Annotated in this window: 57 protein-coding genes and 1 tRNA gene (2 of these 58 cut by a window edge); 32 read left to right on the top strand and 26 right to left on the bottom strand. The window is 69.9% G+C overall.

Going from position 1 to position 56,177, the window contains the following annotated elements:
- From A5705_RS17725 to A5705_RS17690, 8 genes are all read left to right on the top strand, one after another.
- Nucleotides 1-1,660, top strand: the 3' end of a protein-coding gene (locus A5705_RS17725; protein WP_231982489.1) for an AAA family ATPase. 2,654 nt of this gene lie to the left of the window's left edge; the window shows 1,660 of its 4,314 coding nt (coding positions 2,655-4,314); the start codon falls outside the window, past its left edge; it ends in the stop codon at nt 1,658-1,660.
- A gap of 94 nt (nt 1,661-1,754) precedes the next feature.
- Nucleotides 1,755-2,546, top strand: a complete 792-nt coding sequence (locus A5705_RS17720; protein WP_067877308.1) for a hypothetical protein — start codon at nt 1,755-1,757, stop codon at nt 2,544-2,546.
- 15 nt (nt 2,547-2,561) lie between these two features.
- Nucleotides 2,562-3,746 (top strand): polyprenyl synthetase family protein, encoded by a 1,185-nt coding sequence (locus A5705_RS17715; RefSeq protein ID WP_068278855.1) that lies wholly within the window; start codon nt 2,562-2,564, stop codon nt 3,744-3,746.
- Nucleotides 3,743-4,201 carry a hypothetical protein gene (locus A5705_RS17710; RefSeq protein WP_068278852.1) on the top strand — a complete coding sequence of 153 codons (459 nt, stop codon included), beginning with the start codon at nt 3,743-3,745 and terminating at the stop codon, nt 4,199-4,201. Before A5705_RS17715 ends, A5705_RS17710 begins: the two co-directional genes overlap by 4 nt.
- Nucleotides 4,198-4,467 carry a hypothetical protein gene (locus A5705_RS17705; RefSeq protein ID WP_068278848.1) on the top strand — a complete coding sequence of 90 codons (270 nt, stop codon included), beginning with the start codon at nt 4,198-4,200 and terminating at the stop codon, nt 4,465-4,467. The genes A5705_RS17710 and A5705_RS17705 overlap by 4 nt, the downstream gene beginning before the upstream one ends.
- On the top strand, nt 4,464-5,486 hold the full coding sequence (locus A5705_RS17700) for a hypothetical protein (RefSeq protein ID WP_068278846.1): 1,023 nt from the start codon (nt 4,464-4,466) through the stop codon (nt 5,484-5,486). Before A5705_RS17705 ends, A5705_RS17700 begins: the two co-directional genes overlap by 4 nt.
- Nucleotides 5,479-5,883: an SCP2 sterol-binding domain-containing protein gene (locus A5705_RS17695; protein ID WP_068278842.1), complete on the top strand. Its 405-nt coding sequence runs from the start codon at nt 5,479-5,481 to the stop codon at nt 5,881-5,883. The genes A5705_RS17700 and A5705_RS17695 overlap by 8 nt, the downstream gene beginning before the upstream one ends.
- Nucleotides 5,880-8,972 (top strand): NAD(P)-binding protein, encoded by a 3,093-nt coding sequence (locus A5705_RS17690; protein ID WP_067877327.1) that lies wholly within the window; start codon nt 5,880-5,882, stop codon nt 8,970-8,972. Before A5705_RS17695 ends, A5705_RS17690 begins: the two co-directional genes overlap by 4 nt.
- Before the next feature lie 22 nt (nt 8,973-8,994).
- On the opposite strand, the gene A5705_RS17685 is transcribed toward A5705_RS17690, so the two are convergent.
- The 3 genes from A5705_RS17685 to A5705_RS17675 form a co-directional block, all read right to left on the bottom strand.
- Entirely contained in the window at nt 8,995-9,342 is a 348-nt protein-coding gene (locus A5705_RS17685) for a DUF732 domain-containing protein (RefSeq protein WP_067877329.1), read from the bottom strand.
- A gap of 132 nt (nt 9,343-9,474) precedes the next feature.
- Nucleotides 9,475-9,741 carry a hypothetical protein gene (locus A5705_RS17680; protein ID WP_156738324.1) on the bottom strand — a complete coding sequence of 89 codons (267 nt, stop codon included), beginning with the start codon at nt 9,739-9,741 and terminating at the stop codon, nt 9,475-9,477.
- Nucleotides 9,742-9,882: 141 nt separating this feature from the next.
- A tRNA-Tyr gene (locus tag A5705_RS17675) sits at nt 9,883-9,968 on the bottom strand.
- 70 nt (nt 9,969-10,038) lie between these two features.
- Between A5705_RS17675 and A5705_RS17670 the strand changes: the two genes are divergently transcribed.
- A complete protein-coding gene (locus tag A5705_RS17670) occupies nt 10,039-10,530 on the top strand; it encodes a YajQ family cyclic di-GMP-binding protein (protein WP_067877335.1) in 492 nt (163 codons plus the stop codon).
- A gap of 100 nt (nt 10,531-10,630) precedes the next feature.
- Entirely contained in the window at nt 10,631-12,118 is a 1,488-nt protein-coding gene (locus A5705_RS17665; RefSeq protein ID WP_068278840.1) for an NAD(P)/FAD-dependent oxidoreductase, read from the top strand.
- Nucleotides 12,119-12,122: 4 nt separating this feature from the next.
- On the opposite strand, the gene A5705_RS17660 is transcribed toward A5705_RS17665, so the two are convergent.
- Nucleotides 12,123-13,598: a trypsin-like peptidase domain-containing protein gene (locus tag A5705_RS17660; protein WP_067877416.1), complete on the bottom strand. Its 1,476-nt coding sequence runs from the start codon at nt 13,596-13,598 to the stop codon at nt 12,123-12,125.
- Between the two features lie 144 nt (nt 13,599-13,742).
- Here A5705_RS17660 and A5705_RS17655 point away from each other — a divergent pair, with 144 nt between their 5' ends.
- The gene (locus A5705_RS17655) at nt 13,743-14,768 is read left to right on the top strand and encodes an NAD(P)H-dependent glycerol-3-phosphate dehydrogenase (RefSeq protein ID WP_067877342.1); all 1,026 of its coding nucleotides are present in this window, start codon (nt 13,743-13,745) and stop codon (nt 14,766-14,768) included.
- Between the two features lie 201 nt (nt 14,769-14,969).
- Nucleotides 14,970-16,478 carry a SulP family inorganic anion transporter gene (locus A5705_RS17650; protein ID WP_067877345.1) on the top strand — a complete coding sequence of 503 codons (1,509 nt, stop codon included), beginning with the start codon at nt 14,970-14,972 and terminating at the stop codon, nt 16,476-16,478.
- Here the strand turns inward: A5705_RS17650 and A5705_RS17645 are convergent.
- From A5705_RS17645 to grcC1, 3 genes are all read right to left on the bottom strand, one after another.
- Complete coding sequence (locus tag A5705_RS17645; RefSeq protein WP_067877348.1) at nt 16,475-16,831, bottom strand: type II toxin-antitoxin system HicB family antitoxin; 357 nt, start codon at nt 16,829-16,831, stop codon at nt 16,475-16,477. The genes A5705_RS17650 and A5705_RS17645 overlap by 4 nt on opposite strands.
- 191 nt (nt 16,832-17,022) lie before the next feature.
- A complete protein-coding gene (gene htpX, locus A5705_RS17640; RefSeq protein WP_068278839.1) occupies nt 17,023-17,877 on the bottom strand; it encodes a zinc metalloprotease HtpX in 855 nt (284 codons plus the stop codon).
- Nucleotides 17,878-17,959: 82 nt separating this feature from the next.
- Nucleotides 17,960-18,967, bottom strand: coding sequence for a nonaprenyl/(2E,6E)-farnesyl/geranylgeranyl diphosphat synthase (grcC1, locus tag A5705_RS17635; protein ID WP_067877353.1), 1,008 nt, complete (start codon nt 18,965-18,967; stop codon nt 17,960-17,962).
- Nucleotides 18,968-18,982: 15 nt separating this feature from the next.
- Between grcC1 and menJ the strand changes: the two genes are divergently transcribed.
- The 3 genes from menJ to A5705_RS17620 all read left to right on the top strand — a co-directional run bounded on the left by menJ (nt 18,983) and on the right by A5705_RS17620 (nt 21,414).
- Complete coding sequence (menJ, locus tag A5705_RS17630; RefSeq protein ID WP_231982483.1) at nt 18,983-20,209, top strand: menaquinone reductase; 1,227 nt, start codon at nt 18,983-18,985, stop codon at nt 20,207-20,209.
- A 166-nt stretch (nt 20,210-20,375) separates the two neighbouring features.
- Complete coding sequence (locus A5705_RS17625; RefSeq protein WP_068278838.1) at nt 20,376-21,053, top strand: class I SAM-dependent methyltransferase; 678 nt, start codon at nt 20,376-20,378, stop codon at nt 21,051-21,053.
- Nucleotides 21,054-21,078: 25 nt separating this feature from the next.
- A complete protein-coding gene (locus tag A5705_RS17620) occupies nt 21,079-21,414 on the top strand; it encodes a DUF732 domain-containing protein (protein WP_067877362.1) in 336 nt (111 codons plus the stop codon).
- Here the strand turns inward: A5705_RS17620 and A5705_RS17615 are convergent.
- From A5705_RS17615 to A5705_RS17605, 3 genes are read right to left on the bottom strand one after another with little or no spacing between them, the layout of a single operon-like run.
- The gene (locus tag A5705_RS17615) at nt 21,408-22,100 is read right to left on the bottom strand and encodes a demethylmenaquinone methyltransferase (RefSeq protein ID WP_068278836.1); all 693 of its coding nucleotides are present in this window, start codon (nt 22,098-22,100) and stop codon (nt 21,408-21,410) included. The genes A5705_RS17620 and A5705_RS17615 overlap by 7 nt on opposite strands.
- Before the next feature lie 29 nt (nt 22,101-22,129).
- Complete coding sequence (locus A5705_RS17610) at nt 22,130-23,434, bottom strand: hypothetical protein (protein WP_068278830.1); 1,305 nt, start codon at nt 23,432-23,434, stop codon at nt 22,130-22,132.
- Nucleotides 23,424-24,581, bottom strand: coding sequence for a sulfotransferase (locus tag A5705_RS17605; protein WP_067877373.1), 1,158 nt, complete (start codon nt 24,579-24,581; stop codon nt 23,424-23,426). Before A5705_RS17605 ends, A5705_RS17610 begins: the two co-directional genes overlap by 11 nt.
- Nucleotides 24,582-24,661: 80 nt before the next feature.
- On the opposite strand from A5705_RS17605, the gene A5705_RS17600 reads away from it, so the two are divergent.
- A complete protein-coding gene (locus tag A5705_RS17600; protein ID WP_067877376.1) occupies nt 24,662-25,126 on the top strand; it encodes a MarR family winged helix-turn-helix transcriptional regulator in 465 nt (154 codons plus the stop codon).
- 43 nt (nt 25,127-25,169) lie between these two features.
- Nucleotides 25,170-25,994: an SDR family oxidoreductase gene (locus A5705_RS17595; RefSeq protein WP_068278827.1), complete on the top strand. Its 825-nt coding sequence runs from the start codon at nt 25,170-25,172 to the stop codon at nt 25,992-25,994.
- Nucleotides 25,995-26,003: 9 nt separating this feature from the next.
- Here the strand turns inward: A5705_RS17595 and A5705_RS17590 are convergent, their stop codons facing one another.
- The 6 genes from A5705_RS17590 to A5705_RS17565 form a co-directional block, all read right to left on the bottom strand.
- The gene (locus A5705_RS17590) at nt 26,004-27,158 is read right to left on the bottom strand and encodes a glycosyltransferase family 1 protein (RefSeq protein WP_067877382.1); all 1,155 of its coding nucleotides are present in this window, start codon (nt 27,156-27,158) and stop codon (nt 26,004-26,006) included.
- A 38-nt stretch (nt 27,159-27,196) separates the two neighbouring features.
- The gene (locus A5705_RS17585) at nt 27,197-27,730 is read right to left on the bottom strand and encodes a DUF3592 domain-containing protein (RefSeq protein ID WP_067877385.1); all 534 of its coding nucleotides are present in this window, start codon (nt 27,728-27,730) and stop codon (nt 27,197-27,199) included.
- A 13-nt stretch (nt 27,731-27,743) separates the two neighbouring features.
- Complete coding sequence (gene menD / locus A5705_RS17580; RefSeq protein WP_068278934.1) at nt 27,744-29,381, bottom strand: 2-succinyl-5-enolpyruvyl-6-hydroxy-3-cyclohexene-1-carboxylic-acid synthase; 1,638 nt, start codon at nt 29,379-29,381, stop codon at nt 27,744-27,746.
- Between the two features lie 99 nt (nt 29,382-29,480).
- A complete protein-coding gene (locus tag A5705_RS17575) occupies nt 29,481-30,260 on the bottom strand; it encodes an alpha/beta fold hydrolase (RefSeq protein WP_067877389.1) in 780 nt (259 codons plus the stop codon).
- Nucleotides 30,257-31,174, bottom strand: coding sequence for an o-succinylbenzoate synthase (locus A5705_RS17570; protein ID WP_231982493.1), 918 nt, complete (start codon nt 31,172-31,174; stop codon nt 30,257-30,259). The genes A5705_RS17575 and A5705_RS17570 overlap by 4 nt, the downstream gene beginning before the upstream one ends.
- Nucleotides 31,175-31,224: 50 nt before the next feature.
- Nucleotides 31,225-32,838, bottom strand: coding sequence for an amidohydrolase (locus A5705_RS17565; RefSeq protein WP_068278825.1), 1,614 nt, complete (start codon nt 32,836-32,838; stop codon nt 31,225-31,227).
- 77 nt (nt 32,839-32,915) lie between these two features.
- On the opposite strand from A5705_RS17565, the gene fadD8 reads away from it, so the two are divergent.
- The gene (fadD8, locus tag A5705_RS17560) at nt 32,916-34,517 is read left to right on the top strand and encodes a fatty-acid--CoA ligase FadD8 (protein ID WP_068278821.1); all 1,602 of its coding nucleotides are present in this window, start codon (nt 32,916-32,918) and stop codon (nt 34,515-34,517) included.
- A 72-nt stretch (nt 34,518-34,589) separates the two neighbouring features.
- Here fadD8 and A5705_RS17555 read toward each other — a convergent pair whose 3' ends face one another.
- Nucleotides 34,590-35,141: a TetR/AcrR family transcriptional regulator gene (locus tag A5705_RS17555; RefSeq protein ID WP_067881527.1), complete on the bottom strand. Its 552-nt coding sequence runs from the start codon at nt 35,139-35,141 to the stop codon at nt 34,590-34,592.
- A gap of 83 nt (nt 35,142-35,224) precedes the next feature.
- On the opposite strand from A5705_RS17555, the gene A5705_RS17550 reads away from it, so the two are divergent.
- From A5705_RS17550 to A5705_RS17500, 11 genes are all read left to right on the top strand, one after another.
- On the top strand, nt 35,225-36,145 hold the full coding sequence (locus A5705_RS17550) for an aldo/keto reductase (protein WP_068278819.1): 921 nt from the start codon (nt 35,225-35,227) through the stop codon (nt 36,143-36,145).
- A gap of 10 nt (nt 36,146-36,155) precedes the next feature.
- Nucleotides 36,156-36,611, top strand: coding sequence for a nitroreductase family deazaflavin-dependent oxidoreductase (locus A5705_RS17545; protein ID WP_067881520.1), 456 nt, complete (start codon nt 36,156-36,158; stop codon nt 36,609-36,611).
- A gap of 4 nt (nt 36,612-36,615) precedes the next feature.
- Nucleotides 36,616-37,311, top strand: a complete 696-nt coding sequence (locus A5705_RS17540) for a hypothetical protein (RefSeq protein ID WP_068278817.1) — start codon at nt 36,616-36,618, stop codon at nt 37,309-37,311.
- Nucleotides 37,308-38,210: a 1,4-dihydroxy-2-naphthoyl-CoA synthase gene (locus A5705_RS17535; protein WP_068278815.1), complete on the top strand. Its 903-nt coding sequence runs from the start codon at nt 37,308-37,310 to the stop codon at nt 38,208-38,210. The genes A5705_RS17540 and A5705_RS17535 overlap by 4 nt, the downstream gene beginning before the upstream one ends.
- A gap of 33 nt (nt 38,211-38,243) precedes the next feature.
- Nucleotides 38,244-39,134: an SDR family oxidoreductase gene (locus A5705_RS17530; RefSeq protein ID WP_068278813.1), complete on the top strand. Its 891-nt coding sequence runs from the start codon at nt 38,244-38,246 to the stop codon at nt 39,132-39,134.
- Between the two features lie 72 nt (nt 39,135-39,206).
- Complete coding sequence (locus A5705_RS17525) at nt 39,207-39,596, top strand: VOC family protein (RefSeq protein WP_068278811.1); 390 nt, start codon at nt 39,207-39,209, stop codon at nt 39,594-39,596.
- Nucleotides 39,597-39,708: 112 nt separating this feature from the next.
- Complete coding sequence (locus tag A5705_RS17520; protein ID WP_068278809.1) at nt 39,709-40,953, top strand: inorganic phosphate transporter; 1,245 nt, start codon at nt 39,709-39,711, stop codon at nt 40,951-40,953.
- The gene (locus A5705_RS17515) at nt 40,950-41,255 is read left to right on the top strand and encodes a hypothetical protein (protein ID WP_068278807.1); all 306 of its coding nucleotides are present in this window, start codon (nt 40,950-40,952) and stop codon (nt 41,253-41,255) included. Before A5705_RS17520 ends, A5705_RS17515 begins: the two co-directional genes overlap by 4 nt.
- 48 nt (nt 41,256-41,303) lie before the next feature.
- A complete protein-coding gene (locus A5705_RS17510) occupies nt 41,304-41,606 on the top strand; it encodes a DUF3349 domain-containing protein (protein ID WP_067881498.1) in 303 nt (100 codons plus the stop codon).
- A 68-nt stretch (nt 41,607-41,674) separates the two neighbouring features.
- On the top strand, nt 41,675-42,757 hold the full coding sequence (gene menE / locus A5705_RS17505; RefSeq protein ID WP_231982492.1) for an o-succinylbenzoate--CoA ligase: 1,083 nt from the start codon (nt 41,675-41,677) through the stop codon (nt 42,755-42,757).
- A gap of 11 nt (nt 42,758-42,768) precedes the next feature.
- Nucleotides 42,769-44,121, top strand: a complete 1,353-nt coding sequence (locus tag A5705_RS17500; protein WP_067881495.1) for a hypothetical protein — start codon at nt 42,769-42,771, stop codon at nt 44,119-44,121.
- A gap of 440 nt (nt 44,122-44,561) precedes the next feature.
- Here the strand turns inward: A5705_RS17500 and A5705_RS17495 are convergent, their stop codons facing one another.
- Genes A5705_RS17495 through A5705_RS17485 form a run of 3 tightly spaced genes read right to left on the bottom strand, consistent with a single transcriptional unit; the run spans nt 44,562 to nt 47,509 of the window.
- Nucleotides 44,562-45,224, bottom strand: a complete 663-nt coding sequence (locus A5705_RS17495; RefSeq protein WP_067881492.1) for a DUF2064 domain-containing protein — start codon at nt 45,222-45,224, stop codon at nt 44,562-44,564.
- A complete protein-coding gene (locus A5705_RS17490; RefSeq protein ID WP_067881488.1) occupies nt 45,221-45,877 on the bottom strand; it encodes a glycosyltransferase family 2 protein in 657 nt (218 codons plus the stop codon). Before A5705_RS17490 ends, A5705_RS17495 begins: the two co-directional genes overlap by 4 nt.
- A 3-nt stretch (nt 45,878-45,880) precedes the next feature.
- Complete coding sequence (locus tag A5705_RS17485) at nt 45,881-47,509, bottom strand: hypothetical protein (protein WP_068278805.1); 1,629 nt, start codon at nt 47,507-47,509, stop codon at nt 45,881-45,883.
- Between the two features lie 393 nt (nt 47,510-47,902).
- Between A5705_RS17485 and A5705_RS17480 the strand changes: the two genes are divergently transcribed.
- Nucleotides 47,903-49,441, top strand: coding sequence for a hypothetical protein (locus A5705_RS17480; RefSeq protein WP_231982491.1), 1,539 nt, complete (start codon nt 47,903-47,905; stop codon nt 49,439-49,441).
- On the opposite strand, the gene A5705_RS17475 is transcribed toward A5705_RS17480, so the two are convergent.
- Complete coding sequence (locus A5705_RS17475) at nt 49,438-50,469, bottom strand: NAD-dependent epimerase/dehydratase family protein (RefSeq protein WP_068278801.1); 1,032 nt, start codon at nt 50,467-50,469, stop codon at nt 49,438-49,440. The two genes, A5705_RS17480 and A5705_RS17475, sit on opposite strands and share 4 nt — an antisense overlap.
- On the bottom strand, nt 50,466-51,242 hold the full coding sequence (locus A5705_RS17470) for an S-methyl-5'-thioadenosine phosphorylase (RefSeq protein WP_068278926.1): 777 nt from the start codon (nt 51,240-51,242) through the stop codon (nt 50,466-50,468). Before A5705_RS17470 ends, A5705_RS17475 begins: the two co-directional genes overlap by 4 nt.
- A gap of 60 nt (nt 51,243-51,302) precedes the next feature.
- Between A5705_RS17470 and A5705_RS17465 the strand changes: the two genes are divergently transcribed.
- Nucleotides 51,303-52,175, top strand: coding sequence for a 1,4-dihydroxy-2-naphthoate polyprenyltransferase (locus A5705_RS17465; protein WP_067881567.1), 873 nt, complete (start codon nt 51,303-51,305; stop codon nt 52,173-52,175).
- 107 nt (nt 52,176-52,282) lie between these two features.
- Here the strand turns inward: A5705_RS17465 and A5705_RS17460 are convergent, their stop codons facing one another.
- Entirely contained in the window at nt 52,283-52,639 is a 357-nt protein-coding gene (locus A5705_RS17460) for a DUF4229 domain-containing protein (RefSeq protein WP_068278798.1), read from the bottom strand.
- A gap of 46 nt (nt 52,640-52,685) precedes the next feature.
- Between A5705_RS17460 and A5705_RS27865 the strand changes: the two genes are divergently transcribed.
- A complete protein-coding gene (locus tag A5705_RS27865) occupies nt 52,686-52,844 on the top strand; it encodes a hypothetical protein (protein ID WP_156738452.1) in 159 nt (52 codons plus the stop codon).
- Nucleotides 52,845-52,850: 6 nt separating this feature from the next.
- Here A5705_RS27865 and A5705_RS17455 read toward each other — a convergent pair whose 3' ends face one another.
- The 3 genes in view from A5705_RS17455 to A5705_RS17445 are tightly spaced (at most 44 nt apart) and all read right to left on the bottom strand, a layout consistent with a single transcriptional unit that may run on beyond the window.
- A complete protein-coding gene (locus A5705_RS17455; RefSeq protein ID WP_067881473.1) occupies nt 52,851-54,146 on the bottom strand; it encodes a MinD/ParA family protein in 1,296 nt (431 codons plus the stop codon).
- A gap of 44 nt (nt 54,147-54,190) precedes the next feature.
- Complete coding sequence (ccsB, locus tag A5705_RS17450; protein WP_067881470.1) at nt 54,191-55,162, bottom strand: c-type cytochrome biogenesis protein CcsB; 972 nt, start codon at nt 55,160-55,162, stop codon at nt 54,191-54,193.
- Nucleotides 55,159-56,177, bottom strand: partial view of a cytochrome c biogenesis protein ResB gene (locus A5705_RS17445; RefSeq protein WP_067881561.1) — the 3' portion only. 562 nt of this gene lie beyond the right edge of the window; the window shows 1,019 of its 1,581 coding nt (coding positions 563-1,581); the start codon falls outside the window, past its right edge; the stop codon is at nt 55,159-55,161. Before A5705_RS17445 ends, ccsB begins: the two co-directional genes overlap by 4 nt.

Here is a 56,177-nt window from a genome sequence, read left to right as displayed (position 1 = left end):
CGCGGCATCGCACGCACTGATCCAGGGAGCGTGGGCGCGAGCGCGGGGCCAACACGCCACGGCCGAACGCCACCTGCACCAAGCGATCCGGCTCGCCGAGGAAAACCAGCTCCCAGTGATCAGTGGCTGTGCCCACGAGGAGGCCGCCGCCCTCTACGCCGGCACCGGACGGACAACCCTTCAACAACACATGCTGCGGTCGGCGTACCAGCGCTGGCTGACCCTGGGCTTCGCGGTGCGTACGGACTGGCTCGCGCGCGAGCACCCCTGGCTACTCCGACGCGATCTCGTTCAGGGGGGTTCCGCCGGGATCGACCCGGTCGGCGCGCATCAGCTTCTGCACGCACTGTCGGGCGCGCGGACCGCCGACGCCTTGGCCAACATCATCTTGGGCTCGGTCGCCGACACGACCGGCGCGGGTCGCGTCCTGTTCCTCACCGGCGACGTAGACAATCTGGCCGTCCGGGCCCTCCAGGATCACGGCAAGATCTCGATCGTGGACGGGCCATGGACCGAGGTCGCCTACAACCGGGATATCGTGCGCCGCGTGATCGATGGTGGCTCGCCCGTCATCGCCGCGCCCGACCGCAAGGCCGCGGGCCCGCCGATCCTGGCGGCTCCAATCAGGTTGCACGACAGGACAATCGGCGTGATTTACGCCGAGCGGGATCAGCCGGACGGCAGCTTCGGCCGCGACCACGAGGAGGCGGTGGCGTTCCTGTGTGACCAGGCGGCCGCTCCCCTGTGGAACTTCCAGCTCGAGGAGCGACTGCGGGCCGCCGACGAGCACCGGCAGTCCCTGATGGACGTCCAATCGAGATTCGTGCCCAACGAGCTGTTGCGCATCCTCGACATCGACGACCTTCGTCGCGTCCGGGCAGGCTACCGGGTCGAGCGCGAGATGACCGTGCTCATCAGCGACATCCGCGGCTACACAACCATGCTCGAGGACATGGACGTCGCCGAGGCCAGCAACTTGGCGATGGGCTTTCTGCGCGCCGTCGAGCTCCCGATCATCAGTTACAACGGCATGATCCAAGACGTGCGAGGGGACGAGATCGTCGCCGTTTTCGACTCCGAGGCCGACGCGGTGCGGGCGGGGTTGGGCATGCTGCGCTCGTTGCGCGAGCACAACCGGGAGCGCAAGGTGCTCGGCTCCGAGGAACTGCGGGCGGGAATCGGCATCAACACCGGCGCTGTGGGGGTCGGGCTCGTCGGCGGGGTGAACCGCATGGTGCTCACCATCATCGGCGATGCGGTGAACCTCGCCGCCCGCATCGAAAGCACCAACAAGCGCTACGGCTCCGCCCTGCTCATCTCCGACCGCACGCATAAGCGCCTCGCTCAATCGGAGCAGTTCGACATCCGCCGGATGGAGCGCGTCATGGTGGTCAACCGACGCCGGCCGGTGACGATTTACGAAGTGTACGACGAGGATTCGGCTCACCTTCGCGCCGCGAAGCGCGCGGCGCAGCCCGCCTTCGACGAGGCGTTCGCGCTGTTCGACGCCGGCGATGTCGACGCGGCACGCGCCGCGTTCGAACGGTGCCGCGAGTTGTTGCCCGACGACCCGGTGGCAACGCTGCATCTGGCGCACTGCGACGCGGTGGCTCGCGGCGAGATGACCCCGGGTCAGGAAATAGCGCTGCTGAACAAGTAATGCACTACTCGAATTCAGAAAACTGCGGAAAAGTGCTACGCGATTTCCGACCTTGTCTGCCATGATTTGAGCGACTGTCAGGAGGGTCACATCCATGTACCTGAGCGCTGAGCGGTTGGCCCTCGCCAACCAGACCGTCAAAGAGACCTTCGAGCAGTGCAGCGTCGCCTGGCAGGCCATCCCCCACTGGGACACCCGCGACCCCAGCAAAACGCAGGTGCCCAACGACAACGTGGCGACACCAGCCATCCTGACGCTCGCAACGACACCGGTCTCTTTCAACGTGACTCTCGCCGAGGTGATCGCGCCGACGCCCGATGTGTTGCTCGCAAGCGTGATCGCCAACACGGTCACACTCGCCGCGACGGTCGACAAAGCGGTGTTCATAGCGCTTAGTACAGGGGGGGCACCCCCGGCGCAAATCAATTCACCGGGGGCCACTGGCGACATCCTCAATGGGCTCCTCGATGCCCGAGTGCTGGTTGAGCAAGGCGGATACCGGGCGCCGTCGTGCCTCATCACAAACACCCCGGGCCTCAAGCAACTGACCGCATTGACGACCGCCGCGATCCCCGCCACCGATGTGCTATTGGCTCCGGCCAACATCAACTGCCTACAACGCGTAGATCAGCTCGAGAACCCCGTGCCCAACAAGAAAGCCATCGTCGCATATCTGCTCGGCCGGCGCCGGCGGATCGCGCCCGCGGGCGCGGCGGAGGCGTCACCGGGTGAAGAGGCCTTGGACCTCGCCGTCAGCATTCCACCGAGCCTAGAGATCGTCGGCGAAGTACCGGCGACCGCCAACTCGATCCAATTCAACGTCCGCATCGGCTACGCGCTCCGGATTAAAGATGTAAACGGATACGTCGTCATCCGCAATCAGTAAATGACGTAGACCGCAATGACGTCGACCCTGCCCGACGCGCGCTCAGTCGGAGCGCAGCCGAACCCGCTCGAGGAATATCTCGCCTTATGCAGGGACGCCTGCGTCGGCGAGATCAAGCGGCTCTACGGTCCCGGTCAGGGCGGCTCGAGCGGGCTGCACGAGATGATCCTCGACTACCCGATGCGCGGCGGGAAGGCGCTGCGGCCGGCACTGAGCATCGCGACCTGCCTCGGGCTCGGCGGGCACCTCGAGGCGATACTGCCGACCGCGGCCACGCTCGAGCTCTACCACAACGCGTTTCTCATCCACGACGACATCGAGGACGAATCCTGGTGGCGGCGGGGCAAACCCACGCTACACGTGGACCACGGCGTCCCGATCGCCGTCAATGTCGGCGACGCCATGCTGTCGCTTTCGCTGCAACCGCTGCTTGACAACGTCGAACGCATAGGGCTCGGGCCCGCGCTGCGCATCCTGCGCGCCGTCGCCAAGATGACCCGCCTGACCGTCGACGGCCAGGCCATCGAGCTCGACTGGGTCCGGTCCAACGCCTGGCGCCTCGATGACGCCGACTACCTCAATATGGTGGAACTCAAGACCAGCTGGTACTCGTTCATCACCCCGCTGCAGGCCGGCGCGATCGCGGCGGGCGCGGGACCGGAGCGAATGGCCGCGTTGGAGTCCCTCGGCCGCCATCTCGGAGCGGCCTTCCAGATCACCGACGACCTGCTGAACTTGCGCGCGGACCCCGAGGAGTACGGCAAGGAGATCGGCGGCGACCTGTGGGAGGGCAAGCGGACCCTCATGCTGCTGCACACCCTGCGGTGCGCCGAACCGGAAGAACAAGAACGGGCTGTACAGATTCTCGCCAAGCGCCGCCCCGGCGTCGACCGAGAGTTCGGGCTGTCGGAGCTGCTGGATCGACTCACCGCCGGCGGCGAACTCTCCAAAGTCGGCAGGGTCCAGATCGAGGCACGGATAGCAGGATCTTATCCACCGGAGCCCAAGAGCCTCAACGAGATTCGCTGGCTCTACGAATTGATGCAGCGCGTCGGTTCGCTGCGGCACGCCCGCGACGTCGCCGCCCGGCACGCGCGGGAGGCGGCCACCGCGCTTGCCCGCCTTGACTGGTTGCCACGCAGCCGCCACCGCGACGTGCTCGCCGACCTGGTGGACTACGTACACGGGCGCACCCGGTGAACCCCGAAGTCCTGGCCGGCATGCTGGCGGAGCTCGAGCGGATCCGCGAGCTCACCCTCGATCTGATCCAGCGCGAGACGCCACGGTTGCTCCCGGCTCCACCGGACGACGCCTGCAGTTCCGAGCGGACGGTTTTCGACCTGCTTCTCGGCGCGCGCCGCGCGGTCCTGGGTAATCCGGCGGCCGCCCGGGGGCTGCACGACCTGCTCGTCGCCGAGGGCCGCCGCTACGCGAACACACCCGAGGGGGCGCGGCTGCGCGACGCGTTGGTCGCCTCCGAGGCGGTGGAGAATCTGCGACGGGTCTGGGAAACGGTCAGCCTCAACGTGCTCGACGGCCCCGCCGCACCGAACGCCGCCCCCGACGCGTGGGCGGATCTGTTGGCCGACGCGGTCATCGGGCGTGGGCTCGACGATTCCGTCTTGGCCCGCCTGCGGCCCGAGGGGTTCGCATGACGCTGACGGATCCCCGCGAAGCGCTCGCCGACCAAAGCAGCTTCATCGACTACCTCGTCGGCCTCGCCGGAGTGGCCCGGGTGGTTCGCGCGCTGGCCGCCGACGGCGACCGCCGGTCCGGCCCGGACCACGCCGCGGGGGACTTCGAGTACGTGCTGCTCGGGCTCGCGAGCCTGGGCAAGGCTATTGAACGGCTCGCCAATCCGGCCGGGGCGCAACGGGACCCGACACCGCCCGCCCCGACGCCTGCACGGTGGCTCCGATGAGCGCGGTGCTCGCGGGCAGCGACTTCCTGCGCGCGCCGGTGCTCGCCACTGCCCGCCCGCAGGGTTTCAAGGAATGGCATCACTTCGTCATCCACGGGCGAGACTTCCGGCTCTTGATCAACTTCAGCCTCACCAACGAAGTGTTCGGCGCCGGCCAGGTCCGACTGGTGCCACGCGTCATCGTGATCGCACATGACGACAAGTGGACCGGCGCCATCGAGCGGTTCGACGGCTGCAGTTTCGGTGTCGCGGCCGATCTGGGTGAACTGACCATCGGCGGTAACCGGATGGCCGTGCTGCCCGACGGTTACCGCGTGTCGATCGACCTGCCCGACAACGGGATTCGCGCTGAACTGCACTTCGCCTCCGCGAGTAAACCCTTCGTCGTCAACAACCAACCGGTGGGAGACGGTCGGATGTGCTGGCTCTTCGTGCCGAGGCTGCGCGCCGAGGGGTGGCTACGGATTTCAGACCGCGAACACCGCATCGATGGCGACCTGGCCTATCACGACCACAACTGGGGCCGCTTCTGGTGGGGCGACGATTTCGGGTGGACGTGGGGCACCATTCTCCCTGCGGTGCAAGGTGATCCGTGGTCGATGGTTTTCCTGCAGATGACCGACCGCAGCCGGCTGCGCTGCCTGTCCCAAGCCCTCTACGTGTGGCACCACGACGAGCCCGCGGCGATATTCCGGCACGCCGCCGTGCAAACGCGCTCGCACGGCCTGCTGGGCCGCGCGGCGGACTGCACGTTGCCGCCCCCGATGCGCCTGCTGCTGGACGGCGAGGTGCCGGGCGTACCCGAACGGATCGAGATCACCGCGACGCGGGCGGGCGACCGGGTGCACGCCGAGTTCCGTTCGCAATCCTATGCGCGCCTGGCGCAGCCCAGCGAGCTCCACCTCGACCGGTCGACCGTGCTCTGCGAGACGGGCGGTAACGCGCGGGCGAGCGGGACGATCGGCGGACAGGATGTCGACTTCGTCGGCACCGGTGTATTCGAGTTCCTCTATGGCTGAGCGGGTTTCGTCGCTGTTGCGGCGCTCGGTCGAGCACCTGGAAGAAGAGGTGCCCGACAGTTATCGATTGCTGGTTACCCGGCTCGGCCCGATGGTGGTCGAGCTCGACGTCGAAGGCGAGGTCTTTTCGCTGCGCGGTGGCGACAGGCTTCGGGTGGCTGACGGCGCGGCGCAGGAGGCCGGCGTCCGGATCGGCGCCTCCCGAGGCGCCATCCTGGACCTGGTCGACGCCGCGGTAGGGCTGAACGAGGCCGTGGAGGCGGGCAGGGTCAGAGTGCGAGGTTCGCTCGAGGACGTCCAGCGTGCTCATGACTCGCTGATGGCGTACGTCCACGCCGCGGTCCGCGCGTCCTCGCACCCGCGACTGCTTTCCGAACTGCGGGCGGGGAAACCGTGACCGAGTGCATCACGACGCCGGCGTCGTGCGAACGACGCCCCACCGCGGCGGTCCTCGGGGCCGGCATCGCCGGCCTGACAGCCGCGCAGGAGCTCGCGGAGCGCGGCTTCCTCGTCACGGTGTACGAGACCCGCGAGGACGAGCGCAACGGGCTGGGGCAGGAGCCGGCCGGGACCTACCCGCCCGTCAAGCTCGGCGGCCTCGCCGCCTCGCAGTACTCGACCGTGGGCGCATTCGGCGGCAGCCAAGCCGAGCTGCGCCCGTTCCCGGGCCGACGGGGTCAGCCGTGTATCCCGGGGCGAGCGGTCGCCGGTGAACACGGCTTCCGGTTCTTTCCCGCGTACTATCTGCATATTTGGGACACGTTCCAGCGCATCCCCGTCTACCAACCCAATGGGACGGGCGGCTGGACACCGACTTCCCGGACCGTCTACGACAATGTCCGGCGGGTGGTCACCCAGGGCATGACGGTTGACGGCAAGCCGTCCCTGGTGTTTCCTCGCGAACTCCCCCGCAGTCCCGCCGAGTTTCTCGGGATCGTCCGGCAGCTCGGCACTTTGGGATTCACCCCCGCCGATGTCGCAACGTTTACGAGTCGGCTGCTCCGCTATCTGGTCACGAGTCCGTTGCGCCGCGCACAGGAACTGCAGAACATCTCGGCGCACGACTTCTTCATCGGACACGACAGCCAGACGGGGTTCACCCCCCAGTACCCTTATACGGAACGCTTCGACGCTCTGTTGCGCAAGATGCCAAGGGTCCTGGCCGCTTTCGACTCGCGCTGGGGCGACGCGCGCACCAACATCGACACCTATCTGCAGCTGTACCTCAATATGGATCGCCGCGACACCAAGGCCGACGGGGTGCTCAACGGCCCCACCACCGAGGCGTGGTTCGACCACTGGTACCGCCACCTCGTCGCGCTCGGCGTCCGCTTCGTGCGCGCTGTGGCGACTCGCCTCGATCCCCCCGCGTTGGACCCCCGCCAGCCGCCCCATCTGCGTCCCCGGGTGCAGATCACCTTCGCCGACGGTACGCGCGTCGCGCCGGACTACACGGTCGTCAGCGTCGACGCCCCGGCCGCCGAACACCTCGCCTCTGCGCTGCGCGCGGCGGGCACCGGTGGCACCGTGGCCAAGCTGGACGGTTTCACCACCATCGCTCCCCCGCCCGACGGGCCCCTGCAACCGGGCGCGACCCGGCCCCGGCAGCGGCGAAACCCCTACCTGATGGACGAGCTCGGCCGGGTGCCGTGGGATCGGTTCCAAACGCTGTGCGGCATCCAGTACTACTTCGACACCGAGTTCCAGTTGCTCCGCGGGCACATGTTGTACGGCGGGACCGAATGGGCGCTGTCGTCGATCAACCAACACGGATTGTGGGAGAGGCAACCGATTCTCGACCGCGACGGCCACGTCTCGGTGTTGTCGGTCGACATCGGGGATTTCAACTCCCCCTCCAGCCACCTGGTCGACGAGCGTGGACGCGGCAAGGCGGCCCGCGACTGCACCCCCGACGAAATCGCCGCGGAGGTCTGGCGTCAAATCGTTTCCGCGCTCACCAACAACATCGAATCCGTGGCGGACGAGGTGATGCCGTGGCCCGTGTGGTACGCGCTCGATCGTGGCCTGAAGATGGCCTCCGGAGCCGGCCAGGGCCACGGCCGCATCGTACGCAACGAGACGCCGTACCTCGTTCCCATCGTCGGGGATTGGGTCAACCGGCCCAGCAGCGACCCCTGGAATCCGCACGGAACATCCTGGACCACCATGCCACCCGAGGACTGGTGGCTGGCAGACCTCGAGCAGCGGAACGTGTGGCAGGCCCGCCACGGCGGCTACCAGGTGCACAACAATTCGGTCGTGTTCGCCGGTACGTGGAACAAGACGTTCACCCGGATGACGTCGATGGAGGCCGCGTGCGAGTCGGGGCGCCACGCGGTCAACGCGATTCTCGACCACTACGTTTGGGTCGCGTCCGGCGGTGTCGATCGGCGCGCGAAAACCACGCTCGCATGGGAGTTCCCTTTCGACTTCCTCGACCAGGGCCTGTCGAGCCCGATTCGGTTGCCGACACCGGCGGGTGATTACTGCTACATCTTCGACCTCGAAAACCGCGAGCCGGCCGACACCCGCGCGCTGCGCATCCTGGATTCGAGATTCTGCGAGCGGTCGTTGCCGCACCCGTTGGACTTCGGCGTCCCCCCGTCCCCTGTCTCCCTACCGGCTGGAGGTCAGCAAATGTTCATGCCCGCAATGGATTACAACCAGCAGTTGCTCGCCTATCTCCAGGGATGGCGACAACTTCTCGAGCAGTGGACGACCATGCCGGCCGGGTTTCCATACCCTCCCGCCCCGTTCATGATGCCCAACCCGCCGCAGGGCGGACCGTACCCGCCGACGGCGCCGTTCATGCCGGCAATGCCAACCATTCCGGCCATGCCGGCGATGCCGTCGACCGCTCCGGCGCCGCCCGCGCCCGGCGACTACACCCAGCAGCTGTTCGCCTACCTTCAGGCGTGGCGACAGTACCTCGAGCAGATGACCGGCGCGGTACCCGGATCTCCCCAGGCGGCGCCGGCGCAACCCGCCGGCGCCGCGGAGTCCGCCAACGCCACGGTCAACCCGCCCGCCGGCGGGGGCGGCACCGGCGGCCCCGGGGCCTGGCAAGGCGCGCCCACCGCGTCCGGCGGATCCAGCGGATCCGGCGGATCCAGTGGGGGCGCCAGCACCGCGGAGGGGGTCGTCCATCAGCAAGCCACACCGAATTGGCCGCCCCTGCTGAACGTCGCGCCCACCAGCGAGACGGGGACCCAAATGTCGGGTCCCCGCGTCCCATCGTGGGTACCCCTCGACTCCTCGGGCCATGGAGTCGATGAGCCGCAGGTGCAGAATGCGCCCGGGGACGACTCGGGTTACCAGTTCAACGTCCCGATAGGCGGCGCCCGGTTCCACACGTGGGGTCCACCCACCGAACCTCCAGCGGGGTCCGCATTCGAAGGCCTTAACGCTCGCGTCGAGCCCATCGCCGCGCCACCAACGGCGCCGCAATCGCTTTACTCGACCGTCGCGGAAAAGCCTTCGATTTAGGGAACGCGCTGAAACGCCGCGCTCAGCAGTGGGTGCCCCAGCACTGGAAGTTGGGGCAATAGGTCGAATGCGCGAGGCTCACCATCTTATGGACGTCTCCGAACGTAACGTTTCTCGGGTCCAGGGTGGCGTGGATGTTCTGGGCGATCTGTTCATATGTCCAGCCCCACATGATGTCGTCGCAGATGAGGCGCCCCGTCGCGGTGAGGCCGTCGTCGTGGTCCGGCGGCCAGTTGAAGCCGGCGGCCCGCAGTTGCGCGAGGTAAGCGTCATCGGCCGGATCGGCGGTGGCAGTCGCAGCGCTCGAAATCAAGGCAGCGCCGACCATGACGGGAATGGCCAACTTGGCCAGCCAACGAGGTGAGGGCATTTGATGCGCTTCCTTTCTTCTTGGCGCTGATGACGCCGTCGGTCCGAACCGGGCCTAAGAAGAATAGAGAATGCCAGGGAAAAACCAGCTTATGCAAAGCTGAATAGTAGAAATTTTGCGCTTTTCGGACCGTTATGCGGCGCGCGGGCCCACCGAAGTCGTTTTCGGGTTGTGTTGACCGGTCAGCGCCGGGCGGAGATGGGTCACCGGGGCCACAACCGCGTGGCTCCGCACGACACGGCGCTCGACCTCGCGGTAGATCCACGCGATGGCGGCCAAGATCGCCACGACGACGCCCAACACCGCCAGGGCTTCGCCGAAAGCGATCACCATGATGATGCCGGCCAACACCCAGAACGCGATGGCTTCCGTGTCGTGGGTGCCATGATTACCGCTCATCGTGATATGCCGCATGTCTGCCTCCCGGGGCAGTAGGGATCGATGTCGGCTATAACGCCGCCGCGGCGGGAGAGCTGCCCGACCTGGGGCGATGGTGACCCATTTCACTGGGCGGAGCAGCGAACGAAAGGCCTCAGAGCTTGGTGGCAGGTACAGGATTCGAACCTGTGTAGGCGTAAGCCGACGGATTTACAGTCCGCTCCCATTGGCCGCTCGGGCAACCTGCCGCCAGACAGGTTACAACGAACGGGTAGACAAGGCACAAACGGCTAGCACCCCGAGGAAGGACGGAATCGGATGGCTGACTCATCGTTCGACATCGTCAGCAAGGTGGACCGGCAGGAGGTCGACAACGCGCTCAACCAGGCCGCCAAGGAGCTGGCCACGCGTTTCGACTTTCGCGGCACCGACACCAAGATCGCGTGGAAGGGCGACGAGGCCATCGAGCTGACCTCGTCGACGGAGGAGCGCGTCAAGGCAGCCGTCGACGTCTTCAAGGAGAAGCTGATCCGCCGCGACATCTCGATGAAGGCCTTCGATGCCGGCGAGCCGCAGCCCTCCGGCAAGACCTACAAGGTCACCGGCACCCTCAAGCAGGGCATCAGCAGCGAGAACGCCAAGAAGATCACCAAGCTGATCCGCGACGAGGGACCCAAGAACGTCAAGACGCAGATCCAGGGCGACGAGGTCCGCGTCACCAGCAAGAGCCGCGACGACCTGCAGGCGGTCATCGCGATGCTCAAGCAGGCCGACCTGGACGTGGCGCTGCAGTTCGTCAACTACCGGTAGCTCATGGCAGCCGCGAGCGTAACCGCACTGCGAAATTGACCGTCGACTTTCGCGGTGAGGTTACGCTCGCGAACAGGACACAGGTAAGCGAGGTTCTTCGATGACGCTGACTCCGCAACGGGACGGCCGCTACGACGTCATCATCGTCGGCGCGGGCATCTCCGGCATCGACGCGGCCTACCGGATCGCCGAACGCAACCCCGGCCTGACGTACACCATCCTGGAGCGGCGCGCGCAGATCGGCGGCACGTGGGACCTGTTCCGCTACCCCGGTGTTCGCTCCGACAGCAGCATCTTCACGCTGTCGTTTCCGTTCGAGCCGTGGACCCGCAAGGAAGGCGTGGCCGACGGCGTCCACATTCGCGAGTACCTGACCGCCACCGCGCGCAAGTACGGCATCGACCGCCACATCCGGTTCAACAGCCATGTGCGGTCGGCGGATTGGGATTCGTCCACCGACACCTGGACGGTCACCGTCGAGGAGAACGGCACCGAGAAGCAGTACCGCGGCCGGTTCCTGTTCTTCGGCAGCGGCTACTACAACTACGACGAGGGCTATACCCCCGACTTCCCCGGCATCGAGCGGTTCCAGGGCACCGTCGTGCATCCCCAGCACTGGCCCGAGGAGCTGGACTACACCGGCAAGAGGATCGTCGTGATCGGCAGCGGCGCCACCGCCGTCACGCTCATCCCGTCACTGTCGGAACGCGCCGCAAAGGTGACCATGCTGCAACGCTCGCCGACATACCTGATCTCGGCGTCCAAGTACGGCAAGGTCGCCGCCGTGGCTCGTAAGTTGTTGCCCCGCAAGCCCGCTCACCTGGTGGTCCGGATGTACAGCGCGCTGACGGAGGCGGTGTTCTTCGCTTTGTCGCGCAAGGCGCCGGGCCTGGTGAAGTGGCTGCTGCGGCGCAAGGCGATCAAGAAGCTGCCCGCCGGCTACGACGTCGACATCCACTTCAAGCCGCGGTACAACCCGTGGGACCAGCGGATGTGCCTGATCCCCGACGCCGACCTCTACAACGCCGTCCGCGGCGGTCGCGCCGAGGTGGTCACCGACACCATCGAGGGCTTCGACGCCACCGGCATCGCGCTGCGGTCCGGCAGGCACCTCGACGCCGACGTCATCGTCACCGCGACCGGCCTGCAACTGCAGGCGCTGGGCGGGGCCACCATCAGCCTGGACGGCGTCACGATCGATCACCGTGACCGCTTCGTCTACAAGGCGCACATGCTCGAGGACGTGCCCAACCTGTTCTGGTGCGTGGGCTACACGAACGCGTCCTGGACGCTGCGCGCGGACATCACCGCGCGGGCGACGGCAAAGCTCCTGGCGCACATGGCCGCCCACGGCTACACGCACGCCTACCCGCATCTGGGCGACGAGCCGATGGACGTCAAGCCGTCCTGGGACATCCAGGCCAACTACGTGAAGCGGTCGGTGCACGCGCTGCCCAAGTCGGGAACCAGGCGCCCGTGGAACGTGCGGCAGAACTACCTCGCCGACGCCATCGACTACCGGTTCGACCGCATCGAGGAGGCGATGGTGTTCGGCCGCGTGGCCGACCGCGCACCGCTGGCCGGTTGAGACGTCAGCGGTTGACTCCCTGAGCGGATTCGTCACCGAGGATCTCGTTGCCGCAATTCGGGCAGAACTTCTCGGCGGGATGGTGCTCGGCCCCGCAGCCCGAACAGAAATGGGGTTCCGCCGGCTCGTGTGCAGGCGCCACGCCGATGAGGCGGGCGGCACCCAGTTTGATCCCCGCTCGCGCGGGAGCCCGTTTCGCGCCGCCACCGGGTTTCCCCGAAACCAGCTGCAACGCAGGAGCTTTCGCCGACGTGTCGGGGCGGCGACGCTTCCGCATGACCAGGAACGTGAAGGCCGCGCCGACGGCGAGCACCAGCGCGACGCCACCGGCGATGTACCACACCAGGTTTGCCCCGCTGAGCGGCGAGAAATCGCCGTGCTGTTGCCGCAGGTTGGCGGCGCTCGTCCTGAGCTCGACCAGGCCGGGGTAATCCGGTGACATCGACAGGGTCTGGTCGAAATCGCCGATCGCTTCGGTGTATTGGCCCGCGTAGTAGTGCTTGAGCCCCTTGCGGTAGTACACGTCGGCGGGTCCCAGCGTAGCCTTGACACCCTTGCTCGCCAATATCGCGGCCAGGCCGTCGGCCGGTGCGACGAAGTTGAAGGGTTGCGGTTCGCCGACGGGGGCGAAGCTGTTCACGCCGATCACCTTGCCGTTGAGCTCGACGGTCGGGCCACCGCTCATGCCCTCGGATACCGCGGCGTCGATCTCATACTCGGCGGCCGACCCCATCGTCGACTTCTTGCTGACCTTGCCGCTCTTGTTCGTCGGGTCCAGCGTTGGGCCGGTGACGTTCTCGGTGCTCTGCGAGAAGCCCACCGCGAGAACCGATGTGCCGATGCTGACGTCGGCGTCGGTGCCCAGCTCCGACGACGGCAGGTTGTGCTTGTCCACCTTGAGGAGCGCGACGTCGCCCTTGCCGAGCGGCCGGAAATCCACGACGTTGGCCGCGGCCTTCCCGGCGACCTTGGTGCCGGTGCCGTACGTCAGCGCGAGACCGACTTCGGGGCCCTTGTCTGGGGTGTCGCCTTCGACCTTCGCGTTCTTCTGCAGCCACTCCAGCGCCGCGGCCGGGTCGCGCGCTTCGGGCGTGCCGGGAAACTGCGTGATGTATTCCCTGGCGGCTCGTTTGAGGATCAGCAACTTGGCGCTGTCGGGATCCACGCAGTGACCGGCCGTCGCCACCCAGCCGTCGGGATTGATGACGAAGGCGGTGCAGGCCCAGGTCGCGATGAACGGCATCGTCGTGCCCGGGCCGAACTGGGACAGGAGCTGGCCGTCGGGCAGCCGGACCGCGCCGTAACTCTGACCGGCCAAATACATCACGGCCGGCCGTATCATCGCCGCCGCCCGTTCCTCCGGGTTGACGTGTGGGCGACCGCCGTCGGCGGCGGCGATGCCCGGGGCACCCAGCGAAACCGCGAGAGCGGCCGCGGCCAGCGACGCCAATACACGGCCTCGGCGAGCGCGTCCGGGCATGAAACCTCCCTCGTGGCGGAACTGCACCTTGACGATCCGGCACATCGGGCTGCGTAGGTAGGGGCGGAAGTCCCCTGCCCCCGGGCCGTTGGTTTCGGGGTGAACTCCTTCTAAATCTCGGATGTCGGCAATACGCTGATCGCCATGGCAGCTGACAAGCGCGAACCCAACGTCGTTGTCCTCGGTGGGGGTTCCTGGGGAACCACCGTGGCCTCCATCTGCGCGCGCCGCGGGCCGACGTTGCAGTGGGTGCGTTCCGAGGACACCGCCAAGGAGATCAACGAGGATCACCGCAACAGCCGCTATCTCGGCGACGAGGTGATCCTGAGCGACACCCTGCGCGCCACCACCGACTTCGCGGAGGCCGCCAACTGCGCCGACGTCGTCGTGATGGGGGTGCCCTCGCACGGCTTCCGCGGCGTGCTGACCGAGCTGGCCAGGGAGCTGCGGCCGTGGGTTCCGGTGGTGTCGCTGGTCAAAGGGCTCGAGCAAGGCACCAACATGCGGATGTCGCAGATCATCGAGGAGGTGCTGCCGGGTCACCCGGCGGGCATCCTGGCCGGCCCGAACATCGCGCGCGAGGTGGGCGAGGGCTACGCCGCCGCGGCGGTGCTGGCCATGCCCGACCAGCACCTGGCGACCCGGCTGTCGGGATTGTTCCGCACCCGGCGCTTCCGCGTGTACACCACCGACGACGTCGTCGGCGTCGAGATGGCCGGCGCGCTGAAGAACGTCTACGCCATCTCGGTCGGGATGGGCTACTCGCTGGGCATCGGGGAAAACACGCGCGCGCTGGTGATCGCGCGCGCGTTGCGGGAGATGACGAAGCTCGGCGTGGCGATGGGCGGTGACCCCGACACCTTCCCGGGGCTGGCCGGCCTCGGTGACCTGATCGTGACCTGCACCAGCCAGCGCAGCCGCAACCGCCACGTCGGCGAACAGCTGGGCGCCGGCAAGCCGATCGACGAGATCATCGCCTCGATGAACCAGGTCGCCGAGGGCGTCAAGGCGGCGAGCGTGATCATGGAGTTCGCCAACGAGTTCGGCCTGAACATGCCGATTGCGCGCGAGGTGGACGCGGTGATCAACCACGGCTCGACCGTCGAGCAGGCCTACCGCGGCCTGATGGTCGAGGTTCCCGGGCACGAGGTGCACGGCTCGGGCTTCTGAGCCGTCAACCAAACAACTCGTAAAGAAAATATTTGCATTCGATATGGGCCAAGCCCGCCTCCTTGACCGGCGCTTTGCCTGCCCCCTACCGTCGGACGAGGTAGCCAGGCTGTCGCCTGCCGATTGGCGCGGTCGTAATCCGTTGTGCGCCAAGATGCTACGCCGACGTAGCGCAACCCTACCCGACGACGGAAGCGAACGATGCCCAATATCGAAAGCTCACGACGCGACCGGATACAAATGATTGTCCGACACGACCTGCCGTCGTCGCTGGTGGTTTTCCTGGTCGCCCTCCCGTTGTCGCTGGGAATCGCGATAGCGTCGAACGCCCCGGTGCTCGCCGGCCTGATCGCCGCGGTCGTCGGCGGCATCATCGTCGGCGCCATCGGCGGCTCGCCGCTGCAGGTCAGTGGCCCCGCCGCCGGGCTGACGGTGGTGGTCGCCGGCCTGGTCTCCGATTTCGGTTGGGGCATAACGTGTTTGATCACCCTGGCCGCCGGCGTCGTGCAGGTTCTGCTGGGGCTCAGCCGCGTCGCGCGGGCGGCACTGGCCATCTCACCCGTCGTCGTGCACGCCATGCTGGCGGGCATCGGGATCACGATCGCGTTGCAGCAGGCGCACGTGCTGCTGGGCGGAAAATCCAAAAGCTCGGCCTGGCACAACCTGATTGGGCTGCCGGGTCAGATCATCGACTCGCATCGGCCCGGAGTGCTGCTGGGCGCGCTGGTGATCGCCATCCTGGTCGCATGGCGCTGGGTTCCGGCCAGGCTGCGCTTCGTCCCGGGTCCCCTGGTCGCCATCGTGGCGGTGACGCTCGTCTCGGTCGTGTTTCCGTTCCATGTGCGGCGGATCGACCTCGACGGGTCGCCGCTGGACGCGCTGCAGTTGCCTGACATCCCGCACGGCAACTGGGGTGCGGTGGCGATCGGCGTCATCACCGTCGCGCTGATCGCCAGCGTCGAGAGCCTGCTGTCGGCGGTGTCGGTCGACCGGATGCACAACGGGCCGCGCACCGACTTCAACCGCGAGCTGATCGGGCAGGGCACCGCCAACATGGTGTCGGGGGCCATCGGCGGCCTGCCGGTCACCGGTGTAATCGTCCGCAGCTCAACCAATGTCAACGCGGGCGCCAAGTCCCGCGCGTCGTCGATGATGCACGGCCTGTGGATCCTGTTGTTCACCGTTCCCTTCGCGGAACTCGTCGAAGAGATCCCGACGGCCGCGCTGGCCGGCCTGCTGATCGTCATCGGCGTCCAGCTGCTCATGCCCGCCCACATCGAAACGGCAATGAAGCACGGGGATCTCGCGGTCTACGTCGTGACCGTTGTCAGTGTCATCTTCCTCAACCTGCTGCACGGCGTGCTGATCGGACTCGCACTGGCCATCGCGTTGACCGGGTGGCGGGTGATCCGTGCCAAGGTCGAAGCCAAGCCCGTCGGGGATGACTGGCACGTGCTGATCGAGGGGCCGGCATGCACCTTCCTGGCGCTGCCACGGCTGACGCGCGTGCTGGCGTCCGTTCCTGCCGGCGCCGCGGTCACGGTGGACCTTTCGGTCAACTACCTCGACCACGCCGCGCATCAGGCGATCAACGACTGGCAGCGGCAGTTCGAGGCCACCGGCGGCACGGTCGAGGTCCGGGGGATGTTCGAGACCGGGCACCTCGGAAGCCGGACCGGCGACGCGGTTGCCGAACGACGCGCGGCTTAATCGAAACCGGACAGCCCGAACGTGCTGCTGGGCGCCCGCCCGCTGAGCTTCTGGACTATCCACTGGTTCATCGACACCCCCTGCTCGATGGACTCCAGAACCAGCCGCGCGTGCAGCTCCGGTGATGTCCTGACGCTGAACGTCCCGCTGTAACGGCGTTCGGAAAGCGGTGCGGGGATGGGATCCCCGCAGGCGCGCAGGGTGCATAGGTGTTCCACGAGTGCCTCCTGGATGGCGGCGACGGCCTCCGGGGCGGTCGGCGCCTCGCGCCTCAGGTAAGGCAGTTCGACGCACACGCCGACGTACTCGTTGTAATGAGGCGACCATTCAGCGCGGTAGGTGTAGCGGTCCACGCGGAATTTGATAGCGCATCCGCTACCGGATTCGCGAGTCACTCATCCCCAGGGAGAGCTTCGGGCCTCTTTGGTAGCAGATGCGCCACCAGATTCGGGAGCCAATCATCCCAGCGGAGAGCGCCTCTCCAAACCATGCGACTTCCCCAGGAATCGGTAGCGCATGCGCTACCAAAGCTGGGGGGAAGCTCTCAGCCCCTCGCCATCTCCTCGAGCCGACGGATGCGGTCCTCGATCGGCGGGTGCGTCGAGAACAGCGAACCGATCCGCTCGCCCGCGCGGAACGGGTTGGCGATCATCAGGTGAGCCTGGCTGGCCAGCTGCGGCTCCGGGGGCAGCGGCGCGAGCTGCACCCCGCCGGAAATCTTGCGCAGCGCCGACGCCAGGGCCAGCGGGTCGCCGGTCAGCACGGCGCCCGACTCGTCGGCCTGGTACTCCCGCGAGCGGGACACGGCCAGCCGGACCACCGTCGCGGCGATCGGCCCCAGCAACGAAACCAGCAGCATCGCAAAGGGATTGCCGCCCTCCCGGTTTCCGCCGCCGAAGAACATCGCCATGTAGGACAGGGCGGTGATCACCGACGCCATGGCGCCGGCGATGCAGGAGATCAGGATGTCGCGGTTGTAGACGTGGGAAAGCTCGTGGCCGAGCACGGCGCGCAGCTCGCGCTCGTTGAGGATTTCCAAAATGCCGGTGGTGCAGCACACCGCCGCGTTGCGCGGGTTGCGTCCGGTGGCGAACGCGTTGGGTGCGTTGGTGTCGCTGATGTACAGCCGCGGCATCGGCTGGTGCGCGGCCGTGGCCAGCTCGCGCACGATCCGGTAGATCACCGGCGCCTGCAGCTCGGAAACCGGCTGCGCGTGCATCGCCCGCAGCGCCAGCTTGTCGCTGTTGAAGTACGTGTAGGCGTTCATGCCGATGGCGAACAGCACCGCCAGCCACATCGCCGTCCGGCCGAACAGCGAGCCGACAAACACGATCAACGCGGACATGCCGACCAACAGGGCGAAGGTCTTCAGCCAGTTGGCATGCGGATGCCAGGTCATCGGTCTCCTCCTTGGAGCATTGCCTATCGCCCATTGAACGCCCGAAGAGGCGGTCGGGGTTCCGCTGGGTCCGTTAGGGGCGCTAACCGTGCCGACTCACCGTGTAGTCGACCAGCGTCTCCAGCGCGCGCCGACCGGGGGCGTCGGGCAAAAGGGCCAGCTCCTGCCGGGCCTCGGCCGCGTACTGCTCCAGGAAGTGCTTGGCCTTCGCCATGCCGGGTGACGCACGCAACAGCGTCAAAGCCTCGTCCACCGCCGCGTCGTCCTCGACGGGCCCGGACAGCAGCTCGCGCAGCCGCGCAGCCTCGGGGCCCGGCTCTCGCAGCGCGTAGACCATCGGCAGGGTGTGCACGCCTTCGCGGATGTCGGTCCCGGGCAGCTTGCCGGACTCATGCGAGTCGCTGTCGATGTCGATGATGTCGTCGGAGATCTGGAACGCCGTGCCGACGATGCCGCCCAGCCGGCTCAGCCGGTCCACCTGCTCGCCGTCGGCGCCGGCGAACATCGCGCCGAACCGGCCGGCCGCCGAGATCAGGCAGGCCGTCTTCTCGTACACCACCTTCAGGTAGTGCTCGACCGGATCCGCCCCTTCGGCGGCACCCCGGCCCTCGCGCATCTGCCCGGTCACCAATTGGGCGAACGTCTCGGCGATGAGCCGCACCGCCTCCGGTCCCAGCCGCGACACCAGCCGCGACGCCGTCGCAAACAGGTAGTCACCGGCGAGGATCGCGACGTTGTTGCTCCAGCGCACGTTGGCGGTGGGCGTGCCGCGGCGGACCTCCGCCTCGTCCATCACGTCGTCGTGATAGAGCGTGGCCAGGTGCACCAGTTCGATCACCGCGCCGGCGATCGTCACCTCCGCCGCCTCCGGGTTCGGTCCGATCTGCGCCGACAGCACGGTGAACAGCGGCCGGAACCGCTTGCCGCCGGCCTTGAAGAGATACATCAGCGAGTCCGTCATCACCGCGTCGGCGCTGCGCAGCTCGGTGTCCATGAGCTGCTCGATCCGGCCGACGCCGTCGCGCACGATGCCGGCGAAATCGGCGTCCCCGAAGTCAATGCCCGCCACCACCGTCGCCGGAGTCCTCACCCGACCAACATACTGGTGGGCGTGGACATGAAGGCCGACGTGGTGGTCGTCGGCGCCGGACCCGCGGGCTCGGCGGCGGCCGCCTGGGCCGCCCGCGCCGGCGCCGACGTCCTCGTCATCGACTCCGCCGGCTTCCCGCGCGACAAGCCGTGCGGCGACGGGCTGACCCCGCGCGCGGTCGCCGAGCTGGAACTGCTGGGGCTCGGCGACTGGCTCGACACCCGCATCCGGCACCGCGGGCTGCGGATGAGCGGGTTCGGCGGCGAGGTGGAGATCGACTGGCCCGGCCCGTCGTTCCCGTCGACCAGCAGCGCGGTGGCCCGCTTCGAGCTGGACGACCGGATCCGCAAGTGCGCCGAGGACTCCGGGGCCCGGATGCTGCTCGGGACGAAAGCGGTTGCCCCGCATCATGACTCGTCGCGGCGCGTGGTTTCGCTGACACTGGCCGACGGCACCGACGTCAGGTGCGGCCGGCTGATCGTCGCCGACGGGGCCCGTTCGCCGCTGGGCCGCAAACTGGGCCGGCGCTGGCACCAGGAGACGGTGTACGGCGTGGCGGCGCGCGGCTACCTGACCACGCCGCGGGCCGACGACCCCTGGCTGACCTCACACCTGGAACTGCGCTCCCCCGACGGCGCCGTGTTGCCCGGCTACGGCTGGATCTTCCCGCTCGGCAACGGCGAGGTGAACATCGGCGTCGGGGCCCTGTCGACGTCGAAGCGGCCGGCGGACCTGGCGCTGCGGCCGCTGATCTCCTACTACACCGACCTGCGCCGCGACGAATGGGGCTTTTCCGGCGAGCCGCGGGCGGTGTCGTCGGCGCTGCTGCCGATGGGCGGCGCGGTCTCCGGGGTGGCCGGGCCCAACTGGATGCTGATCGGCGACGCGGCGGCGTGCGTCAACCCGCTCAACGGCGAGGGCATCGACTACGGCCTGGAGACGGGTCGGCTGGCCGCCGAGCTGCTGGACTGCCGCGACCCCTCGCACGTGTGGCCGTCGCTGCTGCAGCAGCATTACGGCCGCGGATTTTCGGTGGCCCGCAGGCTCGCCCTGCTGCTGACGTTCCAGCGCTTCCTGCCCGCAACGGGCCCGGTCGCGATGCGCTCGACGCGGCTGATGACGATCGCCGTGCGCGTGATGGCCAACCTGGTCACCGACGACGACGCCGACTGGGTGGCGCGCGTCTGGCGCGGCGGTGGGCGGCTGTCGCGGCTGATCGATCGCCGGACGCCGTTCAGCTGACATTGCCGCCCGAGCTGGGGGTACCTCCCGCTTGCGGGGGAACGCAAAAGCCCCAGTTTCGCAACCGAATCGGGGGCTTTTGTGCCTGCTCGCCCGCGGAAGGGACCCCAGCTCGGCGTATCAATACCATTGACATGTATCAGCCTGATTGATATACCATGATCGCATGACGCAACCACTAGATTTCGAGTTCGAAACCGCCTACCGCGGTGAATCCGCCCAATTCGGTGAGGGCACGCGGCCGCCCTGGAGCATCGGCGCCCCGCAACCCGAGCTGGCCGCGCTGATCGAGCAGGGCAGGTTCCACGGCGACGTGCTCGACGTCGGCTGCGGGGAGGCGGCCATCTCGCTGACCCTGGCCGCCCGCGGGCACACCACGGTGGGCCTGGACCTCTCGCCCACCGCGATCGGCCTGGCCCGGCGCGAGGCCGAGAAGCGCGGTCTGACCAACGCGACCTTCGAGGTCGCCGACATCAGCAAGTTCACCGGCTATGACGGCCGGTTCGACACGATCGTCGATTCGACCCTTTTTCACTCGATCCCCGTCGAGGCGCGCGAGGGCTACCAGCAGTCGATCAAGCGGGCCGCCGCGCCCGGCGCCTCCTACTTCGCGCTGGTCTTCGACAAGGCCGCGGTGCCGGACGGCCCGATCAACGGGGTGACCGCAGACGAGTTGCGCGAGGCGGTGTCCGAGTATTGGGTCGTCGACGAGATCCGGCCGGCGCGCATCTACGCCAACCTGCCCGACGGTTTTGACGGCTCGCCGTTCGGCGACGTCCGCGACGAGCCCGAGGGTCTGAAGTCGGTCGGCGCGTGGCTGCTGTCGGCGCACCTGGGCTCCTGACCAGCGCAGGTGTATAGTCCGGCTAATGAAGGGCATGAGACTGGCTTCTCTGATCGCCATGGCGGGCGCCGCTGTCGCACTGGCGGCGCCTGCTCAGGCCGACGATTACGACTACGTGTTCAAGCAAACCGTCAATCGCTTCGGCGTGTACGGCCCGCAGGACCAGCTGGCCTGGCTGGGCAAGATCTCCTGTGACCGGATCGGCAGGGGCGTGGACGGCGACGCGTACAAGTCGGCCACCTTCCTCCAGCGCAACCTGCCGCTGGGCACCACCCAGGGCCAGGCGCTCCAGTTCCTCGGCGCCGCGATCGACCATTACTGCCCCGACCAGGTCGGCTTCATCCAGCGCGCAGGTCAGTAGCCCGGTTTGTATCCCGCGTGCAGCGCCACGATGCCGCCGGTCAGGTTGCGCCAGCGCACCGCCGACCACCCGGCCGCCGAAATCCGCTGCGCCAGCGTCGGCTGGTCGGGCCAGGCCCTGATCGACTCGGCGAGGTAGACGTAGGCGTCGGGGTTGGAAGACACCGCCCGCGCCACCCGCGGCAGGGCCCGCATCAGATATTCCTTGTACACGGTCGCGAACACCGCATTGGTGGGGGTGGAGAATTCGCACACCACCAACCGGCCGCCCGGCCGGGTGACGCGGAACATCTCCTCCAGCGCCGCGTGCTGGTCGGCCACATTGCGCAACCCGAAACTGATGGTGACCGCGTCGAACACCCCGTCGGCAAACGGCAGCTTGGTGGCGTCGCCGGCGACCTTCGGCACGTCGCGACCGGCGCCCGCCGCCAGCATGCCGACCGAGAAATCGGCGGCCACGCACCACGCCCCGGACTTGCGCAACTCGACGGTGGACACCGCGGTGCCCGCGGCCAGGTCCAGCACCTTCTCGCCCGGCCCGATCCGCAGCGCTGAGCGGGTGGCCCGCCGCCAGTACCGGTCCTGCCCCAGCGACAGCACGGTGTTGGTCACGTCATATCGGCGGGCGACGCCGTCGAACATCGACGCGACGTCCCGGGGGTTCTTGTCCAGCGCCGCGCGACTCACGACGTCGACGCTACCCGGGCACGGGCGGGTCAGTATTGCCGGTAACGCCGCTGGACGTGCTCCTGGCGCACCCTGATCTGTTCGCGGCGTTCCTCGGCGGAGACGACGCGGGTGGCAGCGGGGAGGTGTTCGCGCACGCCGGCGAGCGGCACCTTGGTCACCGAGGCCTTCGGCAATTCGGGCGGCGGCGTGGAGTAGGTCCACCGCAGGGCCAGGAAACCACCGGGGTGGCCGGCGGTGTCGAGCCAGTTCGGCACGCCGGGGTCGGCGCCGGCGACGACGTAGCGGATGGCCCCGTCGGGATCCGGTTCGGACTGAAATCCGTTGAGGCTGCAGGTGTGGTTGGCGTAGTCGAGTGACTCGCCCCACAGGTTGGCCAGGTGGAAGCCCATGTACGCGGGCGGCACCGGCACGACGACTTCGACCAGCAGCGCTTCGTCGTCGGCCAGGTCGTAGACGCCACCGGAGTAGACGTTGGTGCTCTGCCCGCCGCCGGTCGCGAGATTGGCCAATGCCGGCTCGTTCAGGTCGTTGCGCGGCATGAGGGTGGCCCCGTCGCCGTTCTTGTCGCCGTGCGCCTCGAGCACCAGGTCATAGAACTGGTTCCAGAACGTCATCTGGTTTTCGACGATGGTGCCGATGCGGCGGACGTTGCGCGCCACGGCGTCGGGATCGAGCGGCGCGGGCCGGGCGCCCTCCTTGCCGATCTGCACGATGTGCAGCTCGGGCGATGCTTCGTGCTCCCAGTCATGAAAGAGCATGCGGGCGATCAGGTATTGCGCCGGCACGGTCCCGTCGACGGTCGCCGTGGCGATGAAATTCCCCGAGTGATCGGCGGGCCGCCGCGGCGCCAGCAGGATCTCGAATCGGCCGTCGTCGTCGACGAGCAGATCCGCGATGTCCAGGGACCCGGTGATGGCGCGCCCGCCGGGACCGAGTTCGGCCAGGCTGCCGGTGTCGCCGGCATAGCCGCTGTGGGCCTCGAAGATGATGTACTGCGGCGCTTTTGGGACGAGCCGGCCGCGTATCCGGTAGCTTTTGGTGCCGTCGATGGCGGCCGAGAGGTACAGCGCGTCGGCGTTGTCGATGGTGGCCTTGTCCACGGGCTGGATGGCACGCCGGAAATACGGGAATTCGGGGTCCTCGCAGAGGCCGCGCTCGATGGCGCTGAACACGAAGCCCAGCAGGTAGCGGTATCCGTCCGCCAGGCTTTGCTCGGTGACCGGCGGGGCGTGCAGTTCGGCGGAGTCGACGGCGTCGCGGGCCCGGGTCAGGGCGTCGATCATGTCGGTCCAGGCGGCCCGCAGGGCGAGCCGGCTTGATTCAGTGGGCATGTGCACGCTCTCCTTCGGTATCCCACCGGTATTGCTCGAACAGGTCGGCCAGGCGCGTGTGGATTTCCCGCGGATCGAGCCCGAACTCCTCGAGGCTGTAGCGGTGGGCCGACTCGTGCCCGCCTGCGGTGCCCGCGGACTCGAACGCCTTGGCGGCCACCGGTCCCAGGTCGAGCTGCAGCTCGCGGTAGATCCGGCGCATCGTGGCCTCGGGGTGCGCCACCAGCTCGCGATAGTCGACGACGGCCGAGCGCACTTCGGGGTGCCTGGCCAGGACGTCGAGCGGGTGCCGATACGCGTCGAACGACTGATCCGCGAGCACGCGCAGCGATTTCGCGATCAGGTGCTCGTCGCGACCCCGCAGGTCCCACTCGTTCTTCAACAGCTTGAGCAGGCTCGGGATCGTCTCGTAAGGATTGCGCAGGGGCACAATGAATCTCGCGTCCGGAAACGTCTCGATCAGCGCTTCGACGCGGCCGCAGAAGGTGGGATTCTTGCTCAGGTGCGTCCCGCCGCCGTTCAGCGCGATCTGGCGCCGGACGCATTCGGAGTAGAAGCCCATCACCCGCCGCCGCTTGCGGTCCGGCCAGTGGTCGACGTGGTAGAAGTCCAGCTCGCCCATGAAGGGAAACATGACGATCCAGAACCCGGAGCACAGCGACCACGTCAGAAAGAAGTCGTCTTCTTCCGGAACGAAGAAGCCGGTCCTGTGCATGTCGTCGGTCGGCGCGAACCGTTGCTCCTCGGCCGCATCGAGGCGGTGACGCAGCCGCCCGCCCATGAGCGCGGCGTCGAGCCGAAACAGCAGGCGCAGCAGGCGTTTCTGCAGCAGCGAAGGGAAGAAAAGCTCGTACATCAATGCGTAGCTGAACTGCGGGTCCGCCGCCATCAGCCGGTGCAGATACGTCGTGCCGCTGCGGGCGTGCCCGACACAGAAGGTCGGCGCGACCACCGTCGTCCGTCGCAGCGATCCGAACAGGATCGGATCGAGCGCGAAGCATGCCGCGTGGACGGCCGCGACTGCCGGCACGCCGATGAGGAAGGCGAAGTAGCGGATCCATGGCTTCGACGCCGGTGGGTCGCGACGCAACAGCCGAAGCATGGTGCGGTAGTTGGCCCAGTCGAAGTAGAAGCGGGTTGCGGGCATGACTTCTCCTCAGATCCCGAGGGAGCCAAGCTATCGCCATTTATTTGACTATGTCAAACTTATCCGGCTACGGTGCGCGCGTGACATCCGTCCGCAAGCTGGATTCGGTGGATTCCATCAGCGCCACACTTGCGCGCATCGTGCGGCTCAGCGTGAGCCGCTCGGCATTCGCGCGACAGGCGGCGGCCGCCGACACCGAGCTGTCGCAGCCGTCCTACATTCTGCTACGCGTCTTGATTGACGAGGGACCGCAGCCGATGGGACGCCTGGCGAGCATGGCGCACATGGACGTCGGGATGGCCACGCGCCGGGTGCAAGCGCTTGTCGACGCGGGACTCGCCGCGCGCCGGGGCGATCCAAGCGACGGACGGGTGTCGGTCATCGAGGCAACGGCGCCGGGCGAACGCGCCGCGGGAGCACTCCACGAGGTGCGGCGGGATCATCTGGCCCGGGCGCTTTCGGGATGGTCGGCAGCCGACCTCCACCAGCTCGACCGGCTCCTCAAGAGATTCCTCAACGACACGCAATGGACGCCGATCCGGTGAGCCCGCCGGGAATGACGCGCCGACGGTTGCGTTGCATCACTGCGTGAGCGAAAAAGTTTGGTTTATCACCGGTACGTCGCGCGGATTCGGGCGCGAATGGGCGAAAGCCGCGCTGGAGCGCGGCGACAAGGTCGCGGCCACGGCACGCGACACGGCATCGCTGGACGACCTGGTCGGGAAGTACGGCGACGCGCTGCTGCCGATTCGGTTGGATGTCACCGACCGTGAGGCCGACTTCGCGGCGGTCAAGCAGGCGCACGACCATTTCGGTCGCCTGGACGTCGTGGTGAACAACGCCGGTTACGGGCACTTCGGGTTCGTCGAGGAGCTCACCGAGCAAGAGGCGCGCGATCAGATCGAGACCAATGTGTTTGGGGCGCTGTGGGTTACGCAAGCCGCGTTGCCGTACCTGCGCGAGCAGCGCGGCGGCCACATCATCCAGGTGTCCTCGATCGGCGGCATCGTCGCGTTTCCCTTGGTCGGCATGTACCACGCGTCGAAGTGGGCGCTGGAGGGCTTCTCGCAGGCGCTGGCCCTGGAGGTCGCGCCCTTTGGCGTACACGTCACGCTGGTCGAACCCGGCGGCTTCGACACCGACTGGAGTGGCGCGTCGGCGAGGCACTCCAATCCCCTGCCGGCGTACGACGAGGTGCGCGCCGCGGTCCAGGCCGAGCGCAGCAGGCGCTGGGCCAGCCCGGGCGACCCTGCGGCGTCGGCGGCCGCGCTGTTGAAGGTGGTGGACGCGAAGGAGCCGCCGCTGCGGGTGTTCTTCGGCGCTTCGCCGCTGCAGACGGCCAGGGCCGACTACGAGAACCGGTTACGCACCTGGGAGCAGTGGCAGCCCGTCGCGGAGCTGGCGCAGGGCTGACCGCGACGGCTACTCGCCCTGGGCGTAGCGCTTGGCGAACACGCGCCGCCGGGAGAACGGCGACAGCACCGCCTCGTAGTGGCCGAGCAGCTCGTCGCAGATGACCGGCCAGCTGCGGCCGAGCACGCTGCGCCGGGCGGCCGGCGCATAGCGGTGCCGCTCGGCGAGCAGGTGTGCGACCGCTTCGGGCAGCCGCGCCTCGAACTCGTTCACTGCCAACAGCAGTCCGGTGCGGTACGGGGCCACCAGGTCTCGTGGCCCGCCGGCGTCCGGGGCGATCACCGGCAGCCCCGAGGCCAGCGCTTCCTGCACGACCTGGCAGAAGGTCTCGTGCTCACCGGGGTGCACGAAGACGTCCATGCTGGCGTACGCCGCGGCGAGCTCCTCGCCGTACAGCGCTCCAGTGAAAACCGCTGTGGGCATTGCCGATTGCAGTTTGCGCTGATCGACGCCGTCGCCGACGATGACCAGCTGCACGGAATCGTCGGCGGTCAGCGCGGTCAGCCGTTCGACGTGCTTCTCCGGCGCGAGCCTGCCCACGAACCCGACGATCGGCTTGCCGTGCGGCGACCACCGCCGCCTGAGCTCATCACTGCGGGCCGACGGCGCGAACCGCAGCACGTCGACCCCGCGCGCCCACCGGTGCACCCGCGGGAACCGCTGCGCGACGAGCGATTCCATCGTCACGCTGGACGGCGCCAGCGTCCGGTCGGCCAGGGTGTGCAGGTGCCGAAACCAGGCCCACGCGGCGCGGGTCGTCATCGGGATGCCGTAGCTCGCCGCGAAACCCGGGACGTCGGTTTGATACACCGCGACCGTCGGCACCCCGAGCCAGCGGGCCGCTTTCACCCCGCCGTAACCCAGCAACGCCGGCGACGCCAGATGCACGACGTCGGGGTCGAATCCGCGTAGCACGCTGACCATTCGGGGCATGGGCAGCCCAAGCGGCAGCGTGGTGACCTTGGGGAACATCCGCGACGGCACCCGGTGCACCCGGATGCCGTCGTGAATCCGATCCGCCCGCGGCTGGCCCGGCGGGTTGTCGGGGGCGATGACGAGGGCTTCGTGGCCGGTGCGACGCAGATGCTCGAGGACGCGCAGCACTGAGTTGCTGACACCGTTGACATTGGGGAGGAAGGACTCGGCGACGATGGCAACGCGCACAACACCACGATGTCAGCGCCGGCTGTCGGAAAGGTTGCCTACGAGCATACGTCGTGCGAAATCTGCTGGTCGGGCGCCTTGGCGCGGCGATCCAGCCCCCTGTCCAGCAGCGCCAGGCCGATCAGGGCGGCCGCCGCGACCAACCAGGCCACCACCGCGATGGAACCCGCCGGGATGATCGCCAGGCCGGCGTTGCGATGCTGCACCCGAACCAGGTTCGGGTCGTTCTTGTTGTACTCCACGTAGATCCTCATGCCGGTCGCCAGCTCGGAGGGATACAGCACCCCGAGCTCGGGCCGGTAGGTGACGCGCTCGGGTGTGACGAATTCGATGGTGGAGCGCCGCGGTCCGGCGCTGAGGACCTCGGCCTGGGCCACGCCCATGTGGTGCCGAATCGCGAGATCGTTGCGCCAGGCGCCGGCCACCAGCAGCACCGACTGCAGCGTGACCAGGCCGGCCAGGATCAACACCGCAATCCGCAACCACCGCAACGTAATCCCGGCCCGGGTGGTCGGCGGCTCGTCGCTGCGGCCATGAATCAGGATGTGCAGCAATGCTTTTGGATCGATCACGGTGCTCGAAAATTCATAGAGCGGCCTTGATGGCGGCGTGCAGCTGCCGCAGCGACGAGCGGTCCGCCTTGACCTCCAGCACCCGCATGCCGGTCCCCGGTTCGTCGAGCGCCGCGTCGAGCTCGTCGACCTCGATCTGGCGGCTCTCCACGTGGTACGCGCGGCACAGGGCGCCGACGTCGACGTCGTGCGGGGTGCCGAAGATCCGCGAGGACACATCGGAGAACCTCGGGTCACCCTGCTCGAGCAGTTCGAAGATGCCGCCGCCGTTGTCGTTGGACACGACGATCGTCAGCCGTTGCGGTGTCGGTTCGGTGGGGCCGATCAGCAGCCCGGAGCTGTCGTGCACGAACGTCAGGTCGCCGATCAGCGCGACGGTCCGGCCGTCGTGCGACCCCTCATGTGCAAGGGCGGCGCCGATCGCGGTGGACACCGTGCCGTCGATGCCGGCGACCCCGCGGTTGGACCGCACCTGTATTCCGTGGGCGTCCAAACCGACCAGCGCCGCGTCGCGCACCGGGTTGGACGCCCCGAGCACCAGCTGGTCACCCGGCCGCAGCGCGTCGGCCACGGCCGCGGCGACGTGCAGCCCGGTGGTCAGCGGGTGCACCGCCAGCTGCCCCCGGACCGCGGAGACCGCGTGCTCGTTCATCTCCGCGCAGCGGCGCAGCCACGCGGGGTGGGGCGCCCCGCTGGTGACCGCCCGCGTTCCGGTGGCCTGCGAGTTGCCCGAGACGTCCGGCCAGCGGGGCCCGGTGGTCAGGGCGTACACCGGCACGTTGGGGTCGGCCAGCAACGCCGACACCGGGCGGTGCAGCGTCGGGCGGCCGAGCATGATCACCTGCTTCGGTCGCAGCAGCGGCAGCGCGAGCGGGTGTAGGGGGTTGGCCGGCGCCGGCGCCGTCGGCTCGGCGACGGTGGGCAGCTGCTCCAGGTTGGGCTGGACGCCCGCGCCGTGTCCGGCGATGACGACCGTGTCGGGCGTCAGGTCGACGTCCAGCGGTTGGTCGAAGGTTGCCGGCGGCGTGTACGTCCACGGCCTGCCGCCGGGCCGGCCCGGCGGGGTCGCGGCGCGGTGGGGTTCGGGGTCCGGCACCAGCGGTTCGCGCAGCGGGATGTCGAACTGCACGGGGCCGGCGTTGGCGTTGCGCGATCCCGTCGCGGCCGCCAGCACGCGGCAGGTGGCCGATCGCCACGTGGCGTTGAGCGAATCCAGCCGCTCGGGCGCGTCCTCGGCCAGGCCGAGGCTGACGGCGGCGCGGACCTGGGTGCCGAAGTAGCCCAGCTGCTCCATGGTCTGGTTGGCCCCGGTGCCCAGCAGCTCGTAGGGCCGGTTGGCCGACAGCACGACCAGCGGCACCCGCGCGTAGTTGGCCTCGACCACGGCCGGGCCGAGGTTGGCCACGGCGGTACCCGACGTCATCGCGATGCACACCGGAGCACCGGCGCCGATCGCCAGCCCGATCGCCAGGTAGCCCGCGGTGCGCTCGTCGATGCGGACGTGCAGCCGGACCCGGCCGGACCGGTCGGCGTCCTGCAGCGCAAACGCCAGCGGGGCGTTGCGCGACCCGGGGCACAGCACCACGTCGCGGACGCCGCCGCGAATCAGTTCGTCGACGACGACGCGGGCCTGTGTCGTCGAGGGGTTCACCACTACAGCGTGTCACAACCCTGCGATTGGCCGCCGAACGTGGAGTTGTTGAGCCAAATCGCCTTGATTTCGCGCAACAAGTCGACGCTGGGCGCCCAACTAGGACTTGAAGAACTGCAGCGCCGCGGCGTTGACGGCCTGGGGGCGCTCCAGGAACCCGAGGTGACCGGCGTCGGGTATCTGCAGGTACCGCCCGTTGGGGATCGCGTCGGCGACCTCCCGCCCCAGGTAGGCCGGCGTCACGATGTCGTCGGCGAAGCCGAGCACCAGCACCGGCGCGGCGATGCTGCGGTAGGCGGCCAGCCGGTTGGTCTGTGGCGAAACGTACATCTGGGTGCGCAGGCCCGGGGTCTGCTTGACCGGCCACGTGGTGAACATCGCGATCCAGTCGTCGACGGCCGCGTCATCGTTGAGCGTCTTGCGCGAAAAGCTCTCCAGCAGGCGGTTTCGCGCGTCCAGCATGGGCGGCACCTGGACCCCCGAGGCGTGCAGCTCGACCTCGGCGTCGTGGAAGAACTGGCGGGCGCGGTCCAGCCGGCCTCGGGTGGCCATCAGCACCGCCGATTTGACCAGCTCGGGCCGCGCCACCATGAGCTCCTGCGCGATGAACGCGCCCATGGACACCCCGACGATGCGGGCCGGGGCGGCGCCCAGCGACTCGATCAGCGCCGCGGTGTCGGCGACCATGGTCTGCGTCGTGAATCCCTCGGCGTTTTCGGTGTCGCCGATCCCGCGGTTGTCGAAGGTGATGCAGCGGTATCCCGCGGCCAGGAAGGCCGGGACCTGGTGCGGGTGCCAGGTGCGCCCGGCGCCGCCGCGGCCGGCGATGAAAACGACGGGCTCACCGGTCCCGCGATCGTCGTATGCCAGGTTGATCATCCGGACGACGGTACAAGCAGCGGATGACAGGCCTTGATCCGGTCGATCCACCATTGCCGCCGCTCGGCCGGGGCGGCCAGGGCCCGCAGTCGCGCCGGGTCGGGCGTCACCGGCCCGACGGAAAGGTAGCCGTCGACGGGGGCGGGTACGTCGGCCACGTCGTCGGTGAACAGGCCGCCCGTGCCCAGCCCGCAGGCATGGCGCAGCCGCGGCAGTGCCGCCGCGGCGGTCAGGCCGTGGCTTATGCCGACCGCGGAGTCCAGCGCGCTGGAGACGACGACCGGGATGTCGATCTGGGCGGCGATGGCAAGCAGGGCCCAAACCCCGCCCAGCGGGGCGACTTTCAGCACGGCGATGTCCGCGGCCCCGGCGCGGACCACGGCGAGCGGGTCGTCGGCCTTGCGGATGCTTTCGTCGGCGGCGATCGGCACGTCGATCCGCGCGCGCAGCGCGGCCAGCTCCTCGACGGTCGCGCACGGCTGTTCGAGGTACTCCAGCGGGCCGTCGGCGGTCAGGGCCGCCGCCGCCCGCGCCGCCTGCTCGACGCTCCAGCCGCCGTTGGCGTCCACCCGCACGGTCGGCACGAGTGCGCGCACGGCGTTGACCCGGTCGACGTCGTCGGCCAGGGTCTGCCCGGGCTCGGCGACCTTCACCTTGGCCGTGCTCGCCCCCGGGAACCGGGACAGCACCTCGCCGACCCGGGTGGCCTCGACGGCCGGCACGGTGGCGTTGATCGGGATGCGGTCGCGCTTCAGCGGCGGGGGCGGGCGGTAGGCGGCCTCGATACCCGCGGCGAGCCAGTGCGCGGCCTCGGGCGGACCGTATTCGGGGAAGGCCCCGAACTCGCCCCACCCGGCCGGGCCCTCGATCAGCGCGAGTTCGCGGGTCGTGATGCCGCGGAAGCGCACCCGCATCGGCAGCGCCACCACGTGCAGCCGATCCAGCAGGTCAGCCAGCGAGGGCGTCACGCGCCGTAGACCCGGCGGCCCGCCAGATACGTCGCGCGCACCTCGAGGTCGGCGATGTCCTCGGGCGGCACGGTGCGCGGATCGGCCGACAGCACCACCATGTCGGCGTACTTGCCGACCTCCAGCGAGCCGATCACGTCGTCGGAGAACAGCTGCCAGGCGGCGTCGATGGTCTGCGCGCGGATCGCCTGTTCGACCGTCAGCCGCTCCTCGGGCGCGAGCACCCGGCCGCTGGGTGCCGTGCGGGTGACCGCCACGCTGATGTTGCGCAGCGGCTCCTCGGGCGTGACCGGCGGGTCGTTGTGCAGCGAGATCCGCATGCCGGTGGCCACGGCGGAACCCGCCGGCATCCAACGGGATCCGCGCTCGGGCCCGAACAGCCCGTCGACGATGATGTCGCCCCAGTAGTGGATCTGGTCGACGAAGATGCTGCAGGTGACGCCGAGGTCGGCGGCCCGCCGGAGTTGGTCGGGGCGGATGGCGCCGACGTGCTCGAGGCGCAGCCGGTGGTCGGGGCGCGGGTGCCGCTCGAGCGCCTCCTCGTAGACGTCGAGAATGGTGTCCACCCCGGCGTCGCCCTGCACGTGGCACGCCATCGGCCAGCCCAGCGGGAAGTAGGCGCCGACGATCTCGGTCAGCTGCTCCTTGGTGTAGTTGGCGTGCCCGCAGGAGCCGGGCGGCACCCCGATGGTGCGGCTGGCGTCGGTGTCCAGGTAGGGGAAGGTCAGGGCGATGTTGCCCACCCACGGCGAGCCGTCCACCCAGATCTTGATGCCGACCTGGCGCAGCATGTCGTCGCCCTGGCCGGGGGTGGCGTCGCTGCGCATCTGCGGGTTGGAGATCTCGTAGGTGCGCAGCCGGACGGTCAGCTCACCGCTCAGCTTCTCGACCATCGGCCGGAACGCCGGGTCGAACGCCATCTCCGAGCAGGTGGTCAGGCCCGCGCGGTTGAGCCGGGCGCACTCGGCGCGCAGCAGCTCCGGGTAGTTGCCGGGCTCGACGGCGCCGGCCAAGAGCGGGAAGACGGCCCCGGTCTCCTCGGCGCTGCCGTCGAGTTCGCCGTCCGTGCCGCGGCCGAACCGGGCGCCCTTGGGGTCCGGGGTGTCGCGGGTCAGCCCGGCGCGCCGGGCGGCGTGCGAGTTGAAATAGGCCTTGTGCCCGGAGTTGTGGATGATCACCAACGGGCCGTCGGGGGCGACGTCGTCGAGCCATTCGAGGCTGGGCTGCGGCAGCCCGGCCTGGAGCAGCGGGTCCCAGCCGTTGAGGTAGGCGCCGGCCTCGCCCCTCTTGGCGACCTCGCCGCGCACGGCCGCGACGACGTCGTCCGCGTCGGCGATGGTGACGGGCCGGATGTCGACGATCCGGTCCGACAGCGCGAGCGCCTCCATCAGCGGATGTCCATGCGCCTCGACGAATCCCGGCATCACGCAGCCCCCACCCATCGAGCCCGCGTCGACGATCTGGGTGCCGGCGCCGATATGCTCGGCGACCTCGGAGCGGGTGCCGACCGCGGTGATGCGTCCGTCGGTGATCGCGAGGGCCTCGGCGGCGGGCCGCTTCTCGTCGACCGTCAGGATGGTTCCGGTGACGACGAGATCTGCGGCGACCATAGGCAGGGATGCTAGTGCTCGCCGGCCTTCGGCGGGGGGTGGCTGACTGGAACTGCAACACGTTCTAGTCTGGCCACATGAGTGACGAGCTCCTGCGCCATCCCATTCATTCCGGACACCTGACCGTCGGTGCGCTCAAGCGCAACAAGAACAAGCCGGTGCTGCATCTCGGCGACACCACGCTGACCGGCGGGCAGCTCGCCGAGCGCATCAGCCAGTACATCCAGGCGTTCGAGGCGCTCGGGGCGGGCACCGGCGCCACCGTCGGGCTGCTGTCGCTGAACCGGCCGGAGGTGCTGATGATCATCGGCGCCGGCCAGACGCAGGGTTACCGGCGCGTGGCATTGCACCCGCTGGGCTCCCTCGATGACCACGCCTACGTCCTGGGCGACGCCGGCGTGACGTCGCTGATCATCGATCCCAACCCGATGTTCGTCGAGCGGGCGCTCGGGCTGCTGGAGAAGGTGCCCGGCCTCAAGCAGATCCTGACGATCGGGCCGGTCCCCGAAGCGCTCAGTGAATCCGCCGTGGACCTGGTGGCCGAGGCCGCGAAGTATGCGCCGAAGCCGTTGGTGGCGGCCGACCTTCCGCCCGACCACATCGGCGGGATGGCCTACACCGGCGGCACCACCGGCAAGCCCAAGGGCGTGCTGGGCACCGCGCAGTCGATCACCACGATGACCACGATCCAGCTCGCCGAGTGGGAGTGGCCCGAGAACCCGCGCTTTTTGATGTGCACGCCGCTGTCGCACGCCGGGGCGGCGTTCTTCGTGCCGACCATCATCAAGGGCGGCGAGCTGATCGTGCTGACCAAGTTCGACCCGGCCGAGGTGCTGCGGGTGATCGAGGAGCAGAAGATCACCGCCACCATGCTCGTGCCGTCGATGATCTACGCGCTGATGGACCACCCCGATTCGCACACCCGCGACCTGTCCTCGCTGGAGACGGTCTATTACGGCGCCTCGGCGATGAACCCGGTGCGGCTGGCCGAGGCCATCCGCCGCTTCGGGCCGATCTTCGCCCAGTACTACGGGCAGTCCGAGGCCCCGATGGTGATCTCGTATCTGGCCAAGAAGGACCACGACGAGAAGCGGCTCACCTCCTGCGGGCGGCCCACCCTGTTCGCCCGCACCGCGCTGCTGGACGCCGACGGCAACCCCGTGCCCCAGGGCGAGGTCGGCGAGATCTGCGTGTCCGGCCCGCTGCTGAGCGGCGGCTACTGGAACCTGCCGGAGGAGACGGCCAAGACGTTCAAGGACGGGTGGCTGCACACCGGTGACATGGCCCGCGAGGACTCCGACGGCTTCTGGTTCATCGTCGACCGGGTCAAGGACATGATCGTCACCGGCGGGTTCAACGTGTTCCCGCGCGAGGTCGAGGACGTCGTCGCCGAGCACCCGGCCGTCGCGCAGGTGTGCGTCATCGGCACGCCGGACGAGAAGTGGGGCGAGGCCGTCACCGCGGTGATCGTGCTGCGGCCCGACCATCCCTCCGACGAGGAGACGGTGGCGCGGGTGACCGTCGAGATCCAGGCCGCGGTCAAGGAGCGCAAGGGTTCGGTGCAGTCGCCCAAGCAGGTGATCGTCGTCGAGTCGGTGCCGGTGACCGCGCTGGGCAAGCCCGACAAGAAGGCCGTGCGGGCGCGGTTCTGGGAGGGCGCCGACCGCGCGGTCGGCTAGGTTCGCGCTGCCGAGCGTGCGGCTGGCCGCACACTCGCGGCCGACCGTGCGGCTGGCCGCACACTCGGCGCTTCAGTGGGCCGACACACCGGCGGCCAGCAGGTCGAGCATGCGGCCCGTCTGCTCCGGCGAGCCGCTGGCCAGGAAGATGCCGATCAGGCTGGACACCACGTCGTCGGCCTGCACGTCGGCGCGCAGGCTGCCGTCGTCGGCGCCGGCGCGCAGCAGCAGCTCGACGGCGCCGACGATGCTGTCGCGGGTCCGGCTGGGCTGCATGGCGCCGGAGTCGAAGATCGCGTGCAGCGACTCGGCCATCCCCCGCTTGGCGGCCACGAAGCCGGCGTAGCGGTCCATCCAGCGGCGCAGCGCCTGCTCGGGCGGATGCCGCTCGAGCAGGCGTTCGGCCGCCGCGGCCACCTCGGCGAGCTCGGCGCGGTAGATCGCCTCGACGAGGGCCTCCCGGCTCGGGAAATGGCGATACAGCGTGCCGATCCCGACGCCGGCGTCGCGGGCGATCGACTCCAGCGACACCGGTCGCCCCTGCGCGCCGGCGAACGCCGCGGTTGCCGCCTCGATCAGCTTGTCGCGGTTGCGGCGCGCGTCGGAACGGCTCGGCTGGACCAAAGTGGAGGATCCTCCGGTTCTGCTAGGCTCGGTGCAAGCGGAGGGCCCTCCGCATTCCTACCAGTGTGGCACGAGGGAGCACCATGACGGATCAAGCGGCCCCAGGCGGTATCGGCAGCATCGGGACGCTCAGCGTCGCCCGCATCGGCTACGGCGCGATGCAACTGTTCGAGGCCACACCCGAGGAGGCGGCCAGCGTGCTGCGCCGCGGGGTCGAACTCGGCGTCAACCACATCGACACCGCGTCGTTCTACGGCCCGGGCGAGGTGAACCGCCGGATCCGCGCGGCGCTGGCCCCCTACCCGGACGACCTCGTCATCGTCAGCAAGGTCGGCGCCCGCTACACGGGCGCGCAGCCGGTGCCCCTGGCCGCCGCCCAGAAGCCCGCCGAGCTGCGCGCCGCGGTCGAAGACGACCTGCGCCAGCTCGGCCTCGACCGCGTTCCGGTGGTCAATCTGCGCCGCATGGACCTCGGGCCCGGCGTGGCCGCCGAGGGCGACCAGATCGTCGACCTCGACGACCAACTCGCCGAGATGGTCGCGCTGCGCGACGAGGGCAAGATCGGCGCGATCGGCGTCAGCGCCGTGCCGCTCGAAGTGGTGCGCCGCGCCGCGCCCGCGGGCATCGCGTGCGTGCAGAACCCCTACAGCGTGCTCGACCGCTCCCAGGAGGAGACGCTGGATTTCTGTGCGACCGAGGGCATCGCCTGGGTGCCGTACTTCCCGCTCGGGTCGTCGTTCCCGGGCTTTCCGAAGGTGGCCGACCAGCCGGTGGTGACCGAGATCGCGGGCGAGCTCGGCGTGTCGGGCGCCCAGGTCGGCCTGGCGTGGCTGCTGGCCCACGCGCCCAACACGCTGCTGATTCCGGGCACGCGATCCGTCGCACACCTCGAGGAGAACCTCGCGACGGCGGGCCTCACCCTGGGCGCCGACGCGCTGGCACGGCTGGACGGCGTCGGCGCGACGGCGCCCCGGCCGCACGGGGCCGAACCCTTCCAGAGGTAACGTCGCTGCCGTGGGCAGTGACAAACCGGTCCGGCCGCCGCGGTGGCTGAAGCCGGCCAACAAGCTCTTCATCCGGATGTCGCGGCTGGGACTGAGTTTCGGCGGCGAGAGCCCGGTCGTGCTGACGGTGAAGGGGCGCAAGTCCGGGCGCGACCGGTCGACGCCGGTGACGCCGATGACGGTCGACGGGAAACAGTTCGTCGTCGCCGGGTTTCCCGGTGCCGACTGGGTGGCCAACGCGCGCGCGGCCGGCCGGGCGACCGTGGCCCGCGGCCGGCAGGTCCGGCACGTGCGGCTGGTGGAGCTGTCGCCGGACGACGCGCGGCCGATCCTGCGGGCCTTCCCGGCCGAGGTGCCCACCGGCGTCGGCTTCATGAAGCGGGCGGGACTGGTCACCGAAGGCAGGCCCGAGGAGTTCGAAGCCCTGGCCGGCCGCTGCGCGGTGTTCCGACTGGATCCGGTGTAGGCGGATGCGACGTCTGCTGCTGGCGCTCTCGGTGCTCGTGGCGGTTTTCGGCGTGCCCCCGGCGCGGTCGTTCGCCACGACGGGTTGCGCGCCCGGCGGCACCGCGCCGCCGGTTGGTTCGGCCCAGCGCAAGGTCGGTGACCTCGACTGGGACGGTCAGCCGGACACGTTGTGGCTCGGGCAGTTTCGCGACGGCTCGGGCCGCACCGTGCGGGTCGTCGGGATCACGACGGCAAGCGGCGCCAACTCCAGCGTGGAGGTCGCATCGGCTAGTCCAATCCCCTTGAGCGCCTTGGCAATCGATGCCCAACAGGACGGGCAGCACCAAGTGATCGTCAGCGACGGGCGCAGCGCCCACCTGTACGTCTTCGCCGACTGCCGGCTGCAGACCGTCGCCGACAACCAGGGCGCGCCGTTCCTGTTCGACCTGCAGGACCTGCGCGGCAACGGCACCGGAATCGGTTGCAGCAACCTGGGGCTGCCATCGCCGGGGCGGCACCTGGTCGGGTTGCGGGCCTCGAACGACGACGGCCAGTGGACCGTGCGCCGCACCGAGATCGACCTCAACGGCACGCTGGCCACCATCGGAGCGTCCGACACCGTGACGGCCACTTCCGCCCAGGACCCCGCGGTGGTCTCGGCGCAGACGATCAGCTGCGGCGACCTCACCATCAGCAAGGACGGAGTTCAACAGCCGTGAGTGCCAACCCCTTTGATGAGCAGGCCTGGCGACCCGTCGACGGATTCGGCGACCTGACCGACATCACGTACCACCGCCACGTCTCCGACGCCACCGTGCGGGTGGCGTTCGATCGTCCCGAGGTGCGCAATGCGTTCCGGCCGCACACCGTCGACGAGCTGTACCGGGCGCTGGATCACGCCCGGATGTCGCCCGACGTGGGCGTGGTGCTGCTGACCGGCAACGGCCCGTCGCCCAGGGACGGCGGGTGGGCGTTTTGCTCCGGCGGCGATCAGCGCATCCGCGGCCGGTCCGGCTATCAATACGCGAGCGGCGACACCGCGGACACCGTCGACGCCGCGCGCGCCGGGCGGCTGCACATCCTCGAGGTGCAGCGGCTGATCCGGTTCATGCCCAAGGTGGTGATCTGCCTGGTGAACGGCTGGGCCGCCGGCGGTGGCCACAGCCTGCACGTGGTGTGTGATCTCACGCTGGCCAGCCGCGAGCACGCCCGCTTCAAACAGACCGACGCCGACGTCGGCAGCTTCGACGGTGGTTACGGCAGCGCGTACCTGGCGCGGCAGGTGGGCCAGAAGTTCGCCCGGGAGATCTTCTTCCTGGGCCGCGAATACACCGCCGAGCAGATGCACCACATGGGCGCGGTCAACGAGGTCACCGACCACGCCGACCTGGAACGGACCGGCGTGCAGTGGGCTGCCGAGATCAACGCGAAATCCCCTCAGGCGCAACGCATGCTGAAGTTCGCGTTCAACCTGCTCGACGACGGGCTGGTGGGCCAGCAGCTCTTCGCCGGCGAGGCCACCCGGCTGGCGTACATGACCGACGAGGCCGTCGAGGGCCGCGACGCCTTCCTGGAGAAGAGGCCGCCGGACTGGAGCCGGTTCCCCCGGTATTTCTGAGGCCGCATCGCGCCCCCGCCTAAACTCCCCACGGTGAGCAAGAGTCCCCTCGGCAGGTTCCGAGACCAGCTGGTGCTGGCCACCATGCGACCGCCCGCGTCGCCGCAGATTCTGGTCAACCGGCCCGCGATCAAGCCGGTCGACCTCGACGGCAAGCGGATCCTGGTGACCGGGGCGTCGTCGGGCATCGGCGAGGCCGGGGCCGAGCGGCTGGCCCGCGAGGGCGCGACGGTGGTGGTCGTCGCCCGCCGCCAGGACCTGCTCGATGACCTGGCGGACCGGATCACCAAGGCCGGCGGGGCCGCCATCGCGATCCCGTGCGACATCTCGGACATGGACGCCGTCGACGCGCTGGTGACCGACGTCGACAAGCGGCTCGGCGGCGTCGACATCCTGATCAACAACGCCGGCCGGTCGATCCGCCGGCCGCTGGCCGAATCGCTGGAACGCTGGCACGACGTCGAGCGGACCATGGTGCTCAACTACTACGCGCCGCTGCGGCTGATCCGGGGGTTCGCGCCGGGGATGCTCGAGCGCGGCGACGGCCACATCATCAACGTCTCGACGTGGGGCGTGCTCTCGGAGGCGTCGCCGCTGTTCGCGGTGTACAACGCGTCCAAGGCCGCGCTGTCGATGGTGAGCCGGGTCGTGGAAACGGAGTGGGGTCGCCGCGGAGTGCATTCGACAACGCTGTATTACCCGTTGGTGGCCACGCCGATGATCGCGCCGACGAAGGCCTACGACGGCATGCCCGCCCTGACGTCTCAGGAGGCCGCCGAGTGGATGGTCAGCGCGGCGCGCACCCGGCCGGTGCGCATCGCGCCCCGGATGGCGATCGTGGCCAAGGCACTGGACACCTTCGGGCCGCGCTGGGTCAACACCCTGATGCAGCGGCAGAGCATCCAGCCCAACCAGCAAGCCTGATCGCGCTTCCCGTCATGGCCCGTCCGGGCGTAGTGACCCTGCGCGGACGGTGCGCGTGATAGACACGACGCTATGGAGATCCTGGCCAGCCGGATGCTGCTCCGGCCGGCGGACTATCAGCGGTCGTTGGGCTTCTACCGCGACGAGATCGGGCTGGCGATAGCCCGCGAATACGGCGCCGGCACCGTGTTTTTCGCCGGGCAGTCTTTGCTGGAGCTGGCCGGTTACGGCTCACCGGACCATTCCCGGGGACCCTTCCCGGGTGCGCTGTGGCTCCAGGTCCGCGACGTCGCCGCGACCCAGGCCGAACTGGAGGGCCGGGGAGTTCCCATCGCCCGCGAGGCGCGGCGCGAACCGTGGGGCCTGCGCGAGATGCACGTGACCGATCCGGACGGCATCACGCTGATTTTCGTCGAGGTCCCCGGGGACCATCCGCTGCGCCGCGATACCCGCGGCGATTGAAGAACACCGGGTTAACGAACGGCTAACATCCAACGACAAGTCAAGGTACACCTGCATTTCGGCCATCCCTGCATTCGACAATTTAAGCCCCCTACTACGAGAATCAGGCGCTGTGAACATCGATTTGTTCCTCCTCATCATTGTCGTAATCACGGCACTCGCTTTCGATTTCACCAACGGCTTCCACGACACCGGCAACGCGATGGCAACGTCCATTGCCAGCGGCGCGCTGGCGCCCAAGGCCGCCGTCGCGCTGTCCGCGGTGCTGAACCTGGTGGGCGCGTTCATGTCCACCGCCGTCGCGGCCACCATCGCCAAGGGCCTCATCGACGGGCACATCGTGACGCTGGAACTGGTGTTTGCCGGCCTCGTCGGCGGCATCGTCTGGAACCTGCTGACCTGGCTCCTCGGCATCCCGTCGAGTTCCTCGCACGCGCTGATCGGCGGCATCGTCGGCGCCACCCTCGCCGCCGTGGGCGCGCACGGGGTGATCTGGAAGGGCCTGGTGTCCAAGGTGCTGATCCCGGCCGTCGTCGCCGCGATCCTGGCCATCGTGGTCGGGGCGATCGCGACGTGGCTGGTCTACCGGATCACCCGCGGCATCCCGACCCAGCGCACCGAGGCCGGGTTCCGGTACGGGCAGTGGGGCTCCGCGTCGCTGGTCTCCCTGGCGCACGGCACCGGCGACGCGCAGAAGACGATGGGCATCATCTTCCTGGGGCTGATGTCCTACGGCGCGGTCAGCAAGTCCGAAACGGCGCCGCCGCTGTGGGTGATCGTGTGTTGCGCCCTGGCAATGGCGGCGGGCACCTACCTCGGCGGCTGGCGCATCATCCGCACCCTGGGCAAGGGACTGGTCGAGATCAAGTCACCGCAGGGCATGGCGGCCGAATCGTCCTCGGCGGCAGTCATTCTGCTGTCCACCCACTTCGGCTACGCGCTGTCGACCACCCAGGTCTGCACCGGTTCGGTGCTGGGCAGCGGGCTCGGCAAGCCCGGCGGCGAGGTGCGCTGGGGAGTGGCCGGCCGGATGGTCGTCGCGTGGCTGATCACCCTTCCCTCGGCCGGGTTGGTCGGGGCGATCACCTACTGGACCGTGCACCTCATCGGCGGCTACCCCGGCGCGATCATCGGCTTCAGCCTGCTGGTCGCGGTCTCCGCCGCCATCTACATCCGCTCGCGGCGGGTCAAGGTCGACCACAAGAACGTCAACGCCGAATGGGAGGGCAGCCTCACCGCCGGTCTCGAGGGCTCGGACGAACATCCGCCGTCGGATACCGGGCCCAAAGTCGGCACCGGCGCCTCGCGCCGGTCCGGCACCGACGAGGACACGGTGACCGCGGGGAACCCCTCATGAGCCACTTCAGCGACTGGTTCAACTACGAGGCCTCCCTGAAGATCCTGGTGTTCAGCATGCTGGCCGGTGCCGCGCTGCCGGCGCTGTTCGCCGTGGGGCTGCGGTTCCACGCCGTCGGCGGCGGTCAGGTCAGCACGGACGGCAGCCCGCCGCACAAGAATCCGGCGCTGCTGGCGATCGCCTGGGTGATCTACGCGGTGGTGCTCGCCGTGATCCTCTTCGCGCTGCTGTACATCTCCCGCGACTTCATCGCGCACCAGATCAATCAGCCGTTTCTGGGGGCCAAGCCGCCGCACAAGTAGCATCGAAATCGTCCACCCAGCCGAACCCCCGCGTGGAGGGATAGCGACGTGAACGGATTCCTGAGCTCGATCGTCTCGTGGCTGCGCGCGGGGTACCCGGAGGGCGTTCCACCGACGGACACCTTCCCGGTGCTGGCCCTGCTGACCCGCCGGTTGGGTCACGACGAGGTCATCGCGGTGGCGCACGAGCTCATGGAGCGCGGCTGCTTCGACGACATCGACATCGGTGTGGCGATCACCCAGATCACCGACGAGCTGCCGTCGCCGGAAGACGTCGAACGCGTGCGGACGCGGCTGGCCGCCCACGGCTGGCCGTTCGACGAGCCGCGCGACGCCCAGGACCCCGCATAGCCGTCCTGCGTGCGCTCGGCGTGCCGCCGGGTTCCGCGGTCGCGGTGCTGTTGCCGGCCCTGGAGCGGGTGCTGGACGGGCGCGATCCCGCGCTGGTCGCGCTGGCGCCCGGCGACGACGGCACGCCGCGCGCCTTGCGGGTGGGCGAAGACATCGACGACGACGTGGCCCTGGTCGCGACGACGTCGGGAACCACCGGCGCGCCCAAGGGCGCGCTGCTGACGGCCGCGGCGCTGACCGCCAGCGCGTCGGCCACCCACCAGCGCCTCGGCGGCCCCGGCGCCTGGCTGCTGGCCCTGCCGCCCCACCACATCGCCGGGCTGCAGGTGCTGGTGCGCAGCGTGCTGGCCGGGTCGGCGCCCGTCGAGCTGGACGTGTCCACCGGTTTCGACGTCAGCGAATTGCCCTCCGCGATAAGGCGATTGGGCCCCGGCCGGCGCTACACGTCGCTGGTCGCCGCGCAGCTGGCCAAGGCGCTGGCTGAGCCGGCGGCGGCGGCCGCGCTCGCCGAGCTGGACGCCGTGCTGCTCGGCGGCGGACCCGCGCCGCGGCCGGTCCTGGACGCCGCCGCGGCGGCGGGCATCGCGGTGGTCCGCACCTACGGGATGAGCGAGACCGCGGGTGGCTGCGTCTACGACGGCGTCCCGCTGGACGGGGTGGCGCTGCGGGTCGGGGCCGACGGGCGCATCGTCATCGGCGGCGCGACGCTGGCGAAGGGCTACCGCAACCCGGTCGACCCCGACCCCTTCGCCGAGCCGGGCTGGTTCCGCACCGACGATCTGGGCTCGGTCGACGAGGCGGGCGCGCTGACCGTGCTCGGCCGCGCCGACGACGCGATCAGCACGGGCGGCCTGACGGTGCTGCCGCAGCCGGTCGAGGCCGCGCTGTGCGCCCATCCCGCGGTCGGCGACTGCGCGGTCTTCGGTGTGCCCGACGACCGGCTGGGGCAGCGGGTGGTCGCCGCGGTCGTGGTGCGCGACGGCAGCGCGGCGCCGACGCTGCAGGCGCTGCGGGCCGAGGTGACCCGTGCCCTGGACGCCACCGCGGCGCCGCGCGAGCTGCACATCGTCGAGGCGCTGCCGCGCCGCGGGATCGGCAAGGTGGACCGGGCCGCCCTGGTGCGCCGGTTCGCCGGCGCGAGCGGTCAATAGGCTGGTCGACCGTGAGGGTTGCGCGGCGGGAGTCGGCAGCCGTCGCGGCCGGGGCCGTCCTGGTGGCGGCGGCGTTCGTGCTGCCACGCCTGCACTGGGGCGTGCGGCCGCGCCTGGACGTGGGCCAGGAGCGGTTCGGCACGCACGCCGGGGCGTCGCCGATCTTCGGGGCGTGGGAGATCCACGCCAGCTGGGGAACCGGCCCCGCGATTCTGATCGCGGTGGCCGCCGTGGTGTGGGGACCCGCTGTGGCGCAACGCCTTTCGTGGCGGGCTCTGACGCTGGGCACCTGGGCCACCGCCTGCGCGTGGGCGTTTGCGCTGGCGATGATCGACGGCTGGCAACGGGGCTTCGCCGGGCGCTTGACCACCCGCGACGAGTACCTGTCGCAGGTGCCGACGATCACCGACATCCCGGCCGCCGTCCGCACCTTCGCCAGCCGGATCGTCGACTACCAGCCGAACTCGTGGACCACCCACGTCTCCGGGCACCCGCCCGGCGCGCTCCTGACGTTCGTGTGGCTGGACCGGATCGGGTTGCACGGCGGGGCGTGGGCCGCCCTGCTGTGCCTGCTGGCCGGGTCCAGCGCTGCCGCGGCCGTGGTGATCGCCGTGCGCGCGCTCGCCGACGAGGGCACGGCGCGCCGGGCCGCGCCGTTCGTGGCGGTCGCGCCGACGGCGATCTGGGTGGCGGTCTCGGCCGACGGATACTTCGCCGGGGTCGCGGCGTGGGGCCTGACGCTGTTGGCCCTGGCCGTGCACCGTCCGGTCCGGTTCCCCGCGCTCGTCGCCGCCGGGGCGGGCCTGCTGCTGGGGTGGAGCGTGTTCCTCAGCTACGGCCTGGTCCTGCTGGGGCTGCCGGCGCTGGCGGTGCTGGTCTCGGCCTCCGATTGGCGCGCGGTGCTGCGCGCGCTGGGTCCCGCGGCGCTGACCTCGCTGGCGGTGGCGGTGGCGTTCGCCGTGGCGGGATTCTACTGGTTCGACGGGTACGCCCTTGTGCAGCAACGCTATTGGCAGGGCATCGCGAAGGACCGGCCCTTTCAGTACTGGTGGTGGGCCAACCTGGCGTGCGTGGTGTGCGCGATCGGGCTGGGCAGCGTCGCCGGGATCAGCCGCGTCTTCGATGCGGCCGCCATCCGCCGCCGCTCGGGTTTCCACCTGGTGCTGCTGGCGATGCTGGCCGCCATCGCCTGCGCCGACCTGAGCATGCTGAGCAAGGCCGAGGTGGAACGGATCTGGCTGCCGTTCACCGTCTGGCTCACCGCGGCGCCCGCCCTGCTGCCGGTGCGGTCACATCGCTGGTGGCTGGCGGTCAACGCCGTCGGCGCCCTGCTGGTGAACACCGTGATGGTCACCAACTGGTGACTTGCGTGTGCGCTGACGGCTTTGCGTGTGCATGTAGGGCGGGATTTCGGCGATTTTTCCGCCCAGCGTTCACGCGCAAAGCCCAGGGCTCACACGCAAACCGGGAGGGGTGCCGCCACGGCGAGTGTGCTCTGACGGCATTGCGAGTGTGCGCTGACGGCTGCGAGTGTGCGCTGACGGCTTTGCCGTGTGTACTGACGGCTTTGAGTGTGTATTTAGGGCGGGATTTCGGCGATTTTTCCGCCCAGCATTCACACGCAAAGCCCAGGACTCACACGCATACCGGGAGATGGTGCCGCCACGGCGAGTGTGCTCTGACGGCTTTGCGTGTGCGCTGACGGCTTTGCGTGTGCGCTGACGGCTTTGCGTGTGCATGTAGGGCGGGATTTCGGCGATTTTTCCGCCCAGCATTCACACGCAAAGCCCAGGACTCACACGCATCAGATGCCGGCCGTGCGGGTGACCCGCGCGAAGCGGCTTTCCGGCCCGCACGCGTCGCGGACCGCGGCGACGTCGTCGGCGACGTCGATGTCGGCCAGGCGTTGCACCTGTGTCACGCGAATACCGTTGTCGCGCAGAGCCTTCAGCGTGAGCTCCCCGGTGTCGGGCCGAGACATCGGCACGGTGCGCAGGCATTCGGCCATCGTCGGTGCCGCCACGCCGAGCACCCACCAGCCGCCGTCGTGGGCCATGCCGAGGATCGCGGGCGCGCCGAGCAACTTCCGCGCGCAGGCGCTCAGCAGTGCGGCGGTGACCTGCGGGGTGTCCATCCCGATCTGCAGGACCGGATGACCGTCGGCCGAGTCGGCGTGGGCGTTGGCGAGCCGGTCGGCGAAGTCGTCGCCGCGCTGCGGGATCACGGCGAACGACGCGAGCCGTTGCCGGATCTCGGCGGAAGCCGCGGCGGCGTCGAGCTCGCCGGTGAGGGCGACCACCCGGGCGGCCACCGGCGCGGCCGCCACCGCGTCCAGCGTGTCCAGCAGCGCGGCGGCGGCGATGTCGGCGGCGACCCGGTCCCCGACCGTCGCCGCGAGCCGAGTCTTGGCCCGGCCCGGCTCCGGCGCCTTGGCGACCACCAGCACGGTCACCGGCAGCACGCTCACGAGATCACCTTCCAGAAGTCGACGATCGCGGTGATGCTGCCCCGCAGCGAGCCGCTGACCTTCGACTTGCCGCCGGTGCGCGGGCCGTAGCCGACGTCGAGTTCGACCACGCGCCAGCCGGCGGCCGCCGCGCGCACCAGCAGTTCCAGCGGGTAACCCGAACGCCGGTCGGCGACACCGAGATTCAGCAGCGCGTCCCGGCGCGCCACGCGCATGGGCGCGATGTCGTGCACCGGCAGCCCGTGGCGGGTGCGCAGCCGCCAGCTCATCACCACGGTGCCCACCCGCGCGACCCACGGCCAGTGCAGCCCCGGCACCGGCCGGCGCCGGCCGATCACCAGGTCGGTGCCGGTGTCCAGCGCCTCGACCAGCCGGGGCAGGTCACCGGGGTCCATCGAGCCGTCGGCGTCGATGACCGCCACGACCGGGGTGGTCGCGGCGACCACGCCCGCGTGCACCGCGGAGCCGTACCCGGGCCGCGATTCGGCCACCACCCGGGCGCCGTACCGGGCGGCCACCGCGGCGGTGGCATCGGTGCTGTTGTTGTCCACCACCAGCGCGTGATAGCCGGCCGGAATGGCGGCCAGTACCGCCGGCAGCGACTCTTCCTCGTTGAGACACGGCAGCACGACCGTGACCGCGTCCTGGGGCATCGGTCAGTGCTGGGTATGCGGGAGCAGCGGTTTCACCGGTTGCTGCGGGGTCACCGGCTGCTGCGTGTGCGGCTGCGTCGGGATCGTCTGCGTTTGGGTGTGTGGTGCCTGCGTCGTCGGCTGCGGTGCCTGCGTCGTCGGCGCCGGCGTGGTGGTGTGCGGCGCCTGGGTCGTCGTCGGCGCCTGCGTGGTCGTCGGCGGCTGCGTCGTGGTCGGCGGCTGCGTCGACGTCGTCGGCGGCTCCGTCGTGGTCGGCGGTGTCGTGGTGGGCGGCGACGTCGTCGTGCTCGGCCCCAGCGTCGTCGTCGGCGGGGTCGTCGTGATCACCGTCGTGGAGGGCGGATACGGGTTCGGATAGGGGTTCGGGTACGGAGGCCGCCAGCCCGGGTAGGGGATGATGATCGGCACCGGGATTGGCACGGCCGGGTTGGGATTCGGCACGAAACCGGGCACGCCCGGCGCCGGATTGACCGGGGCCGGCGCCCCGCCGGGCGACATCAGCTGCGGCGGGATGTAGCCGTTGGAGTCCGGGATGACGCCGCCCTGGAAGCCGGCGTTGGGCTGATCGGCCGGCGGCGGTGGCACTGGGGCCTGCTGCTGCGTCGGCAACAGCGGCATGAACTTGCCCGGGGCGGCGTTCTGGTGGCCCACCACGGGTTGCTGGCTCGCGGTCGGCCGGATGGCGATGGCGACCGCGGCGGCCAGCGATGCGAATCCGATGACGGCAAAGGCGATGACGGCGTTGCCGAGCACCAACGAACGCCTGCTCAACGGCATCCGGCCGGTCTCGGCCTCGCCCTCCCCGAATTCGCCGAAATCGTCGTACTCGGGCCCGAACTCGTCCATCCCGAACGGCTCGCCCTCGCCGGCCATCGAGTACGCCAGCTGCGGCTCCTCGGCGGCCGCCCCGGCCGCGGGAGCGAACGCGGTCTCGTCCCCGGTGAGCGCGGCCGCCGGCGCGATCGCGGTGGCATCGCCCGCCGCCGGGGGCAGGGCGGCCATCGCCGCGCCGCGGGCGACCGCAAACGTGGGGTCCTCGGGAATCTCCACCCGCATGGTCGACGCGTCGCGCAGCTGGTCGGCGACCCCGGCCAGGTTCGATGACGCCCCAACGAGGTAGAGCTCGGTCGGGGCGCCGGGCTGGTCACCGAGCCGGGCCATCATGGTGTCCAGCGCGGCGGTGGCTTCCGGGCCCGAGCCGCCGGCCAGGGGCTGGCTGGCCAGCATGGTCGGCGGCGCGTCCGGGTCTCCGCCCGAAACGACCGACAGCGTCGCCGTCTCGTCGTCGACGACGAGCACACCGCCGGCCCGGCCCGCCGCGCGCATCAACGCCGTCACCGCCTGCGATTCGGAGAGCACCGCGACGTCGTGCACACCGGAGTCCTCGAGCGCCCGGCGCAGCTGGTCGGCCTTGGCGGCGTCCGGCCAGCACAGCCGGGTGGCGACCAGCCGGTGGTTCTCGTCGGCCAGTAGCCGGCTCGTCCCGGCGACGGTCTGGGTCAGGGTGTCGACCGGACGGTCGGCCAGGTCGACGACGGATTGGTCGAGCACGTCCGAACCTTGGCCGCCCGACCCGACGAGCGCCAGGCGGGCGACGGAACCCGTGACCGCGACCCCCAAAACGACGTCCATCCAGGCTCTCCTTCGGCCGGCTACCCCACAACCAGCATGTCCCGGCATCATTACACTGCGATACCGTCGGCACTAACAGTCATTCGGGCGACACGTTCGCCTGTGCAGCGTAACCGGGTTGGCAAACCGGCAAAGCCGCACGCGTTCTGTGCACTGCCGCGTCGTCCGAACGGAGATTATGTTTCCAAGTGAGCAACGAAGTCGGCGCGGCAGGGGGTTCCCCCGCCTCCCGACCCACGTTGCGCCGCAAGTGACCGTCCTCGACATCCGGGGGGAACCGTGAGTCAGACCGGCGACGACGCCCCTACCGGCCCCATCCGCGGGCAGCTCCAATCGCCGCCGCCGGGGCGCCGGCCGGCCGGTGAGGTCCGGGCGCCGACGCGGCGGTGGAGCATCGCCGGCGACCTGACCGCGGCCGCGCTGCTCGTCGTCGCGCTGCTGCTGCCGTGGAACCTGTACTTCGGCATGGGCATCCCGGGCAGCAACAAGCCGCTGCTGGCGGTGCTGTTCGCCGTGACCCTGCTGTCGCTGGTGTCGATCGCGCTGGCCGGCTCCTGGCGGTCGTCGAGCGCGCGATTCAACCCCGGGCTCGCCGCGCGGCTTCGGCTGGCGCTGAACCTTCCCTACGCGCTGCTGGTCCTCGGCTTCGTCGCGTTCGACGTGTTCGAGACCGTCCGCTTCGGCGGCACCGTGAACGTCCCGGGCGGCGTCGGGCCGGGCGCGTGGCTGGGCATCGCCGGCGCCCTGCTGGGCGCGCGACCCGTGCCGGCACCGGCGGCCGATCAAGACATCCGGGCCGTCCGGATCGTCGGCTACGCCTCGATCGTCGGCGCGGCGCTGAGCTTCGGCTTCAACCTGTTCTGGCGGGTGCGTTACGCGCTGCAGGGCGACTTCGGCAAGCAGAACGTGGCGGTCATCGCGACGGCGCTGGTGTACGGCGTGGTGGCGCTGGCCGCGGTGGTCGTCGGGTCTCGGTGGCTGCTGCGCAGCAGCAGGGCCGCCCGGCTGGCGACCGTGGCGCTCGGGGTGTCGACGCTCGTCGCCGGGATCCTGGTGTGGCTCCTGCCGATTGGTCGTGACATCGACGCGTTCCACGGCATCGCACAGAACACGTCGACGGCGGGGGTCGGGTTCGAGGGCTACCTGGCGTGGGCGGCCGCCGCGGCGATCTTCGCCCCGGCCGCGCTGCCGGCCCGGCGCCACCCGTCGGCGACCGAGGAGAACGCCTGGCGGGCGGCGGCCCGAAATGGCTTGCTGCTCATCATCGTATGGTGCCTGGGATCGATGGTCATGCGCATCACCGACCTCATCGTCGGCGTCAGCCTGAACTACCCCTTCTCGCGCTACGACAGCGTGGTGCTGGCCGCGTTCGACCTGGCCACCGCGCTCCTGGCGGTCTGGCTGCGCATCAACCTGGGCAACGACGCCGTCTCGGGCCGGCTGATCTCGGCGCTGTGCGGGCTGGTCGCCACCCTGAGCATCACCCGCGTGGTGGTCGGCGTGGCGCTGGCGCCGCGGTTCGAGGAGCCACCCAACGCCCCGGCGCCAAACCCGGTGTACGGCAACAACCTCGCCCAGCAGATCACCAGCACCTTCGACGTCGTGCTGTGCGTGCTGGGCTTGAGCATCCTCGCGGCGGCGATCATCACCGGCCGGCTCAGCGTGCGACGGCGGCGCCGCCGCCGCGCCGCCCACAAGCGGGGCGCTCCCCCGGGCTCGGCGGCGCCGACGACGCGCATCCCCGTCGGCCACGCCGGGGCGCCGTCGGCGGCCGCGACGACGCGGATACCGACCCACGGCCGCGAAGCACCCACCACCGCGATGCCGCAACTGGCCGGCTCGCCGCGGATCTTCCGCGGCGACGACTCCGCCACCCGGCAGATCCCCGTCCACAAGCCGCGGATCTTCCGCCCCCCGCAGGGCCCGGGTTAACGCAACGGCGCGAAGGCGAATTCGCGCAGGCCGTCGCACGGGTCGACGGCCGCGCGGAAGCCCAGCACGTCGGCCGCGCGGGCCGGGTCGGCCACGATATGGCGCACGTCGCCGCTGCGGTACTGCCCGGTGACCACCGGGCGCAGCGACCCGTCCCGCGCGTCGCACAGCGCGTCGGCGACCTCCAGGATCGAGATCGGCCGCCCGGAGCAGACGTTGAATGCCGCGAAACCGTCGGCGTCGACGGTCGCGGCGGCGAGGTTGGCTGCGGCCACGTCGTCGACGTGCACGAAGTCGCGCATCTGACCGCCGTCCTCGAAAACCCTTGGCGCCTCGCCCTTTTCCAGCGACGAGCGGAAGATCGCGGCCACCCCGGAGTACGGCGTGTCGCGCGGCATCCCGGGGCCGTACACGTTGTGGTAGCGCAGCGCCACCACGGAGCCGCCCGTCGCCTCCGACCACGCCAGCGCGTAGTGCTCCTGCGCGGTCTTGCTGGCCGCGTACAGGCTGCGCGGTCGCAGGGCCGCGTCCTCGCCGACCAACCGCCAGGTCACGTCGAGACCACATGCGGGGCAATGGTTTTCGAAGACGCCGGCGTCTAGGTCGGCGCGCCGCCGCGGCGGCGGGTCGACGACGCCATGCTCGGGGCAGGCGTAGTGGCCCTGGCCGTAGACCACCATCGACGACGCCAGCACCAGGCGGCGCACCCCCGCGGCGAACATCTGCGCCAGCAGCACCGTCGTGCCGTAGTCGTTGTGGCCGCCGTAGGCGGGCGCGTCGGCGGCGTCGACGCCGGCACCGACCATCGCCGCCTGGTGGCAGACGACGTCCACTCCGTCCAACAGCGGGGCCAGCGCGTCGCCGTCACGGACGTCCACCCGCCGACAGCCCTTCGGCAGCACTGCATTCGGGCCGTGCGCGGCGGGCAGCAGGACATCGATGGCGACCACGTCGTGACCCGCCGCCCGCAGCGCGGCGTCCACCCGCGACCCGATGAAGCCGGCCGCGCCCGTCAGCAGAACCCTCATGGCAGCTCCACCGGCAGGGTGACGCCGGTATGCGGCTGGCAGTGCGTGCACGTGCGCTCGGCGACGACGCGGCGGATCGCCGCGCGCACCAGCTCCTTGAAAAGCTCGATGTTGCGTTCGAATTGGGCGAACACCTCGACGGCCTTCACCCCCTCCCCGGCCGCGATGCCGGCGTCCAGGTCGGTTACCAAAGCGATTGCCGCGTAACAGATTTCGAGCTCGCGGGCCAGCACCGCCTCCGGGTAGCCGGTCATGTTGACCAGGCCGAAGCCGGCCGAGGCGAACCACCGGCTTTCGGCGCGGGTGGAAAACCGCGGGCCCTGGATCACCACCATGGTGCCGCCGTCGACCACGTCGGGCAGGCCCGTGGCCGCGGCCCGCAGCGTCGGACAGTACGGGTCGGCGAAGTCGACGTGGACGGCACCGGAGTCGAAGTAGGTGTCGGCTCGGCCGCTGGTGCGATCGACCAACTGATCGGGGACAACCACCGCGCCCGGCCCGTTGTCGGGGTTCAGGCTGCCGACGGCGCACGGGCCGAAGACCCGCCGCACGCCGAGCTTGCGCAGCGCCCACATGTTGGCGCGATACGGCACGGTGTGCGCCGAGAACTGGTGGGTCGCGCCGTGCCGGGGCAGGAAGGCCACCTCGTGGTCGCCGACGGCGCCCACCGTGACGGGCGCGCTGGGCGGGCCGTACGGGGTGTCGACGTCGACGTTGCGGACGGACGAGTCGAAGAACGTGTAGAAGCCGCTGCCGCCGATGACTCCGAGCATCCGCCCATTGTGGATGCCCCGCGTTTGATCGCCGGGGGCGGGCACCGGCAGGATGCCCTGGTGGCCAGTTTCGCGCAGTGGGTCGAAGGCGCCCGGCCCCGGACGCTGCCCAACGCGGTGGCGCCGGTGGTGGCAGGCACCGGCGCCGCGGCGTGGCTGGGAGCCGCGGTGTGGTGGAAGGCGCTGCTGGCGCTGGTCGTGGCGGTGGCGCTGATCATCGGCGTCAACTACGCCAACGACTATTCCGACGGGATCCGCGGCACCGACGACGACCGCGCCGGCCCGGTGCGGCTGGTGGGCTCGCGGCTGGCGAGCCCACGGTCCGTCCTGACCGCGGCGGTGGCGAGCCTGTCGGTGGGCGCGGCGGCCGGGCTGGCGCTGGCGCTGCTCAGCGCGCCGTGGCTGATCGCGGTGGGCGCCGCCTGCATCGCCGGGGCGTGGCTGTACACCGGCGGGTCAAAACCGTACGGCTACGCGGGTTTTGGCGAGCTCGCGGTGTTCGTGTTCTTCGGCCTGGTCGCCGTGCTGGGCACCGAGTACACCCAGGCGCTGCGGGTGGACTGGGTCGGGCTGGTGCTTGCGGTGTCGATCGGTGCGCTGTCGTCGTCGGTGCTGGTGGCCAACAACCTGCGAGACATCCCCACCGACGCGCAGTCCGGCAAGATGACGTTGGCGGTGCGGCTGGGCGATGCCCGCACCCGGGTGCTCTACCAGGCGCTGCTGGCGACGGCCGCGCTGTCGACGCTGGTGCTCACCGCGGCGACCCCGTGGTGCGCCGTCGGGCTGGTGGCCACACCGCTGGCGCTGCGCGCGCTCGCGCCGGTGCGCTCCGGCCGCGGCGGGCGCGAGCTGATTCCGGTGCTGCGGGACACCGGGCTGGCGATGGTGGTGTGGGCGATCGCGGTGGCGGGGGCGCTGGCGCTCGCGCATTGACTGGCTGTGCGCTCCTGGCTTTTGGTGTGCGCTCGGGGCGGCCTGGGCCGGCGTGTCGTCGCCCCGGGCTCACACTCAACGCCGTGAACGCACACTCGGCGCAAAAGCTACTCGTCGGGCTCCTCGGGCTCCTGCCGGTCCGGTGCGGCCTCCCCGCGCAGCCGGGCCTGCAGCTGTTCGCGTTCCCGGCGCCGCCGTTCCCCGGCGATGGCCAGCCCGGCGGTGGCGCGCCGGCGCAGCGGCGCGAACAGCCAGATGCCCAAGGGCATCGCGAGGATCAGGGCGAACAACACGGCCACCACGAGCGGGAACTGCGTGACCCCCAGCAGTCGCGCGACGCCGTAGATCGCCGCGCCGAGCGCGGCCAACAGCACCAGCCGCGCCGCCGCGTAGAGCAAGACGTCGACGAGCACGCGGCGGCGCGCGGGCTCTCCAGTGCTGTTGTCCCCAGGACCTTCTGACACAGCTCGAGCCTACGGTGCAGGTATATTCGCTCGGAGGAGGTGTTGAGTGCTCTACCTGCTGCTCGTCGTGATTCTGGGGACGCTGATCTACGTTGGCTGGCGCGCGGCGCGGTCACAGGCCCATCGGCCCAAGACGCGCGTCATCGGACCCGACGACGATCCGGACTTCCTGCGGCGGCTAGGTCACGGGGACAAACCGCTCTAGGCCCCTCTAGGCGACACCCGGGTTGCGCTGATCGCCGGGGAACCCATCGGCCACGACGGCCGCCAACTCGGTGAGCGCCTCGCGCGTCCCGCGCCGCAATCGATCCAGCTCGATCTCGGCGCCCTCTTCCAGGTGCGGGTCGAACGGGATCAGGCGCACGGCGCGGCAGCGGCGCGAGAAGTGATCGATCACCTTGTTCATGTCGACCTTGCCGGTGCGCGGGCGCACGCCGTTGATGACCGCGATCGAGTTGCGGACCAACTCCTGGTGCCCGTGTGCGTCCAGCCAGTCCAGCGTCGCCGAGGCGCTGCGCGCGCCGTCGATGGACCCCGAGGCGACCACCAACAACACGTCGGCCTTCTCCAGCACCGACGACATCACCGAGTGCAGCAGCCCGGGGCCGCAGTCGGTGAGCACCAGGCCGTAGAACCGCTCCAGGATGTCCAGGACGCGGGTGTAGTCGTCGGCCCCGAACGCCTCGGAGACGGCCGGGTCGGTATCGGACGCCAGCACCTCCAGCCCGCTCGGGCCCTTCGAGGTGTAGCGGCGCACGTCGCTGTAGCGCTCGATGCTCCCGGCGTCGTGCAGCAGCTGCCGCACCGTCGCCGCCGTCTCCAACGGGATCTTCTGGCTCAGGGTGCCGCGGTCGGGGTTGGCGTCGACGGCCACCACCCGGTCGCCGCGGATGGACGCGAAGGTCGCCCCCAGCGTCGCGGTGATCGTGGTCTTGCCGACGCCGCCCTTCAGCGACAGCAGGGCGATCCGGTAGCAGCCCCGCAGGGGCCGGTTGACCTGGGCCACCAGGTTGTTGTGGCGCAGGGCGCGGGGGCTCTCGCCCAGGTTGATCAGGTGGCCGGACAGGTCGTAGACCAGCCGGCGCCAACCCTCCGACGGCGGGGGCTTGACCGGCCGCAACAGCATGCCGGTGGACAGCTCCGGGTAGGGCGTGTGCGGCAGGTGCTCGGGCCGGTACGGGGGCGCCTGGGCTTCCGCAGGCGGCGCCTCGGCGGGGCCGTTGTAGTAGGCGCCGTAGGCGGTCGGGTCGACGCGCGGGATGCCCGTGACCGGGGTGGAGTCCCAGGGCGGCATCGGGCCGCGCGCGGGCGCGGGTCCTGCCGCCGTCGACGGTGCCGCCTCCCGCCGCTCGACCGGGGGGACCCGGCGCTCGGTGCGGAATCCGGCGAAGGCGCGGGTCGGCGCGTCGCCCGAGTCCGCCGGCGGTTCGCCGGATTGCCGGGCAGGAGGCAGCCCTGTGGTCTGCGGCTCGGGCGGCCCGACGCCCGTCGTTGGATGGTCGGACACCTGCGCTCCCCCTTGTTGCGATTACTTAGGTCGGTTGCTCACTGTCATCCCACGCCCGCATACGAATGCAGGCCCACGGTGACCAGGTTAACGAAGAACAAGTTGAAGACCATGGCCACGAAACCCACGACGTTGATCCACGCCGCCTTCCTGTCCCGCCATCCCGCGGTCGACCTGGCATGCAGATAGGCCGCGTATACCACCCACGCGACAAACGAAACCGTCTCCTTGGGATCCCAGCCCCAGTACCGGCCCCAGGCCTCCTCGGCCCAGATCGCGCCGAAGATGACACCGAAACCGAACACGGGGAAGGCGAAGATGGTGGTCCGGTAGGCGACGCGGTCCAGGGTCTGCGCGTCCGGCAGGCGCCGCACCATCCTGGCCAGCGCGCCGTCGGCGTCGCTTTCGGAAAGCCGCGACGTGCGCAGCAGGAACAGGATGCTGGCGATGCCGGCGACCATGAACACACCGGAGCCCAGGCTGACCACCGACACGTGGATGGGCAGCCAGTAGGACTGCAGCGCGGGCATCACCGGCGCGGCGTTGGTGTAGAGCCAGCGCCCGGAAACCGTCAGCAGGACCAGCACTGGCACCAGCAGGAACACCCACAGGGGGCGGTATTGCGGCCGGCGCAGCACGACCGCGCCGGCGACCAGGCCGCAGAAGCAGGTCAGGTTGATGAACTCGTACATGTTGCCCCACGGCACCCGCAGGGTCGCCAAGCCGCGCAGCACGATGCAGGCCGCCAGCAGCCCGATGCCCAGGTAGACCACGGCCAGCCCGGCCCGCCCGACGCGCTCGTCGAACGGCCGCTGGTCGCCGTCCTCCACGATGCCGGGGAGGGCGCTGTCGGCGGCGACCGCGCCGGCCGGGACGCGCCGGTCCACGCGGCGGCTCCCCACGTAGGCCAACTCGAAGGCCAGCAGCAACATGGCCACCACCAGCGCCACCACCGCCGAGGTGAACGCCCAGTCCGAGGCACGCGCCAGCCCGATGTCGACGTGCAGGGTGTTCATGTGACGTCCACCTGAGAACTCCTTTTGGACGCGGCGGGCGTGGGCAGGCCGGGGTCGCCCAGTCCTTCCGCCAGCCGCTCGGTCAGCCGCTCGAACTCGTCGCCCCACCCGGAGTTGTCGGTGCGCGCCAGCCCGCCCAGTTCGACGTTCACCGTACCGGCCGCCCCGCCGCCCGCCGCCGTGAGCCTGACCCACACCCGGCGGCGGCGCACCAGCAGCGACACCAGCAGCCCGGCCATCATCGTGACGGCGAAGACGAGCACCCAGGTCTGGCCCGGGTCGTGGGAGACCTGCAGGTTGACGAACGGCACGGCGCCGTCGAAGCGGACGACGGTGCCGGCGGCCGGACCCTGGTCGAGCCGCACCTGCTGGCCGGCGCGCAGGTTGACCCTCTTCTCCTTGGTCAGCCGGCCCTGCTCGATCAGCCGGGGATCGAGCGCGAACAGGGACTGGGGCCGGCCGGTGTCCAGGCCGGTGTCGCCGCGGTAGATGTCGACGGCCACCGCGGGGGCGTTCAGGGCGGGAAAGCGCGACGACAACAGCGACCCGTCGAGCTGCTCGGTGGGCGCCAGCAGGCCCTGGATGGCGATCTCGTGCCGGCGGCGATCGGCGGCGTTGGGATAGCTGCCGGCGGGCGGGTCGATGCGCGCCACGCCCGAGCTGAGCAGGGTCTGCGGGTTGTCGGGCCGCCACTGCACGGTCGACGTGCGCGTCTGCCCGTCCGGGAAGATCACGGTGAACGTCGGCGCGTAGCCGTGGCCCTGCAGGTACACCCGGTCGCCGCCGACCCGCAGCGGGTGGTTGACCTCCAGCAGGTAGTGCCGCCAGGTGTTCGCGGCGAGATCCTGGCCGGCCTGGTAGTCGACGTCGGCGGCGAACGAGGTGGCCTGCCCGGACGGCAGGTAGTGGGCCTGGAAGTCGTTGACCCGGATGCAGATCGGGCGCAGTGACGTGCCGTCGACGGTGTTGCCGGCGCGGAACGAGTCGAACGCGGCCGGCGACGCCGAGCAGAAGC

It is taken from the genome of Mycobacterium sp. E787 (assembly GCF_001668725.1).
Taxonomy (GTDB): domain Bacteria; phylum Actinomycetota; class Actinomycetes; order Mycobacteriales; family Mycobacteriaceae; genus Mycobacterium.
Note: the sequence above shows the minus strand (reverse complement) of the source record. Positions and strands in the feature narration are given on the sequence as shown.

Excerpts from the sequence above, each read along its gene's own strand:
- A5705_RS17515 (WP_068278807.1), top strand. The coding sequence starts at position 40,950 with ATGAGCCACTTCAGCGACTGGTTCAACTACGAGGCCTCCCTGAAGATC.
- A5705_RS17475 (WP_068278801.1), bottom strand. The coding sequence starts at position 50,469 with ATGAGGGTTCTGCTGACGGGCGCGGCCGGCTTCATCGGGTCGCGGGTG.
- A5705_RS17720 (WP_067877308.1), top strand. The coding sequence starts at position 1,755 with ATGTACCTGAGCGCTGAGCGGTTGGCCCTCGCCAACCAGACCGTCAAA.
- A5705_RS17715 (WP_068278855.1), top strand. The coding sequence starts at position 2,562 with ATGACGTCGACCCTGCCCGACGCGCGCTCAGTCGGAGCGCAGCCGAAC.
- A5705_RS17655 (WP_067877342.1), top strand. The coding sequence starts at position 13,743 with ATGGCAGCTGACAAGCGCGAACCCAACGTCGTTGTCCTCGGTGGGGGT.
- A5705_RS17570 (WP_231982493.1), bottom strand. The coding sequence starts at position 31,174 with ATGCGGGTGCGCTTCCGCGGCATCACGACCCGCGAACTCGCGCTGATC.
- A5705_RS17540 (WP_068278817.1), top strand. The coding sequence starts at position 36,616 with ATGCGACGTCTGCTGCTGGCGCTCTCGGTGCTCGTGGCGGTTTTCGGC.
- A5705_RS17550 (WP_068278819.1), top strand. The coding sequence starts at position 35,225 with ATGACGGATCAAGCGGCCCCAGGCGGTATCGGCAGCATCGGGACGCTC.
- A5705_RS17485 (WP_068278805.1), bottom strand. The coding sequence starts at position 47,509 with ATGGACGTCGTTTTGGGGGTCGCGGTCACGGGTTCCGTCGCCCGCCTG.
- A5705_RS17680 (WP_156738324.1), bottom strand. The coding sequence starts at position 9,741 with ATGAGCGGTAATCATGGCACCCACGACACGGAAGCCATCGCGTTCTGG.
- fadD8 (WP_068278821.1), top strand. The coding sequence starts at position 32,916 with ATGAGTGACGAGCTCCTGCGCCATCCCATTCATTCCGGACACCTGACC.
- A5705_RS17670 (WP_067877335.1), top strand. The coding sequence starts at position 10,039 with ATGGCTGACTCATCGTTCGACATCGTCAGCAAGGTGGACCGGCAGGAG.
- A5705_RS17705 (WP_068278848.1), top strand. The coding sequence starts at position 4,198 with ATGACGCTGACGGATCCCCGCGAAGCGCTCGCCGACCAAAGCAGCTTC.
- A5705_RS17625 (WP_068278838.1), top strand. The coding sequence starts at position 20,376 with ATGACGCAACCACTAGATTTCGAGTTCGAAACCGCCTACCGCGGTGAA.
- A5705_RS17470 (WP_068278926.1), bottom strand. The coding sequence starts at position 51,242 with ATGCTCGGAGTCATCGGCGGCAGCGGCTTCTACACGTTCTTCGACTCG.
- A5705_RS17650 (WP_067877345.1), top strand. The coding sequence starts at position 14,970 with ATGCCCAATATCGAAAGCTCACGACGCGACCGGATACAAATGATTGTC.
- A5705_RS17575 (WP_067877389.1), bottom strand. The coding sequence starts at position 30,260 with ATGATCAACCTGGCATACGACGATCGCGGGACCGGTGAGCCCGTCGTT.
- htpX (WP_068278839.1), bottom strand. The coding sequence starts at position 17,877 with ATGACCTGGCATCCGCATGCCAACTGGCTGAAGACCTTCGCCCTGTTG.
- A5705_RS17700 (WP_068278846.1), top strand. The coding sequence starts at position 4,464 with ATGAGCGCGGTGCTCGCGGGCAGCGACTTCCTGCGCGCGCCGGTGCTC.
- A5705_RS17610 (WP_068278830.1), bottom strand. The coding sequence starts at position 23,434 with ATGCCCACTGAATCAAGCCGGCTCGCCCTGCGGGCCGCCTGGACCGAC.
- A5705_RS17565 (WP_068278825.1), bottom strand. The coding sequence starts at position 32,838 with ATGGTCGCCGCAGATCTCGTCGTCACCGGAACCATCCTGACGGTCGAC.
- A5705_RS17685 (WP_067877329.1), bottom strand. The coding sequence starts at position 9,342 with ATGCCCTCACCTCGTTGGCTGGCCAAGTTGGCCATTCCCGTCATGGTC.
- A5705_RS17490 (WP_067881488.1), bottom strand. The coding sequence starts at position 45,877 with ATGCCCCAGGACGCGGTCACGGTCGTGCTGCCGTGTCTCAACGAGGAA.
- A5705_RS17525 (WP_068278811.1), top strand. The coding sequence starts at position 39,207 with ATGGAGATCCTGGCCAGCCGGATGCTGCTCCGGCCGGCGGACTATCAG.
- A5705_RS17660 (WP_067877416.1), bottom strand. The coding sequence starts at position 13,598 with ATGCCCGGACGCGCTCGCCGAGGCCGTGTATTGGCGTCGCTGGCCGCG.
- A5705_RS17605 (WP_067877373.1), bottom strand. The coding sequence starts at position 24,581 with ATGCCCGCAACCCGCTTCTACTTCGACTGGGCCAACTACCGCACCATG.
- ccsB (WP_067881470.1), bottom strand. The coding sequence starts at position 55,162 with ATGAACACCCTGCACGTCGACATCGGGCTGGCGCGTGCCTCGGACTGG.
- A5705_RS17665 (WP_068278840.1), top strand. The coding sequence starts at position 10,631 with ATGACGCTGACTCCGCAACGGGACGGCCGCTACGACGTCATCATCGTC.
- A5705_RS17695 (WP_068278842.1), top strand. The coding sequence starts at position 5,479 with ATGGCTGAGCGGGTTTCGTCGCTGTTGCGGCGCTCGGTCGAGCACCTG.
- A5705_RS17620 (WP_067877362.1), top strand. The coding sequence starts at position 21,079 with ATGAAGGGCATGAGACTGGCTTCTCTGATCGCCATGGCGGGCGCCGCT.